The organism is Comamonas composti DSM 21721 (assembly GCF_000429845.1).
GTDB lineage: Bacteria > Pseudomonadota > Gammaproteobacteria > Burkholderiales > Burkholderiaceae_C > Comamonas > Comamonas composti.
The window spans coordinates 1-57,063 of sequence record NZ_AUCQ01000031.1 but is presented as its reverse complement, the minus strand read 5'-3'; the positions used below and the strand labels follow the sequence as shown (position 1 = coordinate 57,063).

Here is a 57,063-nt window from a genome sequence, read left to right as displayed (position 1 = left end):
GTGCCGCTCCTTGTCAGCGACTACACCTTCCAGGCCATTCTGATCCCGTTTCTGATCATGTCCCTGGCGGCTCTGGGCCTGAACATCCTGGTCGGCTATTGCGGCCAGATCTCGCTGGGCACGGGCGCCTTCATGGCGGTCGGCGCCTATGCAGCCTACAACCTGCAGGCACGCTTCGACGGCATGCCGCTGATCGTGGCCCTGACCGGCGGCGGCCTCATGGCCATGGTCTTCGGCGTGATCTTCGGCCTGCCCAGCCTGCGCATCCGCGGCCTGTACCTGGCCGTGGCCACGCTGGCCGCCCAGTTCTTCATGGACTGGCTGACCAGCCGCGCAGCCTGGGTGACGAACAACTCCTCCTCGGGCTCGGTGAGCGCAGGCCCGCTGTCGATTGCGGGCTGGCAGATCAATACGCCCATGGAGAAATACCTGCTGTGCCTGGGCATTCTGTGCATTCTGGGCCTGGCCGCGAAGAACCTGGTGCGCAGCGCCACGGGCCGCGAATGGATGGCCATGCGCGACATGGACGTGGCCGCCAGCGTGATCGGCATACGTCCGGTCTACGCCAAGCTCTCGGCCTTTGCGGTCAGCAGCTTCATCGTCGGCGTAGCCGGTGCGCTCTGGGGCTTTGTGCACCTTGGCGCCTGGGAGCCTGCGGCCTTCAGCCTGGACCGCTCGCTGCAGTTGCTGTTCATGGTCATCATCGGCGGCCTGGGCTCCATCGTGGGCAGCATCTTCGGCGCCGCCTTCTTCGTGCTGCTGCCCCTGGTGCTGAATCAGGTGCCGCACTGGCTGGGCCTGCCGATCTCCACGGCCACGGCCACCTATCTGGAGCACATGATCTTCGGCGCCCTGATCGTGTTCTTCCTGATCGTGGAGCCGCATGGCCTGGCCAAGCTCTGGTCCACGGCACGGCAGAAGCTGCGGGTCTGGCCCTTCCCGCATTGAATATGCAACACCCCCTGCGTCGCTTACGCGCCTTCCCCTTGAAGGGGATGACAACCTCGCTGCGGGGCGGCCCTTGCTCGCTGTCTCTGGTTTTGTGCAGCGCCGGTTTCCTGCGCAGTGCCACAAAACCAGAATCTTTGATTCGTATCGAATAAAGGTGCCGCAGAGTGCCTCATAAACCCGGGACATCTTCCCTTTGCAACCCCTAGGAGACAAAGCCATGAAACTCAAGAACGTCGCTATCGCCGCATGTCTGGCCGCAGGATTCGGTGGCCTCGTGGCCCCGGCCGCTGCACAGGCCCAGGAGCAGTTTGTGCCGCTGCTGGTCTATCGCACGGGCCAGTTCGCGCCTCTGGGCATTCCATGGGCCGATGGCAAGCAGGACTATCTGAAGCTGGTCAACGCCAAGGGCGGCATCAATGGCGTGAAGATCGTCTACGAGGAATGCGAGACCGCCTACGACACGGCCAAGGGCGTGGAGTGCTATGAGCGCCTGAAGAACAAGGGCAGCGGCTCCTCGGGCTTCGATACCCAGTCCACGGGCATTACCTTTGCGGTCACCGACAAGGCGCCTGGCGACAAGGTGCCCGTGGTCACGCCCGGCTACGGCCTGTCCCAGTCGGCCGACGGCAAGGTCTTTGAATGGAACTTCCCCCTGCTGGGCAACTACTGGACTGCGGCGGACTCCATCGTCCAGGACCTTCTGAAGAAGGAAAAGGGCAGCCTCAAGGGCAAGAAGATCGCTCTGGTCTACCACGACTCGCCCTACGGCAAGGAGCCCATTCCGCTGCTGCAAAAACGCGCGGCCAAGGAGGGCTTCGAGCTGATGCTGCTGCCCGTGACCGCACCCGGCGTGGAGCAGAAATCCACCTGGCTGCAGGTGCGCCAGCAGCGCCCCGACTATGTGCTGCTGTGGTCGGCCGGCGTGATGACGCCCACGGCCGTGCGCGAAGCCCAGGCCACGGGCTACCCGCGCGAGAAGATGTATGCGATCTGGTGGGGCGGCTCCGACCATGACGTCAAGGACATTGGCGCCGGTGCCAAGGGCTACAACACCGTGACCATCCACAACACGGCCGAGCGCGACAAGGTGCATGACGAGATCAAGGCCCAGATCTACGACAAGGGCCAGGGAACGGCCAAGGACGCCAAGGAACTGGGCCAGCTCGCACACACGCGCGGCATGATGATCTCCATGCTCCAGGTCGAGGCGATCCGCACGGCCCAGGAGAAGTTCGGCAAGGGCAAGGTGATGACGCCCGAGCAGGTGCGCTGGGGCCTGGAGAACCTCAACCTCACGCAGGAGCGCCTGAACGAGCTGGGCTTTGGCAAGATCATCCGCCCATTCAAGACCAGCTGCGAAAACCACCTGGGCGCCGACTGGGCGCGCATCGCGACCTGGGACGGCGCCAAGTTCACGCCCGTCTCCGACTGGTACCAGGCCGACCAGTCGCTGATCGCGCCCCTGGTCAAGGAGTACGCGGAGAAGTACGCCAAGGAGAAGAACGTCAAACCGCGCACCTGCACTCCCTGAGGCGCTGAGCACCTCGGTGCTGCCGCCAGAAGCGGCAGCTCTTCAGGCACGTCCAAGCCTGCCCAGGCAGGCTTGGAGCCGCGGCCTTCAGCCCCTCTCTCGCTCCCTGTCTTTGAGCTGGGCCGCGCCAGTCGCCAAGCCTGGCCCGCAGCCACTTTTTCGAAAACCGATGGTGATCGCATGAATGCACCCGCACCCACCTCTGCCGCCGAGCCGCTACTCGTGGTCAACGGCATCGAGGTCATCTACAACCACGTCATCCTCGTGCTCAAGGGCGTCTCGCTGCAGGTGCCGCGCGAAAGCATTGTTGCCATCCTCGGCGGCAACGGCGCGGGCAAGACCACGACGCTGCGGGCCATCTCCAACCTGCTCAAGGGCGAGCGTGGCGAAGTGACCAAGGGAAGCATCGAGCTCGAAGGCGAGCAGATCCAGAGCCTCAGCCCCTCCGACCTGGTCAAGCGCGGCGTGATCCAGGTCATGGAGGGCCGCCACTGCTTTGCCCACCTGACCATCGAGGAAAACCTCATGACGGGCTGCTACACGCGCAGCGACAAGGGCGAGATCGCGGCCAACCTGGAGAAGGTCTACAACTACTTTCCGCGCCTCAAGACGCGCCGCACCTCGCAGGCCGCCTACACCTCGGGCGGCGAGCAGCAGATGTGCGCCATTGGCCGTGCGCTCATGGCCAATCCACGCATGGTGCTGCTGGACGAGCCCTCCATGGGCCTCGCGCCCCAGATCGTGGAAGAGGTGTTCAACATCGTCAAAGACCTCAACCACAAGGAAAAGGTCACCTTCCTGCTCGCCGAGCAGAACACCAACATGGCGCTCAAGTACGCCGATTACGGCTACATCATGGAAAGCGGGCGCATCGTCATGGACGGTGCGGCCAGCGATCTGGCCAGCAACGAAGACGTCAAGGAGTTCTACCTGGGCGTGGGCGGCGGCGAGCGCAAGAGCTTCAAGGACGTCAAGAGCTACAAGCGGCGCAAGCGTTGGCTGGCCTGACATGCCCCCTGAGGCGCTTGCGCGCCTTTCCCCAAGGGGGACGGTGGCCCTTGCCTGGCATCCCAGGCCTGGGCCGCGCCGGTCTTGAACGCTGTGCCCTGCGCCCGGCTTTTCTCTCTCGCCCCTTCTGCGAGAGGGCAGGGGGTGAGGGGCCATCCGGCATAGAGCAGAGTTTGATTTAAAGCACAAGCCTATGCGATTGCACTGTGCCCCACCTCTTTAACTCCTAAATTAGTAGCTGCTAGCACTTGATGGATAAGCGCTAGCGCCTTGTTTAACTTCAAACCATTGCCGAGGAGCCAGCAGGCATGAGCATGTTTTATGACGACCTGGAAACCCGCAGTCCGCAGGAACGCGAACAGGCCTTGATGGCGGCGCTGCCGCTGCAGATTGCCCATGCCCAGCAGGCGAGCAGCGCGTTCGCAGGCATTCTGGCCGACGTGGATGCTGCCGCCATCAACAGCCGCGAGACCCTGGCGCGCCTGCCCGTGACGCGCAAGCACGAGTTGCTGGCGCGCCAGCAGGCGCAGCGCGCCAGCAATGTGTTCGGCGGCTTCAGCGCCATCGGCTTTGGCTCCGCCATGCCGCGCGTGTTCGCCAGCCCCGGCACGATCTACGAACCCGAGAGCCGCCGCCCCGACTACTGGCGCATGGCGCGCTCGCTGTATGCGGCAGGCTTTCGCACAGGCGAGCTGGTGCACAACTGCTTTTCCTACCACTTCGTGCCAGCAGGCTCGATGATGGAAAGCGGCGCCCATGCGCTGGGCTGCACGGTGTTTGCAGGCGGCACGGGCCAGACCGAGCAACAGGTTCAGGCCATGGCCGAGCTGCGGCCCGCAGGCTATGTGGGCACGCCCAGCTTCTTGAAGATCATCGTGGAAAAAGCCCAGGACATGGGCCTGTCCATAGGTTCGGTGAAAAAGGCCATGGTCTCGGGCGAGGCCTTTCCGCCCTCGCTGCGCGACTGGCTGGCCGAACGCGGGATTGCGGCCTTCCAGAGCTATGGCACGGCCGACCTGGGCCTGATCGCCTATGAGACCGAGGCCCGCGAAGGCCTGGTGCTGGACGAGCAGGTGATCATGGAGATCGTGCGCCCCGGCACCGGCGATCCCGTGGCGCCCGGCGAGGTCGGCGAGCTGGTCATCACCACGCTCAACCCCGACTACCCGCTGATCCGCTTCGGCACCGGCGACCTGTCGGCCGTGCTGCCCGGCCAATGCCCCACGGGCCGCAGCAATGTGCGCATCAAGGGCTGGATGGGCCGGGCCGACCAGACCACCAAGGTGCGCGGCATGTTCGTGCACCCGGGCCAGATCGCGGCCGTGGTCCAGCGCTTTCCCCAGATCGGCAAGGCCAGGCTCGTGGTCTCGGGCGAGATGGCCAGCGACACCATGGTGCTGATGGTGGAAACGCGCGAAACCTCACCCGGCCTGGCCCAGCAACTGGGAGAAACCCTGCGCGAGATCACCAAGCTGCGCGGCGAAGTGCAAATGCTGGCACCCGGCGCCCTGCCCAATGATGGCAAGGTCATCGAGGATGCACGCACTTACCGGTGAGCGCACAAGGCGCTTTGGGCCATCCCAAAAGGAGGGCGGCAGCGCCGCGCAAGAGGCCGGTCCGGAATGAAAAACCCGCAGGAATTGTCAAAAATTTTTGACGCCGACCTGCACTTGCGGGCAGGCCTTGCAGTCCATCAAAAAAACCAGAAATAGTCGCCCCAAATACTGAAACAATTTGTAGAATCCGCGCCCACACAGCGTTTGCCCGAGGGGCGTAAACACCGGCCCTACCTATTATCTGGCACGCTGATTTTTAAGGAGACAGTATGAACAAGGCATTCAAGATTGCGGCCATCGCCCTGGCGAGCGGCCTGGTGGGCACGGCATTCGCCCAGGACTATCCGGCTGCGGGCAAGAGCATCACCATCGTGGTGCCGTTCACAGCAGGCGGGCCCACGGACAAGGTGGCGCGCGACCTGGCCGAGTCCCTGCGCAAGCACCTGAACAACGCCACCATCGTGATCGACAATGCCGCCGGCGCGGGCAGCACCATAGGCACGGCCAAGGTGGCACGCGCCAATCCCGACGGCTATACCCTCCTGCTCAACCACATCGGCATGGCCACCGTGCCCTCGCTGTACCGCAAGCTGTCGTTCAACGTGCTCAACGACTTTGAGTACGCGGGCATCATCAACGACGTGCCCATGACGCTGATCGGCAAGCCCGCGCTCCCGGCCAGCAACTTTGCCGAGGTCAAGGACTGGATCGGCAAGAACCAGGGCAAGATCAACCTCGCCAACGCCGGCATAGGCTCGGCCTCGCACCTGTGCGGCCTGATGTTCCAGGCGGCCATCAAGACCGAGATGACACCCGTGCCCTACAAGGGCGCAGCCCCGGCGATCGCCGATCTCATGGGCAACCAGGTCGATCTGCTGTGCGACCAGACCACAAACACCACCTCGCAGATCGAGGCCAAGAAAGTCCACGCCTACGCCGTGACCACGCCCAAGCGCCTGAGCACGCCAGCGCTCAAGGACCTGCCCACGCTCAACGAGGTCGGTCTCAAGGACTTCCAGGTCACGATCTGGCACGGCCTGTACGCGCCCAAGGGCACGCCTGCGGCCGTGGTCAAGAAAATCAATGACGCACTCAAGCTCGCGCTCAAGGACCCCGAGTTCATCAAGCGTGAAGAAGCCCTGGGCGCGGTGATCGCCAACGACGCCCGCCTCGAACCCGAAGGCCACAAGAAGTTCGTGCAGGCCGAGATCGAGAAGTGGGGCCAGGTCATCAAGGCCGCTGGCACCTACGCCGATTGATTGCCGCAACGCGCATCCCGACCGTCAAGGCCCGGCTCGACCGGGCCTTTTTCATGTTCAAGGCGCCAGCTCGGACTTGAGGCTCTCGAACAAAGCGATCAGATGATCCGCGACGGCACGCACGCGCCGCGACGAGACCAGGTCGGAATGCATGGCCAGCCAGATCGGCTGCTCGGCAGCCGGCAGCGGTTGCACGCAGACCAGGCCTGCGGGCCGGGCCAGAAAATGCGGCAGCACGGCCAGGCCCAGACCCGCTGCCGCTGCCGCTGCCGTTACCTGGCCCGCAAGCGTATTCGTCTGCAACCGGCAAGACTGCCCGCGTGCAAGTGCCTTCAAGGCCCTGGCTGCGGTCAGATGGGCATGGCTTTCGGGCCAGCCTATAAGAGCGTGTTCAAGATCTCCTCGCGGCGCGCCAGTGTCTTTGCGGGATGGGATACGAGGCGCGACACCGCAGCAATAGCCGTGCTATTGCGAGGATTCGCAACGCTGTAGACCGCCCGCAAAGACACTGTCCCGAAGGGTTGGAGCGAAATCGGGCGATTTCTTCGCACTGGCCCTTGCTTGCACCCCGGTGCAAGCTGCGGCCCATCGACTCGAACTCATCCCGATTGCGCCCCAACGCGCCTGCGCAGAGATCGTGAACACGCTCTTAGGTCATCGCCCTCCAGGCTCTGGCCTCCCCGGCGCTGCTGCACATAGCCGGGTGAGCCGTAGAGCCCGAAGCCCAGACTGCCCAGACGCCGAATGGTGAGGTGGCCCATTTCGGGCTGGATCATGCGCACCGCCAGATCGGCATCACGCCGGTGCAGATTCACGGCCTGCACGCCGCTGACCACCTCCAGCCTCAGCCCCGGATGCCGGCTCAGCAGGCCTCCCAGGGAAGCCATGATCAAGGGCGTGGCCAGGTTCTCGGCCGTTGCCAGGCGCACGCTGCCCACCACCCGCTCCTGATCGTGCGCGGCCGCGCCAAAGGCCAGGGCCGCGCTCTCCAGCGCCTCGGCATGCGCCAGCAGGGCCAGCCCGTCCTCGGTGGGCCGGTAGCCGCTTTGATGGCGGCTGAACAGCGCCAGCTGCAAGCTGCCTTCCAGCCTGTCGAGCCGGCGCGAAACCGTGGCCACGCCCATGTCCAGCGCGGCAGCAGCGGCGCTCAGGCTGCCGCCGCGGGCGATTGCGAGAAAAATGCGCGCGTCATCCCATTGCAAGATGAGGTCTCCTTTTTCCAAAAATGAAAATCCATATGCCAGTTTTGGCATGGCCAGCTCATTTTCAAAAAATCATACTGGAGCTTTCAACAGAGGATATTGCGATGCAAAAACGCAAACTCGGCCGCGATCTCGAAGTCTCGGCCCTGGGCCTGGGCTGCATGGGCATGAGCGAGTTCTATGGCGCCAGCGATGAAAGCGAGGCCTTGCGGACGCTGGAGCAGGCCGTGGACGCCGGCCTGGACTTCCTGGACACGGCCGACATGTATGGCCCCTACCGCAACGAGGAACTCATAGGCCGCTTCCTCGCCCAAAGCCGCCCCCGCGTCAAGATCGCCACCAAGTTCGGCATTGTGCGCAAGCCCGGCGAGTACAGCCGCAGCATAGACAACAGCCCGGCCTATGCGCGGCAAAGCTGCGAGGCTTCACTGCGCCGCCTGGGCATGGAGCGCATAGATCTGTATTACGTGCACCGCATCGATGCCAGTCGGCCCATAGAGGAGACCATGGAGGGCCTTGCGGCCCTGGTGCGCGAGGGCAAGATCGCCCACATCGGCCTGAGCGAAGTCGGCGCGGCCACGCTCAGGCGCGCCCATGCGGTCCACCCCGTGACCGCCGTGCAAACCGAGTATTCGCTGTGGACGCGCGATGTCGAGGCCGAGATCCTGCCCACCTGCCGCGAGCTGGGCATAGGCCTGGTGCCCTACTCTCCACTGGGGCGCGGCTTTCTGACGGGCAATTTCCAACCCGACCACAGCTTCGAGCCCGGCGACTTTCGGGCCCAGTTGCCGCGTTTTCAACGCGCCAACATGGCGACCAACCTGGCCCTGGTCGATGCCGTCAAGGCCCTGGCCCAGGCCAAGCACTGCACGCCGGCGCAAATCGCCCTGGCCTGGCTACTGGCCCAGGGCGAGGACTTGGTGCCCATTCCCGGCACCCGGCGCGTGCGTCATCTGCGTGACAACCTGGGCGCGCTCGAAGTCAAGATCAGCGACCAGGAGCTTGCCGCACTCGGCCAGACGCTCAAGGCCTTGCCCGTGGCCGGGGAGCGCTATACGCAAGAAGGCCTCAAAGGGCTTGGGGCCTGATCACCAGGTCACATCGCGCTCTTCGGCGGCGCTGCGGCGCAGCATGTCGAGCAGCGGGGCCACGCGCTGGTGCAGGCCGACGGCATCGGCGGTTTCTGCTGCGGCATCGGCATCCGGATCTTCATGCACGGCCTTGCGCCTGGCCTCGTCCTCGGCCACGGCGGCCTGCAGCGCGGCGATGGCGACGGGAATCTGCTGCACGGTGATGATGCCGCTCTCGCCCGGGGTCTTGCCCAGGATTTGCAGAATCTGGCGCCCATTGGCTTCGAGCATGATTACATCGGCCGTGGCCCGGGATTTGAATTTGTAGAGCATGGTTCCTGCAAGCAGTGGATGAATCAAAAATAGAAGCTGCTAGCGCCTGTCAGCAAACAACTTCAGCCATTAAACGTATTGAATTCCTTATGCAGCAAGCGCTAAGAACGTGTTTACGATCTCTACGCTGCCGCGTTGGAGCGCAATCGGGATGAGTTCGAGTCGATGGGGCGCAGCTTGCACCGGGGTGCAAGCAAGGGCCAGCGCGAAGAAATCGCCCGATTTCGCTCCAACCCTTCGGGCCAGTGTCTTTGCGGGCGGTCTACAGCGTTGCGAATCCTCGCAATAGCACGGCTATTGCTGCGGTGTCGCGCCTTGCATCCCATCCCGCACAGACATTGGCGCGGCACCGAGGAGATCGTAAACACGTTCTAACAGCTCCTCTTTTTCATGAGGTCTGCCCTATGAGCTTGAAGTAATCGCGCCGGGTCTGGCTGGCGACGGCCGCAATCACCTGCTCGTAGGACGTCTTGTGCCGGGCCACGAGGCGCACCGAGGCAATCGCGCGCGACTTGCAATACCAGTGGCAGCTGTACTGCATGAGCATGAGCTCGGCCGTCATCGTGAACGCGCGGGCGCGGCGCTCCTCCTCGTCCCGGCTGTCGAACACGCGCACGGTGGCGATGGCACGCGCATGCAGGGCGATGGCCTCGCGCATGTCAAAGCCCGAGGCCGGAAACACGCGGTCCAGATAAGGCAGGGCCAGCGGCAGGGTGCTGACGCGCGTCTGCGCCGCATCGACACCGGACCAGTCCTTGGAAAACGCCTGCAGCTGATCGGCCAGGCTTTTCTCCGTGCTCTCCAGCACGTTCCAGACCTGCTCGCGGCGCTGGGGGTCTGCCTCGCCCAGTGCGCGCAAATAGCCCTCCATGAGCCCGCCCATGAGCTTTTCTATCTGGTAGCGCCCCAGATACTGGGCCAGCAACAGGGTATGTCGGCGCTGCTCCTGCGTTTTCAGCAGGTAGATTCCGATGAAGACAATGATGGCCAGCGTGAAGAAATCCATGAATGCAGCGGGGAAACACAGTGACGAAAGCCTTGAGTGTAAGCAGATGGGCCCGATGGCCGGTGTTGACGGGAATTGCCCTGCTGCTCGCAGGCTGCGCAGCCACCGGCTCCGGCCCTGGCTATTACTGGCAGGGCCTGCGCGGCCAGCTCGGCCTGCTGCAGGCCAGCCGGCCGATAGAGCAGTGGCTGCAGGAGCCGGACCTCGCGCCCGAGCTGCGCGCGCGGCTGGAGACCGCACGGCGCATGCGCGCCTTCTCCATCGACGAGCTGGGCCTGCCCGACAACGCCAGCTACCGCAGCTATGCCGACCTGGGCCGGCCGTATGCGGTCTGGAACCTGGTCGCCGCTCCGCCCCATAGCCTGGAGCTGCGCCGCTGGTGCTTTCCCATAGCCGGCTGCGTGGGCTATCGCGGCTATTTCGATGAAGCCAGCGCCCGGGCCGCCGCAGCCCCGCTGGCCGAGCAGGGTCTGGAAACCCAGGTCTATGGCGTGCCGGCCTACTCCACGCTCGGCTATCTGAACTGGCTGGGCGGCGACCCGCTGCTCAGCAGCTTCATCCACTGGAACGAGGGCGACTTCGCGGGCCTGCTGTTTCACGAGCTCGCCCACCAGGTGGTCTATGTGGGCGGCGACATGGGCTTCAACGAATCCTTTGCCACGGCCGTGGAGCGCCTGGCCACGCCGCTGTGGCTCAAGCACCATGCCAACCCCGCCACACTGGCCCTGTGGCAGGCGGGCCAGCAGCGCCGCAGCCAGTGGCAGGACCTGACGCAGCACACGCGCCGGGCCTTGCAGCAGCTCTATGACAGCCAGCCCGGACAACACCCCGAACACACCGCCGCCCCTGGCGAGCGCGCCGGGCTGGAGCAGGACAAGACCCGCATCTACGAGCGCTTTCGCGCCGGCCATGCCCGGCTGCGCCAGCAGTGGCAGCAAGAGGACGCGGGCCGCCCGATCACGCCCGCGCAGCGCCTGCGCCTCACGCAAGGCCAGACCCGGCTGGACCAGTGGGTGGCCCAGGCCAACAACGCCAGCTTTGGCGCGCTGGCCGCGTATGACGAATGGGTGCCGGCCTTCGAGGCGCTGTGGCGCCAGAGCCAGCCCCGCGCCGGCGGGCCCGACCGCGAGGGCTGGCTTGCGTTCTACGCCCGGGTCAGACAGCTGGCCGCCCTGCCCGAGGAGCAGCGCCTTGCGCAGCTGTGCCGGTCCATGCAGGCCCATGAGGACTTGCCTCGGCGCTGCGCCCCAACCGCTGCGCACCAGGAGCGATCGACTGACGACGGTGACTGACGACGGTGACTGACGGCTTCAGATCGGCTTAAGACAAGCCCTCTAGCCTGCCGCACCATGTCAAACAGACTGCTTTCCATGAGTCTGCCGCATGTGCAGGCATCCGGCGCGGCCCTGGCCTTTTATCCGGCCCGCCTATGGCGCGCTCCGCGCTCTCCCCAGGCCGTGGTCCTGGTGCTTTCCCTGTGGCTGCTGCTGACCTGCAACTGGCCGCTGTGGCTGCGCCTGCCCCATCTGGACGGCTACCACGGCAGCACCGCCATGCTGGTGCTGCGCCTCGCTCCCCTGGGCTTTTCCTGCATCTTGCTGCTGCTGTCGCTGACCGCCTGGCCGCGCGGCATGAAGCCCTTGTGGCTGCTGCTGCTGGTGATCGCGGCCTGCACCCAGTACTTCATGCTGGCCTACGGCACGGTCATGGACCGGGGCATGATCGGCAACATGCTGCAGACCGACCTGCGCGAGAGCCGCGACTTGTTCAATCCGGCCCTGCTGCTGCAAGTGCTGCTCTTCGCCGGGCCTCCCGTTCTGTGGCTTTGGCCTTTGCAGATCACCCGCGCGCGCACGCAGACGCGCAACCTGGCGCGCACCCTGGGCCTGGCTGCCGGCGCGGCCGCCCTGCTCGCGGCCAGCATCTTCATCTCCTACAGCGAGCTCGCGCCCGTGGTGCGCAACAACCTCTGGTTGCGCCACATGCTCAACCCCGTGAACCCCGTGCTGGCAGCCATGGATACGGCGCTCACGCCCCTGCTGCGGCCCAGGCGTCCCTTTGTGAGCATCACGGGCGGGGCCGCCCTGGGCGCAAGCTATGCGGCCGGCAACAAGCCGCCGCTGTTCGTCATCGTCGTGGGCGAGACGGCACGCGCCGCCAACTGGGGGCTCAATGGCTATGAGCGCGACACCACGCCCGAGCTGGCCAGGCGCCAGGTGCTCAGCTGGAGCCAGGTGAGCTCCTGCGGCACGAGCACGCGCGAATCCGTGCCCTGCATGTTCTCCAGCCTGGGAAAGGACGGCTTCTACAGCGCCAGGGCCGAGCACGACAACCTCGTCGACGTGCTGCAGGCCGCAGGCCTGGCCGTGCTCTGGCTGGACAACCAGGCCGGCTGCAAGGGCGTCTGCGATCGCATTCCCTTTGCGGACACGGCCGACCGGCTCCAGACCGCCGACGGCAAGGCCTTGTGCTCGGCCGATGGCGAGTGCCTGGACCAGATGCTGCTGTCGGGGCTGGATCAGCGCATCGCGGCCCTGGACCCCGTGCGCCGTGCGCGCGGCGTGGTGCTGATTCTTCACCAGATGGGCAGCCACGGGCCCGCCTACTACAAGCGCTCCACGCCCGAGACCAAGGTCTTCCAGCCCGAATGCCGCACCAATGCGCTGGCCAGTTGCAGCCGCGAGCAGGTGGTCAACGTCTACGACAACTCCATACGCTACAACGACCTGTTCCTGTCCCAGACCATAGACTGGCTGGCCCGCCAGCAGAGCCGCTACCAGGCCGGCATGCTCTATGTCTCCGACCATGGCGAATCCCTGGGCGAGATGGGCATCTACCTGCATGGTCTGCCCTATGCGATGGCCCCGGCCGAGCAAAAGCACGTGCCCATGGTGGCCTGGCTCGGCGAGCTGGGCCAGCGCAGCCGGATCTCCGAGCCCTGCATGCGCGAGCGCCTGGACATGCCGCTGTCGCACGACAACCTCTTTCACTCGGTGCTGGGCCTGCTCGATGTGCAAAGTCCCAGCTACCAAAGACCCCTGGATGCATTCAGCACTTGCAGGCAGGGCTCATGAGGACTAATGTCGCGGCACTCTCATTTGCGCCTCGAGACGCTACTCCCCCCTGCCCGCCATGACGCCTCAAACCGCAGCTCTGATGGCCGAGTACAACCACTGGATGAACCAACGCCTGTATGAGGCCGCATCCGCGTTCGACACCCAGGAGCTGCACAGGAACCGAGGCGCCTTCTTCGGCTCCCTGTTCGAGACGCTCATGCACATCGCCGTGGCCGACACCATCTGGCTGCACCGCTTTGCCGAGCAGGCACAGGAGCTGAACCAGCAGCTGCTGGGCTTTCCCAGACCGAGCTCGCTGCGCGAGCAGCTGGCGGGCACGCTGGCCGAGCTGTCGGGCTACCGCCGTGCGCTGGATGCCGTCATCACGCAATGGGCCTCGGGCCTGAGCGCCGAGCAACTGGCCCGGCCGCTGCGCTATACGAACATGGCAGGCCAGGCGCACTCCAAGAACCTCGGCCATCTGGTGACCCACTTCTTCAACCACCAGACCCATCACCGGGGCCAGGCCAGCACGCTGCTGTGCCAGGCCGGTGTGGACATGGGCGTGACCGACCTGATCGCCGTGATTCCCGAAGCCGCGCAACCGCACAGGCAGGAATGAAAAAGCCAGCCTTGCGGCTGGCCCAGCACCTGGAGCTGCGGGACGCTCCCTGAGCGTTTAGAGCAGCGAGCCGATCAGGTCCACATACAACTGCTTGGCCTCGTCCTGCGTCGAGCCCTTGAGCTTTTCCCAGGCATCCCACTTGGCGCGCCCCACCATGTCGGTGAAGCTGGGCTTCTTGCCCTCGTTGTCGCCTTCGGTGGCCTGCTTGTACAGCGCATACAGCTTGAGCAGCGTGGCGTTGTCGGGGCGCTCGCTGATCGAGGTCGAGTTCTTGACCGCAGCTTCAAAACTTGCATTCAGATCGGACATGGAAAGTCTCCTTGGGCTTTGCAGAAATCCCGGCCAGTGTAGCGAAAAATCGAAGAAATTAGAACGACCGTTCTTTTTTATATTGCACAGCTCATTTTCTTGTGCATTTAATTTCAAATGATATTATCTCATCAGTAATAGATGGAATGTCATGAATCTGGATTCACGCCTTGAACGCATCCTGGCCGGCAAGCCCGCCCGCCATCGCAACGCCGTCACGGCCTCCCGCCTGCTGCTGCATACGGCGGCGCTGCTGGAACGCCGCGTGGACGAGGCGCTTGCGCCGCTGGCCCTGGAAATGCGCGAATACCTGGCCCTGCACCTGATCTGCGACAGCGTGCACGAGCCCCTGCGCCCCTCCGATCTCAGCCAGTCCCTGGATGCCACGCGCACCCAGATCACCCGCCTGCTCGACGGGCTGGAGAAAAAAGGCCTGGTGCTGCGCAGCCTGGACGCGCAGGACCGGCGCAGCCTGCAGCTGACGCTCACCGCTGCCGGCGATCAACTGCTGCAGCGCTGCCTGCCCGTGGTGCAGCAGGTCCATCTGCAGGTCTGGTCGGTTCTGGGCGAGCCCGCAACCCGCGATCTCGCCCTGCAACTGCGCCAGGTGCACGGCCAGCTGTCCGGGGAGAGCGGCACCCCGGCCAGGGCTTGAGGGGCATGGCTCCAGGCCTTTTGCATTTGCAGCACCACAGACCATGAAAACCCCATTTCTGCCACGCTTCATGCACCAGCGAAAACAGCGGCTGCTGATGTGGCTGCTGGGCGCCCTGGTCGGCATGGAGTTCCTCGAAAACGGCATGTTCGTCTTCGGCTCCTCGTACATCCTGGGCGGCATGGGCGTGGCGCCGCGCGAGTTCGCCCAGGTGCAGGCCGCCTACGCCATAGGCAGCATGCTCATGATTGCCTTGCAGCAATGGCTGACGCGCCATTTCGGCTACCGCCACTATCTGCTGATCGCGCTGCTGCTCTACGGCGCGGGAGACCTGGCCTCGGCGAATGCCGACAACCTGGCCCAGCTGACCACGGCGCGACTGGTGCAGGGCATGGGCGGCGGCGCCTTCTTCATCAGCACACGGGTGCTGATTCCCATGCTGTTTTCCGTGCAGATGCGCCCGCGCGCCGTGCGCATCTACATGCTGAGCATCTTCGGCGTGGGCGCCCTGGGGCCCACGCTCTCGGCCTGGCTGGTGGAGAACTGGGGCTGGCGCTGGGTGTTCTGGAGCGTGCTGCCCCTGACCGTCCTGCTGGCCCTGGGCGTGCGCTGGCTGCTGCCGCGCCACCTGGGCCGCAGCGCCACGCCCGTGCGCTTTTCCCTGGCGCCGGTGCTCATGTTCGTGCTGGCCGTGGGCTGCGTGCAGTGGAGCTTTTCCGAAGCGCGTTACGAGCTCTTCGATCAGCCCGAGCGGCTGATCCTCGTGGTGCTCACCGGCGTGCTGCTGCTGGGCCTGTTCGGCCTGCACCAGTGGAAGCATGACGAGCCGCTGCTGCATTTGCGCGACCTCACGCACCCGGGCTTTCTCGTGGGCCTGGCGCTGTATGCGCTGTACTACTTCGTGATCAACTTCAGCAACTACCTGTTCCCGCAGTTTGCCGAACAAGGCCTGGGCATACCACTGCTCACCACGGGCTGGCTCAACAGCTTCTCGGCGGCCATCAGCCTTCTCGTTGCCGTCTTCTACCTGCGCTACGCGGCCCGGGTCAGCAACAAGCGCGCGCTGATGATGACCGGCTGCACAGCCATGGCCCTGGCCTGCTGGTGGATGAGCCGGATTGCGCCGGACGCACCGGCCAGCGCCTTGCTGGGCGCGCTCGTGATCAAGGGCTTCTTCGGCGTGCTCATGGTGCTGCCCGTGGCCGCGCTGACCTTTCGCGCCCTGGGCGACGGCCTGTTCGCCAAGGGCTACCAGAGCAAGAACATTCTGCGCCAGATGATGGCCTCCTTCGCCTCGGCCGTGGCCGCCGTGGCGCTGCAGGACAGCCAGTTCATCGAATACACCGAGCTCATCGGCCGCGTCACGTCCGGCAACCAGGCGGCCCTGGACTGGCTGGCCCGTACGCAGGCCGGCCTGGAGCAGCTCGGTTATGCGGCTGGCCAGGCCCAGGGCGCGGCCCTGGCGCAATTGAGCGCCGTGGTGCACCAGCAGGCCTTCTTCATGGCCTGCCAGAACCTCTACCAGTGGCTGGCCATGATGGCCGCGCTGGCAGCCGTGGTGGTTGCCGCGCAAAGGCATTTGAAGTGATGCCCGGGGCCGCCATGGAGCGCGCTCAGAACCTGTGCACCAGGCCCAGCGCAAAGGTGTTCTTCTCCGACAGCTTGGAGAATTGCCTGGCCTTTTCATTGGCCCCGCCCACGGTACCGTACAGATAGGTGCGCTTGGACAGGGTGTACTTGGCAAACAGCTCGAAGGCGGCTGCGCCCTTGCCCTGGGCGCCGTTGTCCATCTTGGTGATGCGCGCGTACTGCGCGCCCAGCTTCCAGGCGCCGAAGGGCGCGGCAATGCCCAGGCCCACGCCGTTGCCCTCGGTCTTCTTCTCGTTGCGCGTGTACATGGCGCTGGCTTCAAGCGGGCCGAAGTCGTATTTGGCGCCCAGCATGTAGCCGCCCTGGTGGTTGGCGTTGTTGGCCGTCAGCTGCCCGGCCAGGGCGCGTGGCTGAAACGCCGCGCCCAGCGACAGGCCGCCGCTCTTGTAATTGGCTGCCAGCTGCAGGAAGTTCTTCTTGGAGCCGTCCGAGACCTCGGACATCGCATAGGCCACGCGCGCCGTGAAGCCGCCGAGCTTGGGGCTTGCGTACTGGATCTGGTTGGACTGGCGCGCATCGACCAGGGCCGCATTCGCGGCCATGCCCAGCAGCTTCAGGGGGCTGGAGGCAGGCGCCGTGTTGTTGAGGTCGTACTCGCTCATGATGCGGTTTTGCGGCGTGGTCGTGCGCCCCATCATCACCGTGCCGAAGCCGCCTGAAAGCCCTATCCAGGACTGGCGGTCGAACCCCTTGGTCCAGGCGCCGGTATCGGGCGCAAAGCCGCCACCTTCGAGCTGGAAATTCAGCCTGAGCCCGCCGCCCAGGTCCTCGCTGCCGCGAAAGCCGAACACCGAGGTGGCGTTGTAGCTGGAGTCCAGCAGCAGCGCATCCGACTGGTAACGCTGGGCCAGGCCCATATCGATGAGGCCGTAAATCGACACCGAGGACTGAGCCAGCGCTCCTCCCATCCCCGTGGCCATGAGCATGGCCATGCATAGCTTCTTGTTCATTGCAATCACATTCGTTGAAAACACCAGCGCAGCCCTTGCTGCGCTGCCGGTGCGGATTGAACATGCGCGATGTGACAGCCTGGAGACATGGGGCCGGGCACCCCGGCCTGCGTACCCTGGACCCCACAGGCGCGGCGCCGTCATCAGGGCGTCACATCAGGCCGGCTCGCGCTGCTTGAGCAACTGCGCCGCCAGCACCAGCAGCGCGGCCACGGCAATAGCCACCAGGCTCATGGCCATGCCCTCGCCCACCGAGCCCTGCTCGAACTGGCGCCAGACATAGACCGACACGGTCTGCATGCCCGTGGGCGCGAGCAGCAGCGAAGCCACGAGCTCGCGCGAGGCAATCGAGAACACCAGCAGCATGGCCGCGCCCACGGCCGGCGCCAGCAGCGGCAGGACGATGCGGCCCAGCATGGTCCAGGGCCCGGCGCCATGCACGCGCGCTGCGGATTCGAGGTTTTCGCTGATCTGCTGCAGGGCCGCGTTCGCATAGCGGATCGGGTAGGGCAGCAGCAGGCAGGCATAGGCCATGAGCAGCATGACCCAGGTGTTGTAGGGCGTGATCGGCAGCCAGGGCTGGTTCCAGGCCAGGATCAGCCCGACGGCGACCACGATTCCCGGCATGGCATTGGGCAGCACCGAGACCGCATCCAGCGCCAGCACCCAGCGGCTGCGAAAGCGCAGCACGCAGTACGCGACCAGACTGCCCAGCGCCCCCGTGAGCAAGGCCACGCCCGCAGCCAGGGAAAAGCTGGTCGAGAGCGCGGACCAGGCGTCCGAGCCCTGCACGAAGATGGCCGCAAAGTGCCGCAGCGTGAAGTTGTCCGCGGCCACCCCGCCCGACAGCGTGCCCGTGAAGGCCGTGAGCACGATCGACAGCAGGGGCAGGAGCGTGGCCGCCAGCGCTGCCAGCGCAAACAGCGCAAGCACGGGCCAGCGCCACAGGCCCAGGCCTGCGCGCACCAGTTGCTGGGGCTTGCCGTCGGTGGTCGCATAGCCGCGCCCGCGCAGCAGGGCGCGCTGCAGTGCATAGGCGGCCAGGGCCAGCAGCATGAGCAGGCAGGACAGCAGGGCCGCGCCCGGCAGGTCGATGGGCCAGTCCGACAGGCGCCGCTCTATGCCCGTGACGAGCACGAAAAAGCCCACGTTGGAGGCCAGCACGGCCGGCGTGCCGTATTCCTCTATCGTCATGGCAAACACCAGCAGCGCACTCGCCGCAAGACTGGGCAGCATCAGGGGCAAGGTGATGCGCAGCAGCGCCTGCACGGGGCTGGCGCCGCTGATGCGCGCCACCATGGCCAGGCGCCCGCCCGCGCTGGCCGCCGCGCGCGAGACCGCGAAATACACCACGGGAAACAGGTTGAGCACCATCACCACCACCACGCCAGGCACGGAAAACAGCAGGCCTGCGCCGTTCCAGCCCAGGGCCTGCTGCCAATAGCCGGCGGGCTGCAGCAGCAAGATCCAGCCCATGGCCGCGATGTAGGGCGGGATCATGAAGGGGATCAGAAACGCCAGATCCCAGTAGCGCGCGCCCGGCAGATCACACAGGCCGCGCACCAGTCCCAGGGGCAGCCCCAGCAGCAGCGAGCCCGCCACCACGGCCAGCCCCAGGCCCAGGGTATTGGCCAGCAGACCGCCGAGCTCGCCCTCGCGCGCCAGCACCCGCCAATGCGCAAACGGGTTCGCCAGACTGGCCAGGGCGATATCGGGGAACAAGGCCTGCAGCAGCACATACAGCACCGGCACCACGACCAACAGCCCCATGCCCGCCAGGGCCAGAGCCGGCATGGCGCGCTGCGCCCGGGAATTGCTCATCTTCATTGTTCTGGTTTCAGCTCGGTAATCCATGGCCGGCCTCGGTACGCAGCGGCAGAAATGCTAGTGTTTTCAGTAGCTGCTAGCGCTTGCTATATATCGATTTCAGGTACTTTTCGATCTGGAATCCATAAAGAACAAGCGCTAGCAGCTCACTTAATTGATAGCCCAGGGCTCCAGCGCCCATGCCACGGGCCGCTCCCCTTCGCCCCGGCCCTGGGCGAGGCCGGCGCCAGATGCGTCCACTGGCGCACGACCAGGCAGCAGGCGCTTCAGAAGCGCTATTTCCACATCTCGCCAAAGCGCTCCAGCAAGGCCTGGCGGCCTGCGCGCTGGGCTTCGGACTCCGGGGCAAAGGCCTTGAACTCGGCCAGGCCCGGGCGCTGGGCGGTCGCATCGCTGCGCGCGGGAATCAGAAAGCTCCTGGCCACGATGGCCTGGCCTTCGCCCGAGAGCACATAGTCGATGAAGCGCCTGGCCTGCTCGGCCTTCTGGCTGCTCTTGAAGATCATCATGGGCCGGGCCGCGACCACGGTGCCGCTGGCCGGGAAGATGATCTCCACCTTCTCGCCCTTGGCGCGCGCCGCATAGGTCACATAGTCCACGGCACCGAAGACCGCAGCCTTGGCGCCCTGGAGCACGGGATTCAGCGCCTGGGCATTCGCGCCCGCGATCGCCATGCCGTTGGCCTTGAGCTCGCCGAACAGCTTCCAGGCCTGGGCGCCATGCCGGGACTGCAGGCCGGACAGCAGCTCCAGCGCCGTGCCCGAGCGCATGGGGTCGGGCATGTTGACCTTGCCCGCGAATGCCGGCTCCGCCAGGTCCTTCCAGTCCGTGGGGCGCGGCGTGCCGCTGGCCGGGTTCCAGGCAATCGCCAGCGCCGACAGGCCCTGGGCCACATAGCTCGGGCCCCGGTACTGGGCGGGAATAGTCCTGGCGTTGGGACTCGCATAGGGCAGCAGCCAGCCGCGCCTGTCCAGATCCAGGGCGCTGTCCCAGGAGGCCGAGATCAGCACGTCCACGCGCGGCTGGCCGGCCTCGGACTCCACGCGCGCCATGACCTTGCCCGAATCGGCCTGGAACACCTCGACCTTTTCTCCGCCCTGCTTCTCAAAGCCCTGGGCCAGCTCCTTGATCAGGCCTGCAGGGCCTGCGGTATAGACCGTCAGGGCCTGGGCCGTGGAGGCCAGCCCCAGGGCCAGCAGCCCGGCCCAGATGCGCGCCGGGCGCAGGTTGGCAAATCGCATGGGAAATCCTTGTGGTATCGATGAAGAAAAAAGACAGGCCCGGCCTCAGGCCCGCATGGCTAGGCTGCGGCAAACCATTGCAGGCGGCGCGCATCCACGCTGATCTCGACCATGGCGCGCGGCGCCAGCCGCTGATCGCAGGCCAGTTGCAGTGGCACATCCCATTCGGACTGCACCAGGGTATGGAACTGGCCGCAGCGGTATTGCTGGGACAGCACCTGGGCCTGCAGGCGCAGGGCCGCTGGCCTGGCAGCGCCGCCCAGCTGCAGCGCCGCATGCGGCACGAGCACGCGCGCCGCGCGGGCGCCGGGCAGGGGATCGCCGGCCGGTGCGGCCGGCATGGGCCGCAGATCCGAAGGCAGGGGCTGGCGCGCAATCATCCATTGCCCGCCTTCGCGCCGCGCAGGCACGATGGCGCCGAGCTTGAGAAACTGGGCCACATCGCAATGCGCAGGTGTGGACCACAGGGCCTGGGGCGCATCGAGCTGCTGTATGCGGCCCTGCATCATCACGGCCACGCGGTCGGCCATGACGCAGGCCTCCTCATGGTCATGCGTCACATAGACGGCGGTACAGCCCAGGCTGCGCAGCAGCTGGGACATTTCCAGGCACAGGCTTTCGCGCAGATCGCGGTCCAGATTCGACAAGGGCTCGTCGAACAGCACCAGACGCGGCCGCGCCACGATGGCGCGCGCCAGGGCCACGCGCTGCTGCTGACCGCCCGAGAGACTGGACGGCGCGCGCGGCCCCAGGCCCAGCAGGCCGACCAGGGCCAGGGTCTGCTGCACGCGCTCGCGGATCTGGCTGCGCGCCAGGCCGCGCATTTCCAGCGGAAAGGCCACATTCGCCGCCACGCTCATGTGCGGCCACAGCGCATAGTCCTGGAACACCATGCCCAGATCGCGGGCCTCCGGCGCCAGCGAGCTGCCGGCGCTGGCCACGCACTGGCCACCCATCCACAGCTCACCGCTGCTGGGCTGCTCCAGCCCCGCAAGAATCTTAAGCAAGGTGGTCTTGCCGCAGCCCGAGGGGCCGAGCAGGGCCAGAACCTCACCGGGCGCGATTCCGAGGCTGATGTCCTGCAGCACGGCGCGCTCGCCATAGATGCGCTGCAATTGCTTGATTTGTACGGCCACGCCATGGGCGGCAGCCGCTGAAGAGACTGGGGTTTTCACAGAGGCCGCATCCTAGAGTCGGCCTGTGACACACATGTGTCAAATCACTTCAGCATTGCCGGGCTGCAGCCAGCGCTGGGCCAGCCTCACCCAGAAACTCGCGCCCACGGGGATCAGCGCATCGTTGAAATCGTAGCTGGCGTTGTGCAAGGTGCAGGGCCCGCCGCCATGGCCCAGGGCGCGGTGGTCGCCGTCGCCGTTGGCGATGAAGCAGTAGGCGCCGGGCCTGTGCTGCAACATGTAGGCAAAGTCCTCGGCGCCCATCGAGGGCTCCTGCACCAGAACCTGGTCCTGACCCAGAAGTTCGAGCATGACGCCGCGTGCGAACTCGGCCTCGGCCGGCGTATTGATGGTCGGCGGATAGTTGCGCACGAACTCGAAATCGCAGCCCATGCCGTGGGCCGCGCACAGGCCCTGGGCCAGCTCGCGCATGCGCTCCTCGATCAGGTCGAGCACGGGCAGGGTGAAGGAGCGCACCGTGCCCTGCAGCTCCACGCTCGAAGGCACGACGTTCGTGGCCTCGCCGCCATGGACCATGGTCACCGAGACCACGCCGGCGTCTATGGGCTTGAGGTTGCGGCTGACGATGGTCTGCAGCGCCAGTATCAGCTGGGCCGCCACGGGCATGGGGTCGGCCACCATATGCGGCATGGCCGCATGCCCGCCCTTGCCGCGCACCACAATCTTGAATTCATTGCTCGACGCCATGACCGGCCCCGGCCCCACGGCCATGGAGCCGGCCCGCATGCCGGGCCAGTTGTGCATGGCAAACACGGCCTGCATGGGAAAGCGCTCGAACAATCCGTCGGCAATCATCTCGCGTGCGCCGCCACCGCCCTCCTCGGCCGGCTGGAAGATCAGATGCACCGTGCCCTCGAAGTCATGCCTGTGGGCCGCGAGATGCTGGGCTGCGGCCAGCAGCATGGCCACATGGCCATCATGGCCGCAGGCATGCATCTTGCCCGCATGGCGGCTCGCATGGGCGAAGCTGTTGGCCTCCTGCATGGGCAGGGCGTCCATGTCGGCGCGCAGGCCTATGGAGCGGCCGCTGGCGCCGCCATCGCGCCCCTGGATGCTGCCCACGACGCCGGTGCGCCCCAGGCCGCGATGCACGGCAATGCCCCAGCTCTCGAGCTTGGAAGCCACCAGGTCGGCAGTGCGCACCTCCTCGAAGCACAGCTCGGGGTGGGCATGTATGTCGCGGCGCAACTGCGTCATTGCGGGCGCCTGTTCGAGCAATTCCTTGAGCAAGGCCATGCATTCCTCCTTCGTGCAGATCGTGGATCACCAATGCCCGGGACCTGTGTCCCGGGCCTCGGCCATTTTCCACCGGATTGCCCCCGGCAACTTTCACTTGGAAGATCATGGGATTTAGATCGTAAACACGTTCTTACACAGGCGCCGGCCCCGGGGTCCAGGAATTTGCCTGAAAATTGTGCACCCAAGATTTGCGCCCGCTCTTATGCACGCCCAGACCCCACAACAGCAGCCCAGCCAGGTAATCGGCGCCTGCCCGCACGACTGCCCCGACACCTGCTCGTTCATCACCACCGTGGAAGAGGGCCGGGCCGTGCGCGTCCAGGGCAATCCGGCCCACGCGCACACGGGCGGGGTGCTGTGCGCCAAGGTCAGCAAGTACGCCGAACGCAGCCACCACCCCGAGCGCCTGCTGACCCCGCTCAAGCGCAGCGGCCCCAAGGGCAGCGGCTGCTTCACCCCGGTTTCCTGGGATGAGGCCCTGAGCGATATTGCCGCCCGTCTCGCAGCCATCGCCCGCAAGAATCCCCAGGCCATACTTCCGTACAGCTATGCGGGCACCATGGGCCTGGTCCAGGGCGAGAGCATGGACCGGCGGTTCTTCCACCAGCTGGGCGCCAGCCTGCTGGACCGCACCATTTGCTCCAGCGCCGGCAGCACGGCCCTGAGCCTGACCTATGGCGGCAAGTTCGGCATGCATGTGCAGCACTTCGCCGAAAGCCGCCTGATCCTGATCTGGGGCAGCAACAGCATCGGCAGCAATCTGCACTTCTGGCGCCATGCCCAGGAGGCCAAGCGCCAGGGCGCCAAGCTGATCTGCATAGACCCGCGCAAAAGCGAGACCGCCGACAAGTGCCACGTGCACCTGCAACTGCTGCCCGGCACGGATGCGGCCCTGGCGCTGGGGCTCATGCACGAGCTCATCGTCCACGACTGGCTGGACCATGACTATCTGCAGCACTACACCCTGGGCTGGGAGCAGCTGCGGGCCCGCGCCCTGGAGTGGCCGCCCGAGCGCGCGGCCGGGGTCTGCGGCCTGGAGGCTGCACAGATCCGTGCGCTCGCGCATGACTACGCCCACATGCAGCCAGCCGCCATACGCCTGAACTATGGCGTGCAGCGCACGCGCGGCGGCGGCAATGCGGTGCGCGCCATTGCCTGCCTGCCCGCGCTCACAGGAGCCTGGCGTCATCGCGCAGGCGGGTTGCTGCTGTCCTGCTCCAGCCATGTTCCAGCGCAGCGCGCCCACCTGCAGATGCCCGAGCTGCTGGGCCAGCGCAGGCCGCGCACCATCAATATGAGCACCATTGGCGACGCCTTGCTGCATGCGGGCAACGCCCATGGGCCAGAGCCTTTCGGCCCGCGCATAGAGGCCGTCGTGGTCTACAACAGCAACCCCGTGGCCGTGGCCCCGGAATCGGCCAAGGTCGTGCAGGGCTTTGCGCGCGAGGACTTGTTCACCGTCGTCATGGAGCACTTCATGACCGATACCGCCGACCTGGCCGACTATGTGCTGCCGGCCACCACCCAGCTCGAACACTGGGACATCCATGGCAGCTACGGCCATACCGATGTGCTGCTCAACCGCCCGGCCATTGCGCCCCAGGGCCAGGCGCGCAGCAATGCGCGCATCTTCCGCGACCTGGCAGCGCACATGGCCGCGCACAACGGCGCTTTTGCCGCCACGCACTTCCAGACCCCGGACGAGCAACTGTGCCGCGAGGCCATGGACGCAAGCCGCGTGGACTTCGAGCTGCTGCTGAGCCAGGGCCATGCAAGCCTCGATCTGCCAGAAGCTCCGTTTGCGCAGGGCGAGTTTGCCACGCCCTCGGGGCGCTGCGAGTTCGCGAGCAGCGTTCTCGCAGCCCAGGGCCAGGACCCCTTGCCCGACTATCTGCCGAATTACGAGACCGGCGCCAGCGATGCGCGCTATCCGCTGGCCATGATCTCGCCACCGGCGCGCAACTTTCTCAACAGCAGCTTTGTGAACGTCCAGAGCCTGCGCAATATCGAAGGCCGGCCGCTGATCGAGCTGCACCCCGAGGACGCAGCCGAGCGCGGCGTGAGCGAGGGCGACCTGGTGCGCGTGTTCAACCAGCGCGGCAGCTACGAATGCGCAGCCACGCTCAACGGCCGCGCGCGCAAGGGCGTGGTCAACGGCCTGGGGATCTGGTGGCGCAAGATGGGCCACAACGGCACGAACGTCAACGAGCTCACCCACCAGCAGCTCACCGACATGGGCAATGGCCCGAGCTTTTACGACTGCGCGGTGCAGGTCGAGGCCCTTGTCGCGTAGCCATCGACTTCCGCCAGGAGCATCAAGCATGGGCGTTGTGCCCGCCCCGCCGCTGCGGCTGGACCGAAAAAGGGCTTAGAACGTGTTTACGATCTCTACGCTGCCGCGTTGGAGCGCAATCGGGATGAGTTCGAGTCGATGGGCCGCAGCTTGCACCGGGGTGCAAGCAAGCCACAGCGCGAAGAAATCGCCCGATTTCGCTCCAACCCTTCGGGACAGTGCCTTTGCGGGCGGTCTACAGCATTGCGAATCCTCGCAATAGCACGGCTATTGCTGCGGTGTCGCGCCTCGTATCCCATCCCGCAAAGACACTGGCGCGGCACCGAGGAGATCGTAAACACGTTCTTTAAACTCCACGCGTTCCACTTTGAAGCCCTGGGCTTTCAGCAAAGCAGGCAGCCCCTTGGGGCCAACCATGTGCAAGGCCCCGACGGCGGCGAACACGCTGCGGCCTGCCTTGAGTTGCCGTGCAATCGCCTGCGCCATCTCCGGGTTGCGCCCATCGACCAGGCGCGCGAAAGCCTCGCGCTCGGCTGGGGTGTTGAGGCAATCACACCATTGGGGCAGGCTTTCCAGCAGATGGAGGCGCCCATCGGCCCAGATGCGGGACAGGGTCTGCAGCTTGCTCGCGGCGCTGCCGCTTTCAAGCTGGTCAAGAGCCGTGCTCACGCTCTCTTGCATGCGTTCGGGGTCGTCGGAAACCAGTTCGCGCAGTTGGCGCTGAGGCGTCTCCAGCCCCAGCAACGGCTTGCCCATGGCCTTGGCAATCCCGGCAAGCGACAGATCGATGCCATAGGCGACATCCAGCCCCTGCGCGCGCGCCGACTGGGCGATCAAGCTCATGACCCGGGCATCGGGCCTCAGCGACTGCAGTTGCTCGCCCAGGCAGGCTTGGCCGACCTGGGCCTGCAGACGGCTTTCCAGCGACGGCGGCAAGGGCCGGGCTTCAGGCAGAGCGCTCAGCCCTTGCTGCAAGGCCTGGAGCACGGCGGGGTCGAGGATATCGAGCTCCAGCGCCAGGCTGTCCGCCGCCTTCAGCGCGGACAGCACCGTGGGGCCGGGAGCCATCCAGTCCATGTAGCCCACATGCAGGGTTCCATAAAGCCAGCTGCTGCGCCCCTGGTGCTCTATGCGCCACAGCAGGCCGCGGTCGCGGGCGCGGCTCGCGATCCGTGCAAACTCCTGCTTGCCGGGCATGCGCGCCACGGGTGGACAGACCTGCGGCTCAGGTGCCTGTGGCTCCTGGTCCGAAAGGGCCAGCCCCGGCATGCAGGCCAGGGTGGTCAGCAGGCCACGGGCGATCCACGCCTTCAGACCACGCAAGCGTGCACCCCTCATTGTTCGGGCCCGGCAATGTTCTGATCTATGGCTCCGAAAATGCTCTGGCCATCCTTGCCCTTCATCTCTATGCGAATCGTGTCGCCAAAGCGCATGAAGTCGGTCTTGGACTCGCCATCCTGAATGGTTTCTATGCAGCGCTTCTCGGCAATACAGCTATATCCCTTGGGCCATTCCAGGCGTTTGTTCCTGCCCTTGCCGCTTTCCACGCCGCGATTGCTGACCGTGCCGCTGCCCACGATGGAGCCCGCGCGCACATTGCGTGTCTTGCAGATATGGGCGATGAGCTGGCCGAAGTGAAACGTCATCTCCTCGCCCGCATCGCACATGCCGACCTTGCGGCCGTTCCAGCTGCTTTGCAGCGTGAGATGCAGGCGCCCGCGCTTCCAGGCATCGCCGAGCTCGTCCAGCGTCACCGCCACGGGGCTGAAGGCGGTTGCGGGCTTGGACTGGAAAAAACCGAAGCCCTTGGACAGCTCGCCGGGAATCAGATTGCGCAGGCTTACGTCGTTGGCCAGCATGACGAGGCGGATGCCGTCGAGTGCCTGCTCAGGGCTTGCGCCCATGCCCACATCGTCCGTAATCACCGCAATCTCGGCCTCGAAATCTATGCCCATGGCCTCGCTGGGCACGCAGACATCGTCGCAGGGACCGAGAAAATCGTCGCTGCCGCCCTGATACATCAATGGGTCGGTGTAGAAATTGGCCGGCACCTCGGCGCCGCGCGCCTGGCGCACCAGCTCCACATGGTTGATATAGGCCGAGCCATCGGCCCATTGATAGGCGCGCGGCAAGGGCGCCATGCACTGGCGCGGATCAAAGCCAAAGGCATGGGGGGCCTTGCCACTATTGAGTTGGTGGTACAAATCCTGGAGCTGGGGCGCCATATAGCTCCAGTCGTCCAGCACCTGCTGCAGGCGGCTTGCGATGCCGGTCGCATAATGCGCCTGGCTCAGGTCGCGCGAGACCACGACCAGTTGACCATCACGCGAGCCATCCTTGTAGCTGGCAAGTTTCATGACTACTCCCTGCGCCCATGGCGCCATCCCTCTGGCGAGGGCTCCACAGTGATCCGTTTAAAATTACGGCAGGTTAAATTGATTTAACCAATCAAAATCATTCTATTGCAATGCACAAGGAACGCGCAGGAATTCAGTCAGTAGAGGTCGGCTTTGCCCTGCTTCAGGCCCTGACCCAGGCCAGGGGCGCGCAGATGCTCAAGGATCTCGCGGCTGCGGCCGGCATGAGTGCGGCCAAGGCCCATCGCTATCTGGTGAGCTATCAACGGCTGGGTCTGGTGACCCAGGATGCGCGCTCTTCACGCTATGACCTCGGGCCCGCGGCCCTCAAGCTGGGCCTGGCCTCGCTGTCCAGGCTGGACGCCGTGCGCCTGGCACGCGAGCGCATGCCCGATCTCATGCAGCAGCTGGGGCATACGGTGGCGATCGCAGTCTGGGGCAATCACGGCCCGACCATTGTGCATTGGGAGGAATGCGCCCAATCCGTGACGGCCAATCTGCGCCTGGGCGATGTCATGCCCATGCTGGCATCGGCCACGGGCCGCTGCTTTGCGGCCTGGCTGCCGCGCGAAACCACGGCCCCGCTTCTGGAAGCGGAGCAGGAGCGCGCACGCCTGGGCCGACGCCAGGACCTGCCGCAAACACCCGAAGCCCTGGCCGCCCTATTGGGCGAGGTTCGCGAGCGCGGTGCCGCGCGCGTGGTGGACACCGTACTGCCCGGCATCGTGGCCTTTTGCGCACCGATATTCGATGCCTCCGGCCATCTGGCCATGGGCCTGACCACGCTGGGCTCCACGGCCAGCTTCGATCCCGCCTATGACGGCGCCATAGACCGTCCGCTGCGCGCCAGCGCCGAACAACTCTCGCGCGACCTCGGCTGGGGCAGCACCTGATGCGCATGGCCAGCAAACCACGCACCCTGATCATGAGCATCTGCGCCGCACTTGCCGGCCATGCCCTGCTGCTGCAGGTACTGCCGGCTTCCGGGCTTGCTGTCGCCAAGCCCGCAGCACCTGCGGCCATCAGCATGCAGACGCGCTCGCTGCAACTGCCCGATCCGCCGGCCCCCACCCCTGTTGCCCAGGCGCCTGAGCCGGCGAAGGCCAGGCCTGTGATCCAGCCCAGGCCGGCCCCAAAGCCCAAGCCCCCACCAGCCGAACCCGCTGAGCCCACCCCGACCATCAGGCCTGTGGAGCTAAAAGCGCCTGCCCCGGATGTACTGGACACGCAGCCCCCGGCTCTGCAGGAGCCAGAAGAGCCGGCAGTTCTGGAGAGCCAGTCCGAGCCCGTCGTGACAGCCCAGGCCACGCAGCCGCCCCCGCCGCAAGCCCCCGCCGAGGCTGGGCCCGAACAGGATCAGGCAGCTGTAGCCGGCGAAGCATCCACCGAGCAGGAAAGCACCCAGCCTGTGCTTGTGCAGTTTCCCGATGGCCGGCCCTGGCCCCAGGACAAGCGGCTGCCCGTGCAGTTTCCCGATCCCGCGCTGCTGTCGTTCACGGTTACGGGCCAGGCCAAGGGCTTCAATTACTCGGCCAGTGCGCAACTGCTATGGCAGCCCGGAAACGGTCGCTATCTCGCGCGCCAGGAGATCAAGGCCTTTTTGCTGGGATCCCGCTCCCAGACCAGCGAAGGCCTGCTCACCCGGCAGGGGCTCGCACCCACGCGCTTTGCCGACAAGGGCCGTCGCGAGCAGGCGGCGCATTTCGAGTTCGAGCAAGGCCGGGTACGCTTCAGCGCCAACACGCCCGATGCCAGCATTGCTGCAGGGGCCCAGGACAGGCTGAGCGTCTTCCTGCAGCTTGCGGCCCTGATGGCGGCAGCGCCGCAAGACTATCCGGCCGGCACGCAGATCAGCTTCACAACCGTCAGCGCCAAAAGTGCGAGCCGCTGGGCCTTCAAGGTTGGCGGGCTCGAGCTTCTGAACCTGCCCATGGACAACCTGCAGGCCCTGCGCCTGGACAAGCTGCCCGGAGAGAAAAACGACCAGAAGGCCTCGCTGTGGCTTGCGCCTTCGCTGCAATATCTTCCGGCGCGCATACGCCTGGAGCAGAGCAATGGAGACTGGGTGGACCTGCAGCTCCAAGACCATGAGCAGCCCTGAGAGCGTATTCACGATCTCCTCGCGGCGCGCCTGCGTAGAGATCGTGAACACGCTCTGAGCGCCCCTTCACGCCCCGGTCATCAGGAAAGGTTGGCAGGCGAAGGCCTGATGCAGCTTTTCCCTTGGGCCGAGACTTGGCACGACCCGGCCGATTCCATGGAATACTGGGCCCAAGTGCCCTGCATGGCGGCAGCCGCCGGCAGGCCTTGAAAAATGGCACCTGGCAACCATTTAATATGTGCCATGACCTTTAGAGGTCGAGAAAGGGAACACCATGCAAATGCTTTTTGACTCCGAATCCTTTGTGGTGCTCCATCTGCGTCCCGACACGGACCCCGAGGCCGGCACCAGCCCCTCCCCCGAAAGCCTGCGCCAGCTGCCGCGCCACGGCTTTGAAATCGTGGACAAGCGCTCCGGCAAGGAGGTCTACCTGGACGGCACCTGGGCTGAAATGTTCCAAAAGCAGATCATGGCCTGGCAGCAGGTCGAGCCCACGGAGCAGGAGGTCGAGGAAATCCTTGACCGCTATACGGGCCTAGCCCAGCAGCCCGTGATCGTGCACTGACCCCGCCCCCGGGCGCCTCTCAAGGCGCCTGCCCAGCAAGAGCCTGCCCAACATCAGGCTCTTGTCATTGGGGCCTGCGTTTTTGCAACCAGTGAAAAATGGGGGCCACCAGCAGCAGCACGGCAATCAGCCGGCAGACCTGGAACGCCGTCACCAGGGGCACGCCCAAATGCAAGACCTTGGCCGTGATCGCCATCTCGGTAATGCCGCCCGGCGAAGTGGCCAGCAGCAGCGTCACCCAGGGCAGGCCGGTGATTGCATGCAGCATCCAGGCAAAGCCTGCGCACACGGCCATCAGCACCAGCGTGCCCAGCGCCACCGAGCCCAGCCAGCGCGGCGCGGTGCGCACGAACTCGGGCCGAAAGCGCACGCCCAGGCTCACGCCTATCACCAGTTGCGCCGCATTGATCAGCCCCTGGGGGACTGCGGACAATTCGCGCCCCGCCATGGTCAACAGCATGGAGACCAGCAAGGCCCCGAGAAACCAGGGATTGGCCCGCTTCAGCCAGAGCATGCCCGCCGCACCCAACCCCGTGAGCAGGACCATGAGCGCCAGGCCCTGGCCGTTGACCACGCGGATGCTGGGCGGCGCAAGCTCGGCCAACCCATGAAAGCCGCTCCATTGCAGCGCAAAGGGAATCGTCACCGTCACGATCACCAGGCGCAGGCTATGGCTTGCGGCCACGAGATCGGTGCGCGCGCCTTGGCGCTCGGCCAGCAGAGCCATCTCGGAGGCCGCGCCTATAGAGCCCGAAAAATAAGTCGTGGCATGCAGCCTGCGCGCACCCAACTCGCCCATATACGGTGCATGCATCTTGTAAAGCCATGCGCCAAAGCCCCAGCCCAGCAGCAAGGCCCAGGCGATGGCCAGGGCAATGGCCCACCACAGGCCGGCAATCTGCTCCACCATGGCGGGCGTGAAGTACAGGCCCAGCGTCGCGCCAATCGTCCACTGACCCGCATTGCGCAGCCGCACCGAGCTGGCCGTGGGCGCTCCGCATATGGAAGCCAGCGAAGTCGCGATCAAGGGCCCCAGCATCCAGGGCAGTGGCGTGCTCAGCCACAGACAAAGCCGCGCAGCGGCAAAGGCGCCGATCAAGGTCAGGACTATGCGCGGCAGGGAGGTGAAACGGAGAGAGGGCATGAGGCAGCAAAACCGGCAAACCCTGCAGTATCGCCGGACCTTGGCGGGATTCGCTGCCATGCATCCGGCCAGAGACCACAAACACGCTCTATGGCCAGGGGTAAGGAGCCAGCTCTATGCCCCTGGCGCGAAAGTACCCGGTCAAATGCCTGCGCAAGGCCACGATGTCCGGGACCTCGACCTTCTGCCTCACCTGCACCTCTTCTGCGGTGAAGCGCTCAAGCTCGTGCGGCGCCTTGGCCCAGCGCTGCGCAACATGGTTGAGTACGGCAGCAATCTCGTTTGCACTCAGGCTCGATGCCCTCACCCCAGGCACATGCGTGAGGTAGGTACGCCCCAGGTCATTGCTATACAGCGGATCCAGCAAGCCCGGAAAGGCCGGAATGCCCTGGTTCGGGGCGCCTGCTCCGTCCTGCCCATGGCATCCCACACAGCGCAGGAGGTAGTTTTTTTCCGCCGAGCGCTCGACGGCCAGTACATTGCAGGTGATTGCTCCCAGGCATGCCGCCAGCCAGGCGTTCTGCAGTATCTTGGCCATCCGCCATTTCATCGCGCCCCGACCTTTCTCATCTGGCGCAAAGCGCCATGGCTTGTCGGTGCTGCACGAGCCTGCTCTATCTCCGTGCTCCGGGCCTCTATCGCCAGCCCGTTGAGATCACGCAGCACGTAATCCACGATCAGCGACAGGTCTGTTGCAGGAACATGGTTTTGTGGCGGCATCGCCCCCTTGTACTGCTGCCCCAGTGCCTCGATGGAGCCAGACAGGCCCGAAGCGATGACCTGAGAGACATAGGCCGTCGCGTGAGGGCCCAGCGACGTCCACAGTTGTGCATTGCGCAGCGGAGGCCCGAGGCTGCCCGAGCCCTCCACTCCATGGCAGGCCACACAATGCCGCTCGTACAAGGTCTTGCCTTCAGGGCTGGCCCAGGCCAGGCCTCCAGGCAAGACAGCCCCCGACAAGACCGCAATCATCCATCGCGTCTTATTCATCGGCCACCCCCACAACCAGAGCCACTGTGCAGTGATAGCCCTTTTGCTCATTGGCCATGCACCAGTTCACATCGTTGTGCAGGCCCATGCGGTAACCAGGGCGCTCGCCCTTGCTATTGAGGCATTGGGTCGCACTATGCACCTTGGCCTTGCCACAGCAATCGTTATAGGAGATCAGATAATCCTTGCCGTCTTCGGGATTGTGGCAAGTCCCTACCCAGGATACCTTGGAGGCATCCGAGCCCGGAGGGCAGGAGGTCATGCTTCCACCAGAGTCGCTGCACAGTGCGCCATCCATTGCACACAATCTCCAATAATTGCAGTCCACGACCTCATCTGCTTTTTTTTCTGCCGCATATGCCAGGCCTGCCGAGCGATCGAATGGCAGCAGAGGTGTCAGTGCAGCACCCGCAATAAAGGCCCCGGTCTTAGAAAGCCAATGGCGCCGGCCCATGGTTATTGCGAAGTTTCTGGCCCGCGACTCAAACCTCGCATCGACCATTTTGGAAATCTTTCTGAACAAGTTTTTCATAAAAATATCATTCAATGGATTGCAGGGCCTTGCTTCATTAAATCCTGGATAGACATGTATCCAGATTCATGTGCATTGAAAATACTCTCTATTTGCTCACGGCTGTTGACCAGACCCTTCGATTTGATAATACCCTCCTTATCCAGCAAAACCGCAAACGGCAAACGAGCAACTTGATAACTCAAGCCCAGCTGGCTGGAGACGAGATAGGGAAAAATCTCCAGCCCCTGGTCTGAAATGAAGCTCAAATGCTTCTTCTGCGCCCCGTCGCTGGCAAAATAAATCTGCAACCAGTCTCTTTCCGATATTTGAATACTCTTCAGAGCTGGAATCAGTTTCTTGCAGACAGGGCAGGTCGGCGACAGAAAAAAGATAAGCGTGCTCTTCAAGGATGGGCCACCCACGACCACGGCTTCTCCCGTCAGGCTTGGCAGCACCATTTTGGACGACAGCTCTCCGAGCTTGGGGCCACTTTCATTGAGCATGGCACCCACGGGAGATATTCTTTCCAACAAGATTCCAATCTGTCTGGCCATGGCAACCGAGACCAGAGTCAAGACAAGAATGGCAAGGCACAGAACGCCCACAACAACAACCAGAATATGCATGATGAATCTTCTTCAGAGTGCATGAATTGACTGAAGCCGCCTGGCCTTGAAAAGCAAGCTCAGCGATTTTTCCAGCAAGGCGTATGCGGTCCACAGCAAAAATCCCAAGCCCATGGCCACGACCATATGGCTTGTTTCATTCAGGCTTTGGCTGGCGCATGCCGCAAGACATATCAGTGCGGCAAGCATCGTGTTTCTGATGACCAGACCCCAGCTCACTCGCAATGCAGCCCCGGAACAACCACATTCCAGATCGCGATAACCGGCAAGCCGCTTGATGGCCATTGCCACCCCATAAAGCAGCATCAAGCCCATTGCCAGCCCATGACCGACGCCACTTGATGGTGAAATCAACAACAGCAAGGATGCGATCAATTCGGAAATGGGCAGGAGATAAGTCATGGCCTCCGTCCACCCAGGGGAAAGCAGGTCATAAGCGGTCAGATGGCTGCGAAACAAGGCAAGATCGCAGAATTTTTGCCATGCACTGGCGATCAGCAAGATGCTCGCGAACCAGGAGATTACCCAGGCCAGCAAGCCGAGCTCTAGGGTCTGCATCACAAAGCTGCCCCGGTCAGCGCCATGATGGGATGAAGCCCGATATTCTTGGCCTGCTTGGTCCTTCGGCCTGCAAACTTGGCTTGCGGGTCCATTTCATAGCGCACGACCGAGCCTTCTTTTTTCATGCCGATCAATACAGGAATCTTGTCATTGCTAACTGCGATGGAGATCAGCTCATCGACAGACGTACGAAACAAGAGCTTGCGAGATTTCATATCCAATGCCCATACTTCTTGAGCCGGGTCTTTATGCGACCCATCCTTGGCATGAGGATGCATCTGCACAAAGAGCACATTATTGGGCTCGTTGTACGCAATCAGCTGCACGCCACTGGGAGCCCAGTCATCTTCAACGCCCTTGGCGAATTCAAAAACCTCTTTTAATTCAGGCCTCATGCCACTGTCATCCAGCCTGAAGATCTTTCCGGAAAATCCCACGAACAGCAAATCCTTTCCGGCTCTGGTGGCCACGGCTTGTATAGGATCTTTGTCTGCATCGAAAAAAGGCGGACTCTTTTTTATTTCCGAGAAGCTTCCATCCGGCCTGAAGCTCACTTTGCCCAGCGTTCCATCTCCGCAAATAGTAGAAAAGCTCAAATCATCCAGAGCAGGAAATACCCCCCAGCAGCCAGGTGTGGGAACCTCGGCCAGAGGCTTGCCAGCCTTGAGATCCACAATCGAGATCGATGTCGCAGGTGTGGCGTTTTGCACCAGCATGTAATTTTCATTGGCAGACAGGCCCACCATGCTGGTCAGCGTCTTTCCGTAGATGGATTTATCGGAAAGAACAATCTCTCTCTTTTCCTTCAAGGTCGCCAGATCAAACTCCTGCAATACATTCTCTGAAGGGCCTGACATCCAGCGCCTTGCATACACGGAAACCGTATACGCCGTTTTGGAGTCCTTGCTAAGCGCCAGCTGGCTGACCACACCCACGCTCAAGACTCCTTTATGCGACAGGTCATCGGTGCTCAGCACGTTGATGCGGCTTGCACCGTCCCAGCCGGCATCTACCACCAAGGTATTCGGACCGGGCTTGATTTTGGATTCGACGGTCAGCACTTCGGGCCTGAATTCCCTGGCTTCTTGCGAGAATGCAGAGACCCCGGCAAAAGAAGCAAAAAGCATGAGGCCACGCGCAATGGATTTGATTCGCATATGGTTCCTGGTGTTTGCATTTGAATAGCTGGCAACTACCGACATTCACATGGGATTTGTGATTTTCATAAGAGCGCCCATACGCTGTCGAACCAAGATTAATGCGACGCGTCAAGAATTCTGTCTCTCGCTCTTCAGAAAATGTCTACATCACGCCATTAGTTAGCAATACTCATGCCAGCATCTTTCCCCTGGATTTATCCAATCTTGTGCACCATTCATGTGCCAATTCAAATCCAGCGCACTGTTTTGTCCAATGAAATGAAGTCCTGCAAGAATATGGTGCAGGTTCACCTGTTTATCTCTTGGGAAGCAATATTTCCGGATATATCCAGCTGAAACGGGCCTCACGCCACAGATCAGATATCAAAACCTGCCTCAGCCTGATCGGTTTGAAATTGCAAGCCAAATCGGCATGTAGCGCTTATCCATCAAGCGCTTTCAGCTATCAAAAAAGTATTGCTTTATGTTCAGGCCGTGCCTGCCTGCGCATGCAGGCACGGCAGGCCAGAGCAGCCCGCAGAGTTCTTGCCAGACTCAGTGCCCGGGCTTCATTCAGACGCCACGCGACAGGCTCCGAAGGTGGGCCCGGTACTGCCTGGAGTCCAGGCCGGATAGGTTTGCATCGCCTCGGCAAACAGCGCGGAATCGATCCAGCGCTGCAGCCAGTCCTGTAGATGGGGCCAGGGCTGCTCGGCCCACTGTGCCTCGTCAATGCGTGCAAACTGGCGCACAAAGGGGCGCAGCGCCATGTCGGCCAGGCTGGGGTTGCGGCCAAACAGATAGCCGCTTCCGGCCAGTTGTGCATCCAGCGCAGCCAGCCAGCTGGTGGCGTCGGCCCGGGCCTGGTGGACCGCTTCGGCGCCGTAACGTTCCGGGTATTTGCAGCGGTCCAGCGCCTGCTTGAAAAAGCCGTCGTTGCGCTCTATCAGCGCCAGCATGTCGTCCAGGCTGCCCTGCGTGGGTGCGAGCCAGGCATCCGGGTCATGGCTGCGCAGCGCATGCAGCATCACGTCCAGGCTTTGCTCGATCACCACTCCATCGGCCAGTACCAGCACCGGCACCGTGCCCTTGGGTGAGGCATCCAGCAGGGCCTGGGGCTTGGCACGCAGATTCACTTCCCGCAACTCGCAGGCCAGTCCGGCCTGGACCAGCGCAAGACGCGCACGGATCGCATAGGGGCAACGGCGAAAGGAGTAGAGAGCTGGCAGGTGATCGGTCATGAAAAGCCTGGGCAGGACCGCTTGGGCCCGGATCGAAAGCGGTGAATGATAGCGGCTGGGAAGCAGGCAAGCACCCTGCCGGAGCCGGGCGTCAAGGTGGTCACGGCTAACATCGGGCCATGCCACGCCACCTTCTTCCTCTTGCCCTTGCTCTGACTCTTGCGGCCTGCGCCAGCCGGACCGCTACGCCACAGGACTGGCCTGCCCAGTTGCAGCAATGGTCGGCCGTTCCCTTGTTGATGCTAGGCGAGCAGCACGATGCCGCAGCCCATCAAGACTGGCAGCAGGCCACGGTGAAGCAGCTCGCAGATCAGCAGCGGCTGGCCGCCTTGGTGATCGAGATGGCGCCCAGCACCGGTTCGACGGCCACGCTGGCACGCGATGCCGGCGAAGCCGAAGTACAGCAGGCCTTGCACTGGCAGGACGCGGCCTGGCCCTGGCAGCGTTACCGCGAGGTGGTGATGAGCGCCGTGCGCGCCGGCGTGCCCGTGCTCGGTGGCAATCTGCCGCGTGCCCAGATGGCCGCAGCCATGGCCGACACGTCGTACGACACGCATCTGGATGCTGCGGGCTGGCAGCGGCAGATGGATGCCATTCGCAGCGGCCACTGCGATCTGCTGCCTCAGAGCCAGTGGGCTCCCATGGCCCGCATACAGCTTGCGCGCGATGCGAGCATGGCCCGGGCAGCAGAGTCGGCCATCCGGCACGGACGCACCGTGGTGCTGGTCGCAGGCCGTGGCCATGTGCTGCAGGACATAGGCATTGCCAGCTGGCTCACCAAGGGTGTGGATTTCCGGATTGCAATTGCCCATCCCGGGCCGCGCCCGCGCGATGCCGGGGCCGACGCGCACTGGTGGGAAAGCACCGAAGCCCTGCCCGAGCAGGATCACTGCGCCGCCCTACGCCAGCGCTTTCAGCCCAAGGCTTCATCCACTGCAGATTCGGCCCGCCAGAGGCCTTGAGTCTGCTCCACCCAGCGCACGAACTGCGAGGCAGCCAACGGGCGCTGGCACAGATAGCCCTGGAAGAAGTCACAGCCCTTCTGGCGCAGGAATTCGAGCTGGTCGGTCGTTTCCACGCCCTCGGCCAGCACTTTCAGGCCCATGGCATGGCCCAGGGCAATGACCGAGCTGCTGATCGTCATGTCATCGTTGCTGCGCGGAATGTCACGGATGAAGCCCTGGTCGATCTTGAGCAGATCCAGCGGAAAGCGCTTGAGGTGGGCCAGCGAAGAGTAGCCTGTGCCGAAGTCGTCGATCGCCAGACGCAGCCCCAGTGCGCGCAACCTCTGCATCACGGTCATGGCCTCTTCGGGCCGCTGGGCCAACATGCTTTCGGTGATCTCCAGCTCCAGCTTCGAGGCGGGAAAGCCCGTATCGGCCAGGACCTCGGCCACGGCACCAGCGAGGTCGGTGAGCAGAAACTGGTGCAGGGAGACATTCACCGCCAGCGTCATCTCGGGCAGGCCCTGCTCGCGCCAGCGCTGGCCCTGGGCACAGGCTTCGCGCAGCACCCACAGGCCCAGCGGACCGATGAGGCCCGAGCTCTCGGCCACGGGTATGAAGCGCGCAGGGGAGATGAAGCCCTCCACAGGGTCGAACCAGCGCAGCAGCACTTCCGCGCCCACGAGCCCGCCGCTGCCCATGTCGATCTGCGGCTGAAAGTGCAGGCTCAGGCGCCCGGCCTCCATGGCCTCGCGCAGCCTGGCCTCCATGGCCAGCCGCTGGCGTGCGGCCTGGGTCATGTTCTCCTGGAAGAAGCTCCAGGCGCGGCCGTTGCGTGACTTGGCGTCATGCGCTGCCGCATGTGCGCCCTGCAATAAATCCTGGGCATTGTCGGCATGCGCAGGGTACAGACAGATGCCCGTGCTGCCGCCGGTGACCACGGACAGGCCGTCGGGCGAGTGCCAGGGCCTGGCCGCCGCCTCGATCAGGCGCTCTGCGCGCGCAATTGCATCGTCGCTGCCGCCCAGACTCCTGGCGATCACGGCCAGCTCATCGCCGGCCATGCGGCCGATGAAGTCGCCTTCGTTGAGGCTCGCCTGCAGCTCGCCCGCCACATGCTTGAGCACCTGGTCTCCTATTGCATGGCCATAGCTGTCGTTCACGTCCTTGAAGCGGTTCATGTTGAGCAGCAAAACGGCCAGCATGCCGCCCTGCTCGCGCGCCTGCGCGACGCTCTGATCGAGCTGCTCCAGAAAGCTCGCGCGGTTGGGCAGGCCCGTGAGCGCATCCTTGTGCGCAAGGAATTCGAGTTGCGCCTCGCGCTGTTTTTCCTCGGAGATATCGGTGAACATGCACACGTAATGCGTGACCTGGCCGCTCTCATCCTTGACAGCGCTCAGCGACATGCGCTCGGGAAAGACCTCGCCGCACTTGCGCCGGTTCCAGATCTCGCCCTGCCAATGGCCTCTTGCATGCATGCTGGCCCACATGGCATCGTAGAACGCCTTGTCATGCCGGCCTGACTTGAACATGCGCGGCGTCTGCCCCAGCATCTCCTGCTCGGTATAGCCGAGAAGCCGTGTGAATGCGTTGTTCACCGAGATGATGCGGCTTCGCGCATCGGTGACCACCACGCCTTCTATGGTGTTGTCCACCACGGTACTGGCCAGGCGCTGGCGCTCCTCGGCATTGCGGCTGGCCGTCTGATCGGACAGCAGGCCCGACAGACGCTGCAGTCGCCCCTTGGCATCCAGGTGGCGCTGGCCACGCGCCTTGAACCAGCGGTACAGCCCGTCGTCACACAGCAGCCTGGCCTCAAGCTCCAGCGGGCCTCCGAGGCTCAGCACTTTTCTCAAGGCCCTGCGCACCCAGACCCGGTCGTCGGGGTGCAGGCGCTGGCGCAGGCGAAAGTCGCGCGCCAGATCCTCTCCGCCATAACGCAGCAGGGCCGGCAGGCCTGCCGAGAACACATAGCGGTGCGCTCTCGCATCCCACTCCCAGACGCCGCTGCCGCTGTCCTCCAGCGCCAGATGCAGGCTGTTCTGGCTGCGTTCCAGCGCCGCGCGTGCAGCCAGAATCTCGCTGAGGTCCTGCAGCACGCAGACCAGGGAAGCCCGGCCTTCATGGCTGGCGATCAGGCTCACGGTGCACAGAACCGGGATGGAACGCCCGGTCTGCAGATTCAGGCAGCGGCGCTGGACCTGGAAGAACTCCACATCCCCGGCGGCCAGCGCCTTGGCCTGGCGCATGGCCTCCTGGGGATCATCGGCAGGCACCAGGGTGCGAAAGTCCGCCCCTACCAGCTCCTCGGGACAACTGCCCAGCCACCGGGCGAGGCGCGCATTCGCCCAGACCACGCGGCCTCCGTCCAAGGCCACACGCGTCAATCCCGCAGGAGCATGACGGGCAATCAAGGTCAGCTCTCTCGTGGCCTCCAGGCGCACGCGCTCTGCACGGCGTATACGCGTGAGCTGCCAGTAGCCGGCCATCACCGTGGCCGCCAGCAGGACCAGAGATGAGAACAAGGCCCAGCGCGAGGCTTGTGATTTGGACAGGTGCGACTGAGCGAGCAACCACTCCTGCAATACAAACCATAGCAGCCCGATCAGGCCGTACGAGGCCATGACAACCCACGGAGGGACTCTGGGCCGCTCATCTTGTTCTTGCATCTCGATTCCTCAGTCCCCAAGCCAGCGCCCTTGCTGCGACAATTGCGCGGCTATGACCCAAGCCTACATTCTTACCCTTTCGTGCCCCGACCGACTCGGCCTGGTGCATGCAGTTTCGGGTTTTCTACTCGAACAAGGCGGCAACATCGAAGAGGCCGCGCAGTATAACGACCAAGCCACGGGCCTGTTTTTCATGCGCGTGCAATTTGCCTGCAGCGGAACTGATCCAGGTCAATTACGCAGCGCGCTGGCCGAGCTCGCGGACCGCTACCAGATGCAGTGGAAGCTGCATCCCAAGAATCAGGCCATGAAAACCGTGATCATGGTCAGCAAGGAAGGCCACTGCCTCAACGACCTGCTGTTTCGCTGCAAGAGCGGCCTGCTGCCCATAGAGATCTCGGCCATCATCAGCAACCACCGCGAGTTCTACCAGCTTGCGGCCAGCTACAACATCCCCTTTCACCACATCCCCGTGACGGCCTCGACCAAGGCCCAGGCCGAAGCCCGGCAGTTCGAGATCATCGAGGCCGAGGGCGCCGAGCTCGTGGTGCTGGCGCGCTACATGCAGGTGCTGTCCAACGACCTGTGCACCAAGCTTGCGGGCCGGGCCATCAACATACATCACAGCTTTCTGCCCAGCTTCAAGGGCGCCAAGCCCTACTACCAGGCCCATGACCGCGGCGTGAAGCTGATCGGCGCCACGGCCCACTATGTGACCGCCGACCTGGACGAAGGCCCGATCATCGAGCAGGACGTGGCGCGTGCCGACCACACCGACACCGTGGAAAACCTCACGGCACGCGGCCGCGACACCGAAAGCCAGGTGCTTGCACGCGCTGTCAAATGGCATAGCGAACACCGCGTCATCTTGAACGGCCACAAGACCGTGGTATTTCGCTGAGCCTGACGCTCCCAGCCATGGACAGCCTGGAGCTTGCGCTGCCCCTCACGCGGCGCATCCCGCCCATACAGTGCCTGCTGACCTTCGAGGCCCTGGCGCGGCTGCGCAGCGTGACGCAGACGGCCGACGAGCTGTGCGTCACGCCCAGCGCCGTCAGCCACCGCGTCAAGCAGCTCGAGCAGATCCTGGGCACGCGGCTGTTCGGCCGCACGGATTTTTCGCTGACCGCCGAGGGCAGCACCTACCTGGCCCATGTGCGCGAAGGGCTCTCGGCCCTGCAGCGCTTTCCCGGCGCCGATGCCATGCCCGGGCGCAAGCGCCTGAAGATTGCCGTCACACCGACTTTTGCACGCGTGATCCTGATCCCCAGGCTGCGCCAGTTCACCGAGACCTATCCCGAGATCGATCTGGCGCTGCAGGTCTCGGTGCCTTCGCTGGACATCGTCGGTGAGGATGCCGACCTCATGGTGCGCTTCGGCGCAGGCCACTATGCGGACGTGGACCATGTGGAGCTCGCACGCGACAGCATCACCCCCCTGGCCTCACCGGGCTTCATCCGCGAGCACGGGCCTTTCGAGCGCCCCGAGGACCTTGCAGGCCAGCCCTTGCTGCGCGGCCCGCTCGAACCCTGGCGCACCTGGCTGGGCGCGGCCGGCCTGGACTGGCCCGAGCCGCATGAGGGCTCGCAGTTCAACGACATCGGCCTGATCTGCGATGCGGCTGCGGCCGGCATGGGAATCGCCCTGATCCGGCACAAGCTCGGCGCCCCCTGGCTGGAGAGCGGCGCCCTGGTGCGCCTGTTCGACCTCGATGCCCACAGCCCGCATGCCCACTACCTGTGCTGGAAGACCGGCACCATGGAGCGCTGGGAATGCGCGGCGTTTGCGGAGTGGCTCAAAAAAGCCATGTGATTTTTCCCGCAGCGCAGCAATCGACAGGCGGCACACAGGACGGCCCGCATGGCCTAAAGTCGGCTTCCATGAACTTGAGTCCATCCCATGCCCAGGCCGCTGCCGACGCTGCCCACTCCCCACCAGCAGCAGGCGAGCGCGCGCGGCGCCAGGCCCAGGTGGTGGCGGCGCTGGACGCGCATTTGCCGGCCCATGCCCTGTTGTGGCAGGCCGAGGACACCACGCCTTTTGAATGCGACGGGCTCACGGCCTACCGCCAGCGCCCTTTGGTGGTCTGCCTGCCCGAGACTTACGAGCAGGTCCAGGCCGTGCTCAGGACCTGCCATGCGCTGCAAGTGCCCGTGGTCGCGCGCGGCGCGGGCACGGGCCTGTCGGGCGGGGCCATGCCGCATGCCATGGGCGTGACGCTGTCCCTGGCCAGGTTCAACCGGATTCTGGCCATCAACCCCCAGGCACGCACGGCCACGGTGCAATGCGGGGTGCGCAACCTGGCGATCAGCGAAGCCGCCGCGCCCCATGGCCTGTATTACGCGCCCGACCCCAGCAGCCAGATTGCCTGCACGATAGGCGGCAACGTGGCCGAGAACTCGGGCGGCGTGCACTGCCTCAAATACGGGCTGACCCTGCACAACGTGCTCAGGCTCAAGGGGTTCAGCGCCGAGGGCCAGGCCCTGGAATTCGGCTCCGAGGCGCTGGACACGCCGGGCTTCGATCTGCTGGCCCTGATGATAGGCAGCGAAGGCATGCTGGCCGTGGTCACCGAGGTCACGGTCAGGCTCATCCCCAAGCCTCAGCTTGCGCGCTGCATCATGGCCAGCTTTGACGATGTGCGCCGCGCAGGCGATGCCGTGGCCGCCGTGATCGCAGCCGGCATCATCCCCGCCGGCCTGGAGATGATGGACAAGCCCATGACGGCCGCCGTGGAGGACTTCGTCAAGGCCGGCTACGACCTCAGCGCCGAAGCCATCTTGCTGTGCGAGAGCGATGGCACGCCCGAGGAGGTCGAGGAAGAAATCGCCCATATGAGCGCCGTGCTGCGCAAGGCCGGCGCCACGGCGATTGCCGTGAGCGGCAGCGAGCAAGAGCGCATGCGTTTCTGGAGCGGGCGCAAGAACGCGTTTCCGGCCAGCGGCCGCATCAGCCCCGACTACATGTGCATGGACTCGACCATTCCGCGCAAGCGCCTGGCCGACATCCTGCTCGCGATTCAGCAGATGGAGAAGAAATACCGGCTGCGCTGCGCCAACGTCTTCCATGCGGGAGACGGCAATCTGCACCCGCTGATTCTGTTCGACGCCAACGACCCCGACGAGCTGCACCGCTGCGAGCTGTTCGGCGCCGACATCCTCGAAACCAGCGTGGCCATGGGCGGCACGATCACGGGCGAGCATGGCGTGGGTGTGGAAAAGCTCAACTCCATGTGCACCCAGTTCAGCGTCGAGGAGAACCGGCAGATGTTCGCACTCAAGGCTGCATTCGACGAACACGCCCTGCTCAATCCCGGCAAGCTGATCCCCACGCTCAACCGCTGCGCCGAGTACGGCAGGATGCTGGTGCGTGACGGGCGGATCAGCCACCCGGATCTGCCTAGATTTTGAAGCGCCCGCCGAGGCGCACAGGCCTGGGATGGCCCTTGCTCTCGGCTCCTGGCGTCGAGCCGCGCCGGCTTGATGCGCCGCGCTCCATATTGGGGATTCCCTGGTCTTCAAAAAAAGAAGCAGCCAGCGCTTGATGCGCCTTGGTTTCAGATGTTTTTCAGCTGAAACCGAGCGCAGACAAGCGCCAGCCACTATCTTTTTAGAGCGTGTTCACGTTCTTAGTATTTGATGTCGGCGCGCAGCCACAGCGTGCGCCCGGGCTCGTTGATGCGCTGGCCGGCCGGGAAGCCAAAGCCGGCATTGCCGGCCAGGTTCAGATGCTCGGCATAGGTCTTGTCGAACAGGTTGTCCACGCCGGCTGCCAGCTTGAAGCGCTGGTTCACGCGGTAGCTGGCGTGCACCGACAGCAGGCCGAAGCCGGCGCTCGCGCCCAGGTCGCGCCCGACCACATTGCCCTGGCCTGCGGCATGGCGCTTCTGGCTCGCGACCATGCGCCACAGACCGCCTGCGGCCCAGGGGCCGCTCTCATACTCCAGGCCCAGCCGGGCTTCCAGCGGCGGCATCTGGGGCAGGGCGCGGCCGTCGCTGGTATTGCGGCCCCAGCCATAGGCCAGCGTGGCCTGGGTCGTCCAGGCCGGGCTCAGCCGGTAATGGCCGCCCAGCTCCAGGCCTGCGGTGCGTGCATTGACGTTGCGCACCCTGGAGCCGCCCTGGTAGTCGAACAGGATGTAGTCGCGAATCCAGCCCGCATAGGCCGAGGTCCAGAGCTGCCAGTCCTGGCTCTTCCAGTTCAGGCCCAGGTCGATCTGGGTGGTCTTCTCGGGCTGCAGCCAGGCAAAGGCATTGCCCTTGTCGGCCGCGCTATTGCCCGGAGAGATCAGCTCCCAGTAATCGGGAAAGCGCTGCACATGGCCCAGGCCCGCATAGGCCGAGGCGCCGGGCTGGGCCAATTGCTGCTCCCAGCGCACAAAGCCGCTGGGCAAGGCCTTGCGCGAGCGCTGGTTGTCGGCCTCGGCCACCATGGGCCCCATGCCGGCGCCATGCATGCCTCCCATGCCGCCGCCCATTGCAGGCTCGGGGTAGCGCCAGGCCCGGGGCTGGTCCAGACGCAGGCCGCCGACCCAGCGCGTGCGCTCTGCGGTCTGCCAGCTCAGCTCGCCAAACAGCCCCAGGTTGGAGGACTTGGCATCGCGCTGCCAGGGCTTGTCCAGATAGGACTGGCCCATGGGCGAACCCATGCGCTTTTCGTGCGGGCTGTACAAGGCATCCAGGCCGGCCACGAGCTGCGCCTGCGCAGCCAGGTTCATGGTCGCCGCCAGACGCGCGCCCGAGGTATTGCGCCACACATTGCTGGCCATGGGCATGTTCATGCCGCCGCCGGGCTTGAATTCGCGCAGGCTGTAGTTGTCCATGACATGGTCCACGCGGTTGGAATAGATCTGGGCCTCGATCTTCGCCAGCCAGGGCGAGAGATTTTTGCGCTCCAGGCGCAGGCCCCAGCTGTCGCGGCGGAACTTGGCGCCATCCATGCCCCGCCCGCCATAGCGGGCCCAGCCATCGCCGGCGCCAGCCGTGAGCTCGATCAGCGTATCCGCATCGGGCGTGAGGCCCAGGGCCAGGTCGGTATTCCACTTGTCCCAGCCAGAAGGCACGCTGCGGCCCGCGCCATCCCTGTAATCCTGGCCATGGGAGTGATTCGCCGAAAGGCGCAGGTAATAGCCGGCATTGCCGACCTGCAGGTTCGCGCTCTGGTCGTTGCGCCCCGCGCTGCCGCCCAGCAGGCTGGCGTCGAAGTGCAGGCCGGATTCGGAAAAATCGGGCCGCTCATGGCTGAAGCGCACCACACCCGCCGAGGCACCCGGCCCCCAGATCACGGTCTGCGGGCCCTTGACCACGGTGAGCTCGTCAAAGCTCTGCGGCGAGATGTAGGAGCTCGGCGAATCCATACGCGAAGGACAGGCGCCCAGCAGCAGGCTGCCATCGGTGAGCAAGGGCAGGCGCGAGCCGAACTGGCCGCGAAACACCGGGTCGCTGTTCGAGCCCCCGCTGCGTATCGCCGAAAAGCCGGGAATGCTTTTCAGATAGTCGGCCGCATCGCTGGCGGGCACGGGCTGGCGCGGCTGGCGCGGATCGGCCACGACCTGGGCCGGCGAGCTGTCATGCACGGCCGTGACCACGGTCTCGCGCAGCACGGTCTCGTCCTCGGCGGCCAGGGCAGGGCCTGCCAGCAAGCAGGCACAGGCCAGGGCGCAGGGAGTGAATCCGGGGGCGGAAGTCGAAAAGCCGGGCACGGCGGACTGTGCTGCCAGGCTGGGGAATTGTTTTTTCATGATGCATATCCACGGCCGAACGCCGGCACGCGCCCCTGGGCGAGTCGCCGGATCCGGTCCAAAAGAAAAGGCGCGCAAGAGCTGCAGGCCCTGCGCAGGGCTCCATGCAGAGGGCCAGCCGGCTGCGGCAAGCCCAAGGCAAGAACGTATCAGCCGTGAATAGCAGGCGGCCCGCGCGCAGGCAAAGGCGCCTGGGCCTGCCAGGCCAGCAAGGGCTGGCCCGGCCCCATGCGGGGCGCATGCGTATCCGGCGCCGGTGGCCGGTAGATGCTCAGGCCGATGGCCGAAGGCGTGGCCAGGGCCAGGCACAGCAGACAGTCGGGATCGTGGTGGCCCCCATGGCCGCTGGCGGGCCCGTCCTCCAGGCTCCCGGCCGCAATCGTCTCCGGCCAGCCGGCATCCGTTCCGGTGCTGCACACGTCATGGGGCAGTTGCATCTGGGGCAGAACCACGCGCACCTGCACACCGGCCAGCAGGGCCACAAGCCAGAGCGACGCAAACAGCATGAGCACCACGGTGCCCAGATGTTTTTGATGTCGAATTCGCTCCAGCATGGGTTGGGGATTATGCATAGCTCGCGCATGGCACATGCGTGCGACCGCTGTGCCCCAGAAGGACGGCTTTCACCTTGAGGCGACAAGAATAAAAAAGATAGCTGCCAGCACTCTATACATATGATTTTCAATATGAAAAACACTTGAAATCGAATATAGGCAAGCGCTAGCAGCTCACCTTTGAAGAGCATGCAAGACACGCAGCCAGGGCCATAGCATCTCAAAACCCATGCCCTCAAAGCCCTCCTCTTCCGAGCAGGGTTGGGTGGCGGCAGCGGTCGAGGCAACGCCAACAGCGGTCAGCCGCACACGCTGCAAAAGCCGCGCCTGGACTCGGAAAAACGGTTTTTTCCGCAGATTGGAACAGCCCGCCGAAGTCAGCATGGGCCGGTATGCGCCTGCATCAGGGCTGCACGTTTTTGGGAGTCATTCATGCAATTGAGGATCAAGCTTCCCCTGGTTTTCACGGCAGCGCTGCTGCTCTTGCTGACCGCCGCCCTGTTCGGCATCTGGAAGCTCCAGGCCGTGGCCCAGAACTACGAGCAGGTGCTGGACCGGAACATGGCCCTGGAGCGCAGGATTGGCGACACGCTCAACGCCTTCAAGACCCAGGCCCAGGAGTGGAAGAACGTGCTGCTGCGCGGCCATGATGCGCAGCAGCGCACGCGCTACTGGCAGGCTTTCGAGGCCCAGGAGGCCGCCGTGCACCGGCAGGCGACGGAGCTGGCCGCCCACCTGCCCGCAGGCGAGGCCCGGCAGAGCATGCAGGCCTTTGCCAAGGCCCACCAGGAGATGGGCCAGGCCTATCGCAAGGGCTTTGCGGCCTTCGAGGAATCGGGCTTCGACCCCACGACGGGCGACGCCGCCGTGCAGGGCATAGACCGCTCCTCGGTGCAGTTGCTCGATGCCTCGGCCGACATGGTCAAGCAGCTCAGCGAGCAGATGAGCGAGGCCGCCCAGCAGCAGGCGCAGCGCGCCCAGTGGCTGAGCCTGATCTCCATGCTGCTGGTGTTTGCCACGGGGCTGGCCGTGGCCATCGTCTTCAGCCGCTCCATTGCGCGCTCCCTGCAGCAGGCTGTCGATGTGGCGCAGGCCGTTGCCTCGGGCGACCTCACACGCGCCACACCGCATGCGGGGCGCGACGAGATGGGCCAGCTGTTCAATGCGCTGCATGCCATGCAGCAGTCGCTGGACGAGGTCGTGCGCCGCGTGCGCGGCAATGCCGAGGCCGTGGCCCATACCAGCGCCGAGATTGCCCAGGGCAATGGCGACCTCTCGCGCCGCACGGAATCCCAGGCCAGCGCCCTGGAGCAGACTGCGGCCTCGATGGAGCAGCTCGCCTCCACCGTCTCCATGAACTCGCAGAACGCCCAGCTGGCCAGCCGCGCCGCAGATGAAGCCCAGGGCATTGCCCAGCAAAGCGGCCAGGCCATGCAGGACATCGTGCAGACCATGCAGGGCATCAGCTCGGCCAGCCAGCAGATCGCCGACATCATCGGCGTCATCGACAGCATTGCGTTTCAGACCAACATCCTCGCGCTCAACGCGGCCGTGGAAGCCGCGCGCGCTGGCGAGCAGGGCCGGGGCTTTGCCGTGGTCGCCACCGAGGTGCGCGGCCTGGCCCAGCGCACGGCCGAATCGGCCAAGCAGATCAAGACCCTGATCTCCAACAGCGTGGAGCGCGTGGGCCAGGGCAGCCAGCTCATCAACCAGGCCGGGCATACGGCGCGGCAGATGGTCGAGTCCATCCTGCATGTCTCCACCCTGGTCAAGGACATCAGCACGGCCAGCATCGAGCAGAACGACGGCGTGCAGCAGGTCAGCCAGGCCGTGATGCAGATGGACCAGGCCGTGCAGCAGAACGCGGCCCTGGTCGAACAAAGCGCCGCTGCGGCCGAAGCGTTGAGCAACCAGTCCCAGGGTCTGGTGCAGACCGTGGCCGTCTTCCAGCTGCAGCCCGTGGCCGGGGACGCACGCGCCCAGCGCCTGCCGGCCATGAAAAAAGCACCTGGGCCAGGTGCTTTGCTGCTGGAGGAAATGGCGGTCTAGAGCGCGCTCGCGCGCTCAGAGCGTGTTCACGCTCTCAGCCTCGCATGGCGCTGAGCCGGGCCTCGCGCTGCTCCATGGTTTCCGAGCGCAGCGCATCGATGACCTGCTGGCGCGTGAGCGTGGACGGCTGGCTGGGCGCAGCCGCAGGATAGTTGCTCTCGAAGCGCGACAGGCCGCCATTGCGCATGGCCTCCACGGTCTCGGCCCTGACCTGTGCGCGCGTCTTGCTGCTCTGGAAGTGCTCGGGATAGACCTTGACGCCCGCCTCGTTGTTCGCGGGGTGCCAGTAGGTATCGGCGGCTGCAACCCCTGGCAGCGCCAGGCCTGCGGAGGCGGCAATGGCGGCGGCCATCAGGGTCACGGAGTTGGGGTGAATGCGTGCTTTCATATCTGCGTCCTTTCAAGACAGGAGGGGATTGGCCTCTTCCCGCCACCGGCCTGCAAGACCGGCGAGAAGATGGGTTCACTTTAGAAAGCCGTCCCCCACAGCAGGCCCACACCCGGGTGACATTGCCGTCATGAAGACAGGCTGCAGCGCCGGCCTGCAGATCGGCATCAAAAAAGCCACGGCACGGGCCGTGGCTGAAGCCGTCAAAGGCCGGGCTGTCCTGGGCAGAAGGTTCGCGGCATCACCCAGGGGCCGAGATCGCCGCCAGAGCCGCAGCTATGGCGAGCATGGGCAATGCAGCCTGGCAAAGATCTCCGGGCGCCTGCTCCAACGAGCCTCCAAGCCCTAGACCTGTACCTGGCTCTGGCTCTGGCCTGCGCTGCCTGGCGACTGCAGGGACTGGCTCTTGCGATGCACCAGGCGGTAGAGCAAGGGCAGGACCAGCAGGGTCAGCAAGGTGGAGGACAGAATGCCGCCGATCACCACCGTGGCCAGAGGGCGCTGCACTTCGGCGCCCGTGCCCGTGGCAATGGCCATGGGCACAAAGCCCAGCGATGCGACCAGGGCCGTCATCAGCACGGGGCGCAGCCGCGTGAGCGCACCTTCGGTCACGGCCCGCTCCAGGCCCTGCCCCTGCTCGCGCAGCGAGCGTATATGCGCAATCATGACCAGGCCGTTGAGCACGGCCACCCCGGACAGCGCGATGAAGCCCACGGCAGCAGAAATGGACAGCGGAATGTCGCGCAGCCACAGCGCCAGAATGCCGCCCGTGAGCGCGAACGGTATGCCCGTGAAGACGATGAGCCCGTCGCGCACATTGCCGAACATCGCGAACAGCAGCACGAACACCAGCAGCAAGGCCACGGGCACCACGACCTGCAGGCGCTGGCGTGCGGACTCCAGGTTCTCGAAGGTGCCGCCCCAGCGCGTCCAGTAGCCAGCAGGCAGGGCCAGGGATTCCAGGCTCTGCGCGGCCTGGGCCACGAAGCTGCCGATGTCGCGGCCGCGCACATTGGCGCTGACCACGATGCGGCGCTTGCCGTCCTCGCGGCTGATCTGGTTGGGGCCCGGCGCTATCTCGAAGCTGGCCAGGGCCGACAGCGGCACAAAGCCCAGACGCCCGTCGCTGCCGCGCGGCAAGGCTATGGGCAGCCGGCCCAGAGCCTGCATGTCGTTGCGCAGCTCCTCGGGCAGACGCACCTGGATGTCGAAGCGCTTGTCGCCCTCGAACACCGTGCCCGCCTCGCGGCCGCCCAGCGCCGTGCTCACCGCGTCCTGCACATCGCCCATGTTCAGACCGTAGCGCGAAGCCGTCTCGCGGCTGATGTTCACGGTCAGCATGGGCAGGCCGGTGGTCTGCTCGACCTTGACCTCGGAGGCGCCGGGAATCTGCTGCAGCATGCCTGCGAGCTTTTGCGCGCTTTTTTCGAGCACCTCCATGTCGTCACCGAAGATCTTCACAGCCACATCGCTGCGCACGCCCGAGATCAGCTCGTTGAAGCGCAGCTGTATCGGCTGGGAGAACTCGTAGTTGTTGCCGGGAATCGCCTCCACGCTTTCCTGCACCGCAGCCAGCAGGTCATCGCGCGAGCGCTTCGGGTCAGGCCATTGATCGCGCGGCTTGAGCATGATGTAGCCGTCCGAGATATTCGGCGGCATGGGGTCGGAGGCAATTTCGGCCGTGCCCGTGCGAGCGAACACGCGCTCGATCTCGGAGAACTCGTCCTTGAGCTTTTTCTCCATCTGCATCTGCATTTCCAGCGACTGCGTGAGGCTGGTGCCGGGAATGCGCAGCGCCTGTATGGCGAAGTCGCCCTCGTTGAGATTGGGCGCGAACTCGCTGCCCATGCGCGTGGCCAGCAGCAGCGAGAGCACCACGGCCACACCCGCAGCCGTGAGCACCACGGCCGGCATGTGCATGACACGCAGCAGCACCGGCTCGTAGATGCGGCGCGCCCAGCCCATGATGCGGTTTTCCTTCTCGGCCACCTTGTCGCCCATGAACAGCGCAATCGCGGCCGGGATGAAGGTCAGCGACAGCAGCATGGCGCCGGCCAGGGCCAGGACCACGGTAAAGGCCATGGGGTGGAACATCTTGCCCTCCACGCCCGTGAGCGCAAAGATGGGCAGATAGACCACCATGATGATGAGCTGGCCGAACAGCAGCGGCCGGCGCGCCTCCTGGGCTGCGGCAAAGACCTCGTGCAGGCGCTCGCTGCGCGTGAGCGGCCGTCCCCGCCCCTGCTGGGCATGGGCCAGGCGGCGCACGCAGTTCTCCACGATGACCACGGCACCGTCGATGATGATGCCGAAGTCCAGCGCGCCCAGGCTCATGAGGTTGGCGCTGACCTTGTAATGCACCATGCCCGTGAAGGTGAACAGCATGGACAGCGGGATGATGAGCGCCGTGATCAGCGCCGCGCGCAGATTGCCCAGGAACAGGAACAGGATCACCACGACCAGGGTTGCGCCCTCGATGAGGTTCTTCTTCACCGTGGCAATCGCCTTGTCCACGAGATTGGTTCTGTCGTAGACCGTGACGGCCTTCACGCCCTGGGGCAGGTTGCGGTTGATCTCGCGCATGCGTGCATCCACGGCCTGGGAGACCGTGCGGCTGTTCTCGCCGATGAGCATGAAGACCGTGCCCAGCACGACCTCGCGGCCGTTGTCCGTGGCCGCGCCTGTGCGCAGTTCGCGCCCCAGGCCGACCTCGGCCAGGTCGCGTATGCGTATGGGCTGGCCCTGGGCCGAACCCACGATGACTTCGCGGATGTCGGCAATGCCGCCCACCTGGCCCGGCGCGCGTATCAGGTACTGCTCGCCCTGGCGCTCGATATAGCCTGCGCCCACGTTGGCGTTGTTGCGCGCCAGCGCGTTCACGATGTCGGCCAGCGCGAAGCCGTAGGCCGCGAGCTTTTCGGGGCTGGGCGCAACCAGGTATTCCTTGGCGTAGCCGCCGATGGAGTTGATCTCCGTGACGCCGGCCACATTGCGCAGCTGGGGCTTGATCACCCAGTCCTGGATCTCGCGCAGATCCATGGGCGTATAGGGCGAGCCATCGGGCTTTGTCGCGCCCTCGTCGGCCTCCACGGTCCACAGATAGATCTCGCCCAACCCCGTGGAAATCGGGCCCAGCGTGGGCGTGATGCCCGCAGGCAGGCTGTCGCGCGCCTGCTGGATGCGCTCGCCCACGAGCTGGCGCGCAAAGTAGATGTCGGTGCCGTCCTCGAACACCACGGTGACCTGGGACAAGCCGTAGCGCGACAGCGAACGCGTCTGCTCCAGGCGGGGCAGGCCGGCCATCACGGTCTCTATGGGATAGGTGATGCGCTGCTCGGTCTCCAGCGGCGAATAGCCATTGGCCTGGGTGTTGATCTGCACCTGCACATTCGTGATGTCGGGCACGGCATCGATGGGCAGGCGCTGGTAGTTGTAGATGCCGAGCCCGGCCAGCGCCAGCGTGGCCAGCAGCACCAGCCAGCGCTGCTCTACGGCGAATCGAATGATGCGTTCGAACATGAGCTCTCCGATCAGTGCGTGTGCTCGGCCGAGGCCTTGCCCAGTTCGGCCTTGAGCACGAAGCTGCCCTTGGCCACATAGGATTGGCCGCTGTCCAGGCCTTCAAGAATTTCGGTGTGGATGCCGTCCGTGCGGCCCGGGCGCACGCTCTGGGCGCGAAAGCCCTGCCCGACCGGCACGAAGACCACGGCCTGCTGCCCCTCCAGCCTTTGCACGGCCTCGCTGGCCACGGCCAGAGGCACTTGCTGCGAAGAGGCCGTGAGCTCCACGTTCACGAACAGGCCCGGGCGCCACAGGCCCTGGGGATTGGCCAGGGTGATGCGCGCCGGCGCCGTGCGCGTCTCCTGACCTATGAGTGCGCCCACATAGGCAATCTCGCCCTGGGCCGAGGAATCGAAGGCCGTGGCGCGCACGGTGGCCTTTTCGCCCACGCGCACCGCAGGCAGGTCGGATGCAGCCACGCGCATCTCGGCCCAGACCGTGCTCAGGTCGGAGATCGTGAACACCTGGGTGGCTTCCTGCACCGATTCGCCCACGGCCAGATGCTTTTCCACGACCACGCCATCGAACGGCGCACGCAGCTCGAAGCGGTTGAGCCCGCCGCCAGCGCCGGCACCCGCCCCCGTGGCCGCAAGCTTTTGCCGCGCGTTGGAGACCGCGATCTCGGCCTCGCCCATGGCCTGGCGGGCCTGCAGATAGTCCTGCTCGGCCGAGACCTTTTCTTCCCACAGCTGCTTTTCGCGCGCAAAGGTGGTGCGCGCCAGCTCCAGGCGCTTTTGCGCTGCCAGCAGCTCGCTGCGCTGCTCGGACACGGCCACGCTGCTGAGCACGGCCAGCAACTGGCCTTTTTTCACGCTCTGCCCGAGGTTGGCGGACACGCTCTCGGCCACGCCGACCACACGCGGAACCACATGGGCCGTGCGGTCTTCGTTGAAACGGATCTCGCCGGGCAACTGAAGCATGCTGTTCACCGTGGCCGCCTGCGCCTGGGCCAGCTCCACTCCGGCCGAGCGCGCACGCTCGGCGCTCAAGCGCACCAGGCCCTCGTCATCGTCGTCATGCGCGCCTGCGCTGGCGGCCTGGCCGGGCTTTTCATCACCATGGTGCTCGCCATCCGCATGGCCGTCCGCATGCGCATGGGTGCCGGCAGCCGCGCTGCCGTGGTGCTCCTCGTCCGCATGGCCTGCGGCATGCGTGTGAGCTGGGCTTTCCTGGGCACGGGCATCGGGGCCGCCACTGCGCAGAATCAAGATGGCAGCCACGGCACCCAGGGCCAGAATGGCGGCGACGGCCAGGCGGGTGCGGCGCACGGGCGACGAAGAAGAGTTGTTGCTTTGCATGGTCAAAGGCGGTGAATGAGCGAAGAGATGCGCCGAGGCCGGATTAATCGGCCAGGGAGCCCAGAAGACGATGGATATCGGCGGCCGCGCGGTGCGTGGCCTGCAGCTGGTCCAGATACTGGCCGCGCGCGGCCGACAGGGTGCGCTGCGCGTCCAGCACCTCCAGGTAGCTGAACTTGCCCAGCGCAAAGCCCTTGGTCGCCAGGCCATAGGCCATCTCGGCCGAAGGCAGGACCTCGCTCTTGAGCTGCACGGCCTGCTCGCGGCTGGTCTGCAATTGCTCGCGCGCCTCGAAGAGCCGGGTCTGTAGTTGCATGCGCGCGGTCTGCAGGTCCTGCTCGGCCTTGTCGGCCAGGCGCAGCGCCTGGATCTGGTTGCCACGGTTGCTGTCCAGAATGGGCAGGGGAACGGAGATGCCGAACACCAGCTGGTTCTGGCCCTGGCCGTTGTCGCGCGCACGTTTGACCCCCAGGCTCAGCGTGGGGTCGGGCAGGCGCCTGGCGCGCTCCAGGTCGGCTGCCGCACGGCTTTGCTCCAGGCTCTCGCGCGCCTGCAAGACCGCAGGTGCCTCCTGCATGCGCTGCTGCAGATCCGCAAGCGCAGGCACGGCCGGCAAGGCATCGACGGCACCATCTGCCGCGCCGAAAGCCGGGTTCACCTCGCCCCACAGCAGCTGGATTCTCTGGCGCGCCATGCGTTGCTCCGAGCGGGCCTGGGCCAGCTCCAGCTGGGCACCGGACTCGGCCACGCGCGCCTTGGTTTCCTCCAGCGGCGCCACCTTGCCCGCAGCCACGCGCTTGGCCGCGGCCTCGCGTGCGCTGCGCGCAATATCCAGCGTCTGTCCGGCAAGCTGCACGCGCTCCTGAGCCACCAGCAGCCCGAAGAAGGCCGAAATCACATCGGCCCGCAGCCCGGCCTGCACCTCCGCCAGCTCGGCCCGCGCCCGGGCCAGACCGCGCTCGGCCATGCGCATGCGGGCCTCGCGCTTGCCGCCTGTTTCAATCGTCTGGCTCCACTGCAGTGTGGATGAGCGCGCATCGCGCCGCGTGTCCTCCTGGGAGTAGGCAAGCTCGGGATTGGGCCTGGCCCCGCTTTGCAGCAGCGCGCCCTCGCTCGCGGCCAGCGCCTGGCGCGCGGCGCCGAGGCCGGGGTTGCTCTCCATGGCCAGGGCCATGGCGCGCTCCAGCGTCAGAGGCGGCGCTTCATGCGCCAGCTCAGCGACGCGCGCATCCTGCGGCCCTGCCAAGGCCTCGGCCAGCACCGGCCCAGTCCAGACTGCAAGTGCCAGGCCAATCGCACAGAAATGCCTGGCACTGACACCAGACGCGGGCACCCGCGCTACGGATAAAAACAACGGGCAAGAACCCATGACATCACTCCCGGTCTGTGCTGCCGCCCGCACCCACGGTTCAGCGCTTGAGAAAAGCCTGGCTGCACAGCCCTTGGCCCCTGGACTGCCCGACTCTAGAAACCTCGCCTCGACCGCTTGTTGACGCCAAGATGACAAATTTGTCATCTGCTTTCTGCGCTCTCTTGGCCGAAAATGGCCGCATGAAACTGCTGGTCGTTGAAGACGAGATCAAGCTGGCCGACTATTTGCGCAAGGGCCTGACCGAGGAAGGTTTTGTGGTCGATGTCGCGCATGACGGCATCGATGGACTGCACCTGGCTTGCGAGCTCAACTACGACCTCATCGTGCTCGACGGCATGCTGCCCGGCATCGACGGCCTGGCCGTGCTCGCGGCGCTACGCCAGTCCAGGCAGACGCCGGTGCTCATGCTCACGGCGCGCGGCCAGGTCGAGGACCGGGTCAAGGGCCTGCTGGGCGGCGCCGACGACTACCTGGTCAAGCCGTTTGCGTTCTCCGAGCTCGTGGCCCGCATCCATGTGCTGCTGCGCCGGGGCGGCCCGGCCCAGCCCGCACCCGAAGCCACCACCTTGCGCATGGCCGATCTGGAGCTGGATCTGATACGCCGCCGCGCCACGCGCTCAGGCCAGCGCCTGGACCTCACGGCCAAGGAGTTCAACCTGCTGAGCCTGCTGCTGCGTCGCCAGGGGGAGGTGCTTTCGCGCACCGAGCTCGCCTCCCAGGTCTGGGACATGAATTTCGACAGCGAGACCAATGTGGTCGAGGTCGCCGTGCGGCGCCTGCGCCTCAAGCTCGACCAGCCTTTCGCCCAGCCCTTGCTGCACACCGTGCGCGGCATGGGCTATGTGCTGGAATCGCGCCCAGCGTGAGCCGCATGGAACCGCGCCCTACGCCCGTACGCCACCTGGGCCGGCGCCTGTCGCGCTGGCTGGCCTTGCAGACCATGCTGGGCCTGGGCCTGGTGTGTGCCGTGGTCTATCTGGTGCTGTCGCTGACGCTCGATCAGCGCCAGCAGGAAACACTCAACCACAAGCAGCAGACCGTCGAGCATTTGCTGGCCGAGGGCAATGCAATCCACGAGGCCTCGGCCCTGGTCCATCTGCTCGACGATTTCCTGACCGGCCATGACGAGTTGTCGCTGCGCATTCTCGATGCCCGGGGCCAGTTGCTCTACGAGCGCCTGCAGCCGCGCTTTCAGAGAGCGCGCGCACTCAGGCGCGAGTTTCCCGTGCTGCTGCCCGGCAGCCCGCAAACCGCCAGGGCCGAGCTGCTGCTGGACCGCAGCGCCGATGACGAGCTGCTCACCCACCTGGCCTGGACCCTGGGCCTGGCCGCCGTCATCGGCTCGCTGCTGGTCTCGGTGGCCGGCATCTGGCTGGTGCGCCTGGGACTCGCGCCGCTGCATTCGCTGGTCGAGCAAACGCGTGCGCTCTCGGCCCGCGATCTGCAGCGCCGGCTGGACGACAGCGGCCAGCCCCAGGAGCTGCGCCCGCTGATCGCCCAGTTCAACGATCTGCTCGAACGCCTGGCCGTGGCCTACAAGCAGATGGAGTCCTTCAACGCCGACGTGGCCCACGAGCTCAACACCCCGCTGACCACCTTGATCAGCAGTTGCGAGCTGGCCTTGCGCAAGCCGCGCAGCGCGGTCGAGCTGCGCGAGATCCTGTCCTCCAACCTCGAAGACCTGCAGCGCATGGCAGCGATCGTGGCCGACATGCTGTTCCTGTCCCATGCGGACCAGGGCCGCAGCGCGCGCCTGGCGCTGCAGCCCAGCCTGGCCGAGCTGGTGCGCGAGGTGCTCGACTACCACGAGGCCGCCTTGCAGGAGGCCGGCGTACTGGCCACCATCCAGGGCGATGCCTCGGCTCAGGTCGATGCCCGGCTGCTGCGCCGCGCGCTCTCCAACCTGCTGGGCAATGCCACGCGCTATGCGCGGCCGGGCTCGACCATCGTGGTGAGCATGGAGCTCATGCCGGCCTGCGCGGGCCACGGCTCACTGGTGCGACTCACGGTGGCCAACCAGGGCCCGCCCATAGACCCCAGCCACCTGCCACGGCTGTTCGACCGCTTCTACCGCGCCGATGCCGCACGCAGCCAGGCCGACCGCAACCACGGCCTGGGCCTGGCCATCGTGGCCGCGATTGCACGCATGCATGGCGGCCACTGCCTTGCAGACTCCGATGGCGGCACGACACGCATCGGCCTTGAGCTGCCCGTGGCACCGCAGGCCGGCAAGGCCTAAGAACGTGTTTACGATCTCTACGCTGCCGCGTTGGAGCGCAATCGGGATGAGTTC

General features: G+C 65.1%; 48 protein-coding genes and 1 pseudogene (1 of these 49 only partly in view). 22 read left to right on the top strand and 27 right to left on the bottom strand.

What is annotated here, in order from left to right; genetic code table 11:
- The 5 genes from G486_RS0114780 to G486_RS0114760 form a co-directional block, all read left to right on the top strand.
- A protein-coding gene (locus tag G486_RS0114780) for a branched-chain amino acid ABC transporter permease (RefSeq protein WP_027016242.1) crosses the window boundary here: on the top strand, nucleotides 1-948 show its 3' portion. It extends 117 nt beyond the left edge of the window; the window shows 948 of its 1,065 coding nt (coding positions 118-1,065); the start codon falls outside the window, past its left edge; it ends in the stop codon at nucleotides 946-948.
- 220 nt (nucleotides 949-1,168) lie between these two features.
- Complete coding sequence (locus G486_RS0114775) at nucleotides 1,169-2,482, top strand: ABC transporter substrate-binding protein (RefSeq protein WP_027016241.1); 1,314 nt, start codon at nucleotides 1,169-1,171, stop codon at nucleotides 2,480-2,482.
- Nucleotides 2,483-2,662: 180 nt separating this feature from the next.
- Entirely contained in the window at nucleotides 2,663-3,490 is an 828-nt protein-coding gene (locus tag G486_RS0114770; RefSeq protein ID WP_027016240.1) for an ABC transporter ATP-binding protein, read from the top strand.
- Between the two features lie 308 nt (nucleotides 3,491-3,798).
- A complete protein-coding gene (locus tag G486_RS0114765) occupies nucleotides 3,799-5,046 on the top strand; it encodes a phenylacetate--CoA ligase family protein (protein ID WP_027016239.1) in 1,248 nt (415 codons plus the stop codon).
- A gap of 269 nt (nucleotides 5,047-5,315) precedes the next feature.
- Nucleotides 5,316-6,305, top strand: coding sequence for a tripartite tricarboxylate transporter substrate-binding protein (locus G486_RS0114760; protein ID WP_027016238.1), 990 nt, complete (start codon nucleotides 5,316-5,318; stop codon nucleotides 6,303-6,305).
- Between the two features lie 57 nt (nucleotides 6,306-6,362).
- On the opposite strand, the gene G486_RS22440 is transcribed toward G486_RS0114760, so the two are convergent.
- Both G486_RS22440 and G486_RS22435 read right to left on the bottom strand, forming a co-directional pair.
- Complete coding sequence (locus G486_RS22440; protein WP_245587336.1) at nucleotides 6,363-6,641, bottom strand: LysR substrate-binding domain-containing protein; 279 nt, start codon at nucleotides 6,639-6,641, stop codon at nucleotides 6,363-6,365.
- A 263-nt stretch (nucleotides 6,642-6,904) separates the two neighbouring features.
- The gene (locus tag G486_RS22435) at nucleotides 6,905-7,507 is read right to left on the bottom strand and encodes a LysR family transcriptional regulator (protein ID WP_084455314.1); all 603 of its coding nucleotides are present in this window, start codon (nucleotides 7,505-7,507) and stop codon (nucleotides 6,905-6,907) included.
- A 104-nt stretch (nucleotides 7,508-7,611) separates the two neighbouring features.
- Between G486_RS22435 and G486_RS0114750 the strand changes: the two genes are divergently transcribed.
- The gene (locus tag G486_RS0114750) at nucleotides 7,612-8,595 is read left to right on the top strand and encodes an aldo/keto reductase (protein ID WP_027016237.1); all 984 of its coding nucleotides are present in this window, start codon (nucleotides 7,612-7,614) and stop codon (nucleotides 8,593-8,595) included.
- Here G486_RS0114750 and G486_RS0114745 read toward each other — a convergent pair whose 3' ends face one another.
- Entirely contained in the window at nucleotides 8,596-8,910 is a 315-nt protein-coding gene (locus G486_RS0114745; protein ID WP_027016236.1) for a DUF1840 domain-containing protein, read from the bottom strand. It abuts the gene before it with no gap.
- Between the two features lie 388 nt (nucleotides 8,911-9,298).
- A complete protein-coding gene (locus G486_RS0114740) occupies nucleotides 9,299-9,916 on the bottom strand; it encodes a hypothetical protein (RefSeq protein ID WP_027016235.1) in 618 nt (205 codons plus the stop codon).
- A gap of 2 nt (nucleotides 9,917-9,918) precedes the next feature.
- Between G486_RS0114740 and G486_RS22430 the strand changes: the two genes are divergently transcribed.
- The 3 genes from G486_RS22430 (at nucleotide 9,919) to G486_RS0114725 (ending at nucleotide 13,594) form a co-directional block, all read left to right on the top strand.
- Nucleotides 9,919-11,208: an aminopeptidase gene (locus tag G486_RS22430; protein WP_084455310.1), complete on the top strand. Its 1,290-nt coding sequence runs from the start codon at nucleotides 9,919-9,921 to the stop codon at nucleotides 11,206-11,208.
- 78 nt (nucleotides 11,209-11,286) lie between these two features.
- A complete protein-coding gene (locus tag G486_RS0114730; protein WP_245587335.1) occupies nucleotides 11,287-12,990 on the top strand; it encodes a phosphoethanolamine transferase in 1,704 nt (567 codons plus the stop codon).
- Nucleotides 12,991-13,048: 58 nt separating this feature from the next.
- Nucleotides 13,049-13,594 (top strand): DinB family protein, encoded by a 546-nt coding sequence (locus G486_RS0114725; protein ID WP_027016233.1) that lies wholly within the window; start codon nucleotides 13,049-13,051, stop codon nucleotides 13,592-13,594.
- A gap of 57 nt (nucleotides 13,595-13,651) precedes the next feature.
- On the opposite strand, the gene G486_RS0114720 is transcribed toward G486_RS0114725, so the two are convergent.
- Nucleotides 13,652-13,906 carry an acyl-CoA-binding protein gene (locus G486_RS0114720; RefSeq protein ID WP_027016232.1) on the bottom strand — a complete coding sequence of 85 codons (255 nt, stop codon included), beginning with the start codon at nucleotides 13,904-13,906 and terminating at the stop codon, nucleotides 13,652-13,654.
- Nucleotides 13,907-14,057: 151 nt separating this feature from the next.
- Here G486_RS0114720 and G486_RS0114715 point away from each other — a divergent pair, with 151 nt between their 5' ends.
- Nucleotides 14,058-14,561, top strand: a complete 504-nt coding sequence (locus G486_RS0114715; protein WP_027016231.1) for a MarR family winged helix-turn-helix transcriptional regulator — start codon at nucleotides 14,058-14,060, stop codon at nucleotides 14,559-14,561.
- Between the two features lie 43 nt (nucleotides 14,562-14,604).
- Nucleotides 14,605-16,149: an MFS transporter gene (locus G486_RS0114710; RefSeq protein ID WP_027016230.1), complete on the top strand. Its 1,545-nt coding sequence runs from the start codon at nucleotides 14,605-14,607 to the stop codon at nucleotides 16,147-16,149.
- Nucleotides 16,150-16,174: 25 nt separating this feature from the next.
- Here the strand turns inward: G486_RS0114710 and G486_RS23150 are convergent, their stop codons facing one another.
- The 5 genes and pseudogenes from G486_RS23150 to G486_RS0114685 all read right to left on the bottom strand — a co-directional run bounded on the left by G486_RS23150 (nucleotide 16,175) and on the right by G486_RS0114685 (nucleotide 22,661).
- A complete protein-coding gene (locus tag G486_RS23150) occupies nucleotides 16,175-17,161 on the bottom strand; it encodes a porin (protein ID WP_169728599.1) in 987 nt (328 codons plus the stop codon).
- A 156-nt stretch (nucleotides 17,162-17,317) separates the two neighbouring features.
- The gene (locus G486_RS0114700; RefSeq protein ID WP_027016229.1) at nucleotides 17,318-18,982 is read right to left on the bottom strand and encodes an ABC transporter permease; all 1,665 of its coding nucleotides are present in this window, start codon (nucleotides 18,980-18,982) and stop codon (nucleotides 17,318-17,320) included.
- 281 nt (nucleotides 18,983-19,263) lie between these two features.
- Nucleotides 19,264-20,229: an ABC transporter substrate-binding protein gene (locus G486_RS0114695; protein ID WP_027016228.1), complete on the bottom strand. Its 966-nt coding sequence runs from the start codon at nucleotides 20,227-20,229 to the stop codon at nucleotides 19,264-19,266.
- 484 nt (nucleotides 20,230-20,713) lie between these two features.
- Nucleotides 20,714-21,404 (bottom strand): annotated as a pseudogene (locus G486_RS24765) (ABC transporter ATP-binding protein); the annotation flags it as partial.
- Nucleotides 21,405-21,443: 39 nt separating this feature from the next.
- On the bottom strand, nucleotides 21,444-22,661 hold the full coding sequence (locus tag G486_RS0114685; protein WP_027016227.1) for a M20 aminoacylase family protein: 1,218 nt from the start codon (nucleotides 22,659-22,661) through the stop codon (nucleotides 21,444-21,446).
- A gap of 205 nt (nucleotides 22,662-22,866) precedes the next feature.
- Here G486_RS0114685 and G486_RS0114680 point away from each other — a divergent pair, with 205 nt between their 5' ends.
- Nucleotides 22,867-24,957, top strand: a complete 2,091-nt coding sequence (locus tag G486_RS0114680; protein WP_027016226.1) for a molybdopterin-containing oxidoreductase family protein — start codon at nucleotides 22,867-22,869, stop codon at nucleotides 24,955-24,957.
- Nucleotides 24,958-25,224: 267 nt separating this feature from the next.
- Here the strand turns inward: G486_RS0114680 and G486_RS22415 are convergent, their stop codons facing one another.
- Nucleotides 25,225-26,280, bottom strand: a complete 1,056-nt coding sequence (locus tag G486_RS22415) for a TraB/GumN family protein (RefSeq protein ID WP_245587334.1) — start codon at nucleotides 26,278-26,280, stop codon at nucleotides 25,225-25,227.
- 11 nt (nucleotides 26,281-26,291) lie between these two features.
- Entirely contained in the window at nucleotides 26,292-27,314 is a 1,023-nt protein-coding gene (locus G486_RS0114670) for a fumarylacetoacetate hydrolase family protein (RefSeq protein ID WP_027016225.1), read from the bottom strand.
- A 110-nt stretch (nucleotides 27,315-27,424) separates the two neighbouring features.
- On the opposite strand from G486_RS0114670, the gene G486_RS0114665 reads away from it, so the two are divergent.
- From G486_RS0114665 to G486_RS0114650, 3 genes are all read left to right on the top strand, one after another.
- A complete protein-coding gene (locus G486_RS0114665; protein WP_027016224.1) occupies nucleotides 27,425-28,207 on the top strand; it encodes an IclR family transcriptional regulator in 783 nt (260 codons plus the stop codon).
- 5 nt (nucleotides 28,208-28,212) lie between these two features.
- On the top strand, nucleotides 28,213-29,415 hold the full coding sequence (locus G486_RS0114660; protein WP_027016223.1) for a DUF3108 domain-containing protein: 1,203 nt from the start codon (nucleotides 28,213-28,215) through the stop codon (nucleotides 29,413-29,415).
- Between the two features lie 274 nt (nucleotides 29,416-29,689).
- Nucleotides 29,690-29,980: a BTH_I0359 family protein gene (locus G486_RS0114650; RefSeq protein ID WP_027016222.1), complete on the top strand. Its 291-nt coding sequence runs from the start codon at nucleotides 29,690-29,692 to the stop codon at nucleotides 29,978-29,980.
- A 64-nt stretch (nucleotides 29,981-30,044) separates the two neighbouring features.
- On the opposite strand, the gene G486_RS0114645 is transcribed toward G486_RS0114650, so the two are convergent.
- The 8 genes from G486_RS0114645 to G486_RS0114610 form a co-directional block, all read right to left on the bottom strand.
- Complete coding sequence (locus tag G486_RS0114645; protein ID WP_027016221.1) at nucleotides 30,045-31,124, bottom strand: AbrB family transcriptional regulator; 1,080 nt, start codon at nucleotides 31,122-31,124, stop codon at nucleotides 30,045-30,047.
- Nucleotides 31,125-31,212: 88 nt separating this feature from the next.
- Nucleotides 31,213-31,662, bottom strand: coding sequence for a c-type cytochrome (locus G486_RS23145; protein ID WP_156920038.1), 450 nt, complete (start codon nucleotides 31,660-31,662; stop codon nucleotides 31,213-31,215).
- An 8-nt stretch (nucleotides 31,663-31,670) separates the two neighbouring features.
- A complete protein-coding gene (locus G486_RS0114635) occupies nucleotides 31,671-32,114 on the bottom strand; it encodes a c-type cytochrome (RefSeq protein WP_169728598.1) in 444 nt (147 codons plus the stop codon).
- Nucleotides 32,107-32,646, bottom strand: a complete 540-nt coding sequence (locus tag G486_RS0114630) for a methylamine dehydrogenase light chain (RefSeq protein ID WP_051303542.1) — start codon at nucleotides 32,644-32,646, stop codon at nucleotides 32,107-32,109. Before G486_RS0114630 ends, G486_RS0114635 begins: the two co-directional genes overlap by 8 nt.
- Before the next feature lie 11 nt (nucleotides 32,647-32,657).
- A complete protein-coding gene (locus G486_RS0114625) occupies nucleotides 32,658-33,254 on the bottom strand; it encodes a thioredoxin domain-containing protein (protein WP_027016218.1) in 597 nt (198 codons plus the stop codon).
- A 12-nt stretch (nucleotides 33,255-33,266) separates the two neighbouring features.
- A complete protein-coding gene (locus tag G486_RS0114620; protein WP_027016217.1) occupies nucleotides 33,267-33,812 on the bottom strand; it encodes a MauE/DoxX family redox-associated membrane protein in 546 nt (181 codons plus the stop codon).
- Nucleotides 33,812-34,972 carry an amine dehydrogenase large subunit gene (locus G486_RS0114615; protein ID WP_027016216.1) on the bottom strand — a complete coding sequence of 387 codons (1,161 nt, stop codon included), beginning with the start codon at nucleotides 34,970-34,972 and terminating at the stop codon, nucleotides 33,812-33,814. The genes G486_RS0114620 and G486_RS0114615 overlap by 1 nt, the downstream gene beginning before the upstream one ends.
- Before the next feature lie 551 nt (nucleotides 34,973-35,523).
- Entirely contained in the window at nucleotides 35,524-36,195 is a 672-nt protein-coding gene (locus tag G486_RS0114610; protein WP_027016215.1) for a glutathione S-transferase, read from the bottom strand.
- Nucleotides 36,196-36,314: 119 nt separating this feature from the next.
- Here G486_RS0114610 and G486_RS22405 point away from each other — a divergent pair, with 119 nt between their 5' ends.
- Complete coding sequence (locus G486_RS22405) at nucleotides 36,315-37,157, top strand: ChaN family lipoprotein (RefSeq protein WP_051303540.1); 843 nt, start codon at nucleotides 36,315-36,317, stop codon at nucleotides 37,155-37,157.
- On the opposite strand, the gene G486_RS22400 is transcribed toward G486_RS22405, so the two are convergent.
- A complete protein-coding gene (locus tag G486_RS22400) occupies nucleotides 37,109-39,808 on the bottom strand; it encodes a sensor domain-containing protein (protein WP_051303538.1) in 2,700 nt (899 codons plus the stop codon). The genes G486_RS22405 and G486_RS22400 overlap by 49 nt on opposite strands.
- A gap of 52 nt (nucleotides 39,809-39,860) precedes the next feature.
- Here G486_RS22400 and purU point away from each other — a divergent pair, with 52 nt between their 5' ends.
- From purU to G486_RS0114585, 3 genes are all read left to right on the top strand, one after another.
- Nucleotides 39,861-40,709 carry a formyltetrahydrofolate deformylase gene (gene purU, locus G486_RS0114595; RefSeq protein WP_027016214.1) on the top strand — a complete coding sequence of 283 codons (849 nt, stop codon included), beginning with the start codon at nucleotides 39,861-39,863 and terminating at the stop codon, nucleotides 40,707-40,709.
- A 17-nt stretch (nucleotides 40,710-40,726) separates the two neighbouring features.
- Entirely contained in the window at nucleotides 40,727-41,620 is an 894-nt protein-coding gene (locus tag G486_RS0114590; RefSeq protein WP_027016213.1) for a LysR substrate-binding domain-containing protein, read from the top strand.
- A 68-nt stretch (nucleotides 41,621-41,688) separates the two neighbouring features.
- The gene (locus G486_RS0114585) at nucleotides 41,689-43,218 is read left to right on the top strand and encodes an FAD-linked oxidase C-terminal domain-containing protein (protein WP_027016212.1); all 1,530 of its coding nucleotides are present in this window, start codon (nucleotides 41,689-41,691) and stop codon (nucleotides 43,216-43,218) included.
- A 218-nt stretch (nucleotides 43,219-43,436) separates the two neighbouring features.
- Here G486_RS0114585 and G486_RS0114580 read toward each other — a convergent pair whose 3' ends face one another.
- Both G486_RS0114580 and G486_RS0114575 read right to left on the bottom strand, forming a co-directional pair.
- A complete protein-coding gene (locus G486_RS0114580) occupies nucleotides 43,437-45,548 on the bottom strand; it encodes a TonB-dependent copper receptor (RefSeq protein WP_027016211.1) in 2,112 nt (703 codons plus the stop codon).
- Between the two features lie 149 nt (nucleotides 45,549-45,697).
- Complete coding sequence (locus G486_RS0114575; protein ID WP_245587333.1) at nucleotides 45,698-46,120, bottom strand: hypothetical protein; 423 nt, start codon at nucleotides 46,118-46,120, stop codon at nucleotides 45,698-45,700.
- A gap of 414 nt (nucleotides 46,121-46,534) precedes the next feature.
- On the opposite strand from G486_RS0114575, the gene G486_RS0114565 reads away from it, so the two are divergent.
- Entirely contained in the window at nucleotides 46,535-48,151 is a 1,617-nt protein-coding gene (locus G486_RS0114565; protein WP_027016209.1) for a methyl-accepting chemotaxis protein, read from the top strand.
- 34 nt (nucleotides 48,152-48,185) lie between these two features.
- Here the strand turns inward: G486_RS0114565 and G486_RS0114560 are convergent, their stop codons facing one another.
- The 4 genes from G486_RS0114560 to G486_RS0114540 form a co-directional block, all read right to left on the bottom strand.
- On the bottom strand, nucleotides 48,186-48,539 hold the full coding sequence (locus G486_RS0114560; protein ID WP_051303536.1) for a DUF4148 domain-containing protein: 354 nt from the start codon (nucleotides 48,537-48,539) through the stop codon (nucleotides 48,186-48,188).
- Between the two features lie 345 nt (nucleotides 48,540-48,884).
- The gene (locus G486_RS0114550) at nucleotides 48,885-52,058 is read right to left on the bottom strand and encodes a CusA/CzcA family heavy metal efflux RND transporter (protein ID WP_027016206.1); all 3,174 of its coding nucleotides are present in this window, start codon (nucleotides 52,056-52,058) and stop codon (nucleotides 48,885-48,887) included.
- Between the two features lie 11 nt (nucleotides 52,059-52,069).
- A complete protein-coding gene (locus tag G486_RS0114545) occupies nucleotides 52,070-53,398 on the bottom strand; it encodes an efflux RND transporter periplasmic adaptor subunit (RefSeq protein ID WP_027016205.1) in 1,329 nt (442 codons plus the stop codon).
- A gap of 43 nt (nucleotides 53,399-53,441) precedes the next feature.
- A complete protein-coding gene (locus tag G486_RS0114540; RefSeq protein ID WP_084455299.1) occupies nucleotides 53,442-54,767 on the bottom strand; it encodes a TolC family protein in 1,326 nt (441 codons plus the stop codon).
- Between the two features lie 182 nt (nucleotides 54,768-54,949).
- Here G486_RS0114540 and G486_RS0114535 point away from each other — a divergent pair, with 182 nt between their 5' ends.
- Complete coding sequence (locus G486_RS0114535) at nucleotides 54,950-55,636, top strand: heavy metal response regulator transcription factor (protein ID WP_027016203.1); 687 nt, start codon at nucleotides 54,950-54,952, stop codon at nucleotides 55,634-55,636.
- Nucleotides 55,637-55,641: 5 nt separating this feature from the next.
- Nucleotides 55,642-57,009 carry a heavy metal sensor histidine kinase gene (locus G486_RS0114530; protein ID WP_027016202.1) on the top strand — a complete coding sequence of 456 codons (1,368 nt, stop codon included), beginning with the start codon at nucleotides 55,642-55,644 and terminating at the stop codon, nucleotides 57,007-57,009.
- Nucleotides 57,010-57,063 lie beyond the last annotated feature (54 nt).

Bases quoted from the DNA above. Each gene is read 5' to 3' on its own strand.
- G486_RS0114775 (WP_027016241.1), top strand. From the start codon at position 1,169: ATGAAACTCAAGAACGTCGCTATCGCCGCATGTCTGGCCGCAGGATTC.
- G486_RS0114770 (WP_027016240.1), top strand. From the start codon at position 2,663: ATGAATGCACCCGCACCCACCTCTGCCGCCGAGCCGCTACTCGTGGTC.
- G486_RS0114765 (WP_027016239.1), top strand. From the start codon at position 3,799: ATGAGCATGTTTTATGACGACCTGGAAACCCGCAGTCCGCAGGAACGC.
- G486_RS0114760 (WP_027016238.1), top strand. From the start codon at position 5,316: ATGAACAAGGCATTCAAGATTGCGGCCATCGCCCTGGCGAGCGGCCTG.
- G486_RS0114750 (WP_027016237.1), top strand. From the start codon at position 7,612: ATGCAAAAACGCAAACTCGGCCGCGATCTCGAAGTCTCGGCCCTGGGC.
- G486_RS0114745 (WP_027016236.1), bottom strand. From the start codon at position 8,910: ATGCTCTACAAATTCAAATCCCGGGCCACGGCCGATGTAATCATGCTC.
- G486_RS0114740 (WP_027016235.1), bottom strand. From the start codon at position 9,916: ATGGATTTCTTCACGCTGGCCATCATTGTCTTCATCGGAATCTACCTG.
- G486_RS22430 (WP_084455310.1), top strand. From the start codon at position 9,919: ATGCAGCGGGGAAACACAGTGACGAAAGCCTTGAGTGTAAGCAGATGG.
- G486_RS0114730 (WP_245587335.1), top strand. From the start codon at position 11,287: ATGAGTCTGCCGCATGTGCAGGCATCCGGCGCGGCCCTGGCCTTTTAT.
- G486_RS0114725 (WP_027016233.1), top strand. From the start codon at position 13,049: ATGACGCCTCAAACCGCAGCTCTGATGGCCGAGTACAACCACTGGATG.
- G486_RS0114720 (WP_027016232.1), bottom strand. From the start codon at position 13,906: ATGTCCGATCTGAATGCAAGTTTTGAAGCTGCGGTCAAGAACTCGACC.
- G486_RS0114715 (WP_027016231.1), top strand. From the start codon at position 14,058: ATGAATCTGGATTCACGCCTTGAACGCATCCTGGCCGGCAAGCCCGCC.
- G486_RS0114710 (WP_027016230.1), top strand. From the start codon at position 14,605: ATGAAAACCCCATTTCTGCCACGCTTCATGCACCAGCGAAAACAGCGG.
- G486_RS23150 (WP_169728599.1), bottom strand. From the start codon at position 17,161: ATGAACAAGAAGCTATGCATGGCCATGCTCATGGCCACGGGGATGGGA.
- G486_RS0114700 (WP_027016229.1), bottom strand. From the start codon at position 18,982: ATGAGCAATTCCCGGGCGCAGCGCGCCATGCCGGCTCTGGCCCTGGCG.
- G486_RS0114695 (WP_027016228.1), bottom strand. From the start codon at position 20,229: ATGCGATTTGCCAACCTGCGCCCGGCGCGCATCTGGGCCGGGCTGCTG.
- G486_RS0114685 (WP_027016227.1), bottom strand. From the start codon at position 22,661: ATGGCCTTGCTCAAGGAATTGCTCGAACAGGCGCCCGCAATGACGCAG.
- G486_RS0114680 (WP_027016226.1), top strand. From the start codon at position 22,867: ATGCACGCCCAGACCCCACAACAGCAGCCCAGCCAGGTAATCGGCGCC.
- G486_RS0114670 (WP_027016225.1), bottom strand. From the start codon at position 27,314: ATGAAACTTGCCAGCTACAAGGATGGCTCGCGTGATGGTCAACTGGTC.
- G486_RS0114665 (WP_027016224.1), top strand. From the start codon at position 27,425: ATGCACAAGGAACGCGCAGGAATTCAGTCAGTAGAGGTCGGCTTTGCC.
- G486_RS0114660 (WP_027016223.1), top strand. From the start codon at position 28,213: ATGGCCAGCAAACCACGCACCCTGATCATGAGCATCTGCGCCGCACTT.
- G486_RS0114650 (WP_027016222.1), top strand. From the start codon at position 29,690: ATGCAAATGCTTTTTGACTCCGAATCCTTTGTGGTGCTCCATCTGCGT.
- G486_RS0114645 (WP_027016221.1), bottom strand. From the start codon at position 31,124: ATGCCCTCTCTCCGTTTCACCTCCCTGCCGCGCATAGTCCTGACCTTG.
- G486_RS23145 (WP_156920038.1), bottom strand. From the start codon at position 31,662: ATGGCCAAGATACTGCAGAACGCCTGGCTGGCGGCATGCCTGGGAGCA.
- G486_RS0114635 (WP_169728598.1), bottom strand. From the start codon at position 32,114: ATGAATAAGACGCGATGGATGATTGCGGTCTTGTCGGGGGCTGTCTTG.
- G486_RS0114630 (WP_051303542.1), bottom strand. From the start codon at position 32,646: ATGAAAAACTTGTTCAGAAAGATTTCCAAAATGGTCGATGCGAGGTTT.
- G486_RS0114625 (WP_027016218.1), bottom strand. From the start codon at position 33,254: ATGCATATTCTGGTTGTTGTTGTGGGCGTTCTGTGCCTTGCCATTCTT.
- G486_RS0114620 (WP_027016217.1), bottom strand. From the start codon at position 33,812: ATGCAGACCCTAGAGCTCGGCTTGCTGGCCTGGGTAATCTCCTGGTTC.
- G486_RS0114615 (WP_027016216.1), bottom strand. From the start codon at position 34,972: ATGCGAATCAAATCCATTGCGCGTGGCCTCATGCTTTTTGCTTCTTTT.
- G486_RS0114610 (WP_027016215.1), bottom strand. From the start codon at position 36,195: ATGACCGATCACCTGCCAGCTCTCTACTCCTTTCGCCGTTGCCCCTAT.
- G486_RS22405 (WP_051303540.1), top strand. From the start codon at position 36,315: ATGCCACGCCACCTTCTTCCTCTTGCCCTTGCTCTGACTCTTGCGGCC.
- G486_RS22400 (WP_051303538.1), bottom strand. From the start codon at position 39,808: ATGCAAGAACAAGATGAGCGGCCCAGAGTCCCTCCGTGGGTTGTCATG.
- purU (WP_027016214.1), top strand. From the start codon at position 39,861: ATGACCCAAGCCTACATTCTTACCCTTTCGTGCCCCGACCGACTCGGC.
- G486_RS0114590 (WP_027016213.1), top strand. From the start codon at position 40,727: ATGGACAGCCTGGAGCTTGCGCTGCCCCTCACGCGGCGCATCCCGCCC.
- G486_RS0114585 (WP_027016212.1), top strand. From the start codon at position 41,689: ATGAACTTGAGTCCATCCCATGCCCAGGCCGCTGCCGACGCTGCCCAC.
- G486_RS0114580 (WP_027016211.1), bottom strand. From the start codon at position 45,548: ATGAAAAAACAATTCCCCAGCCTGGCAGCACAGTCCGCCGTGCCCGGC.
- G486_RS0114575 (WP_245587333.1), bottom strand. From the start codon at position 46,120: ATGCATAATCCCCAACCCATGCTGGAGCGAATTCGACATCAAAAACAT.
- G486_RS0114565 (WP_027016209.1), top strand. From the start codon at position 46,535: ATGCAATTGAGGATCAAGCTTCCCCTGGTTTTCACGGCAGCGCTGCTG.
- G486_RS0114560 (WP_051303536.1), bottom strand. From the start codon at position 48,539: ATGAAAGCACGCATTCACCCCAACTCCGTGACCCTGATGGCCGCCGCC.
- G486_RS0114550 (WP_027016206.1), bottom strand. From the start codon at position 52,058: ATGTTCGAACGCATCATTCGATTCGCCGTAGAGCAGCGCTGGCTGGTG.
- G486_RS0114545 (WP_027016205.1), bottom strand. From the start codon at position 53,398: ATGCAAAGCAACAACTCTTCTTCGTCGCCCGTGCGCCGCACCCGCCTG.
- G486_RS0114540 (WP_084455299.1), bottom strand. From the start codon at position 54,767: ATGGGTTCTTGCCCGTTGTTTTTATCCGTAGCGCGGGTGCCCGCGTCT.
- G486_RS0114535 (WP_027016203.1), top strand. From the start codon at position 54,950: ATGAAACTGCTGGTCGTTGAAGACGAGATCAAGCTGGCCGACTATTTG.
- G486_RS0114530 (WP_027016202.1), top strand. From the start codon at position 55,642: ATGGAACCGCGCCCTACGCCCGTACGCCACCTGGGCCGGCGCCTGTCG.